Genomic DNA, 57,671 nt, shown 5'->3' on the forward strand with positions numbered 1-57,671 from the left:
CATCGGTACTCATTGGGTTGTTAATGCATTTGTTTTTATTCTATTATTCTATACCGTACTTAGGATGATCTTTCATTATCCTAAAAGGAAAAAATCATAATTAAAAAAGAACTGGAAGTTGGTACTATCCCATACTTTCCAGTTCTTTTTATTTTGGAGGAACGCCTTTTGTCCACTATCCTAGTTAAAAACTTGAAACCTTTTTTTGGAATAATCGTACATACATAATGTGATAGAAAACGATAATCATACATAACTTGTTCAACGTGTAACTCCTCGTCGAATAAAGTAGTAGGGAGGAATGAGGAATGAAGATGGAAGCTTTTTTAAAAGTGGATCATTTAAAAAAATCCTTTAAAGACACCCAAGTCTTAAAGGATATTTCATTTGAAGTATATAAAGGTGAAATCATGGCCATTCTTGGTCCAAACGGAGCGGGTAAATCAACAACCATCCGTAACATCATGGGGATTATGTACCCAGATGAAGGAACAATTATGTTTCAAGGACATAAGGAAATTCCCCGTAGTAAAATCGGGTATTTGCCAGAGGAACGAGGACTTTATAAAAATGTAAAGGTTATGGATATTCTTCTTTATTTAGCTGAACTAAAGGATTATCCAGTGAAAAAGGCAAAAGAACGTGCTCTAGCTTATTTGAAAAAGTTTGGATTAGAGGGCAAGGACAACGCTTCAATAGAAGAACTTTCAAAGGGAATGGGACAAAAGGTTCAATTTATCGCATCCATTTTACATGAACCGGAGTTCTTAATCCTCGACGAACCTTTTTCAGGATTAGACCCAGTAAGCCAGGAGTTATTTAAACAAGAAATACGTGACCTCGCTGCGAAAGGAACTGCTATTCTATTATCCTCGCATCAAATGAACCTAGTTGAGGAAATGTGTGATCGATTATTTCTTATCCACCGTGGCCAAAAAGTGATAGCAGGTTCAATGGATAATGTAAAAAAGGAATACGCCAACTTCAAATGCACCATTCGTGGAAAGAATACAATAGCGAATTTACAAGGACTTCCTGAGGTTCAGCGTGTGGAACAAAATGAAGATACTTCTATTTTATACCTTTCAAAGGATGTTTATGTTGCAAGCTGGTTAAAGCATCTACCAGAGAATTTGGAAATCAATGAATTATCCATTGATCGAATATCCCTCCATGAAATATTTATTGATATCGCAACTGATAAGAATATGTTAAGAGGGGAGGTAGATGTAAATGCGTAATGCAATGAAGGTAGCGAAGTGGGAAGTAAAAAGGAATATGAAAAATAAATCCTTTCTAATCGGATTATTTTTAACACCTGCGATCTTTTTGGCATTTATGTTTTTGGGAACTATCTTTGGGGATTCTGAAATTGAAGAAGAACCTAGAACTCAGGTCTACATCAATGATGAGTTAGGGGCGTTTGAAACGATTCAGGAAGCAGTAAATGCTCAGGATTTGAATTGGGACATAGAGGATACTGATTTGGTTGCAGAGGATATCCAGGTTGAACTAGTAGGTGCTGAACATACAGCATATATATTGTTAGAGGAATCAAGCCTCGAAAGTGGTATTATCCCAGTTTACACAAGTGATGAAATAAGTCCATTTTTTATCAATCAGGTTCAGGTTTTAGAAACACCTTTAAAAGCACTACAAATGCAGAAACTCGGAGTAACAGAAGAACAACTTTCTGCTATGTCTAAGCAAATCATTTTTGAAGAACCTTCCCTTGATGAGGGAGACAGTATAGTAGAAGAAGAGTCATCTCTACTTGGTGAAGATCCTTTAAAAAGAATCGTACCAGGAGCTTTTGCAGGAATTATTTTATTATCAATTATTTTTTCAGGTATGTATATATTCCAAAGTGCTTCGCAAGAGAAAAAGGAAAAAGTTGCGGAAATTATTTTATCCTCTCTTACGCCAGGTGAATTAATGCAAGGGAAAATTATCGGGTATTTCATTTTAGGTATGATCCAAGCGGTTGTCTTTCTTGGATTTGGAATCCCAATTGCACTTTGGAAATTAGATATTCCTATCTTAGAATATTTATTTGTACCGGAAGTGTTGTTATTTGTCTTAATTGCAATCTTGGGGTATCTCTTATTCTCAGCCCTATTTGTTGGTGTAGGTGCGACGATGGCAGATATGTCCTCAGCTGGTAACTTCCAAGGTCTTGTTATGATGTTACCGTTCCTACCGTTCATATTTATCGGACCAATTGTCGGAGATCCGAGTGGATTGTTTGCAAAGGTAGGAACATTTATACCATTCGCAACACCTGGAGTGCTGCTGTTGCGACTTACATTATTAGAAGAATGGCCGTGGATGGAGATTGGGATTGCGTTACTCATACTCGTATTGAGCATCTGGTTGTTTATGAAGTTAGCAGGAAAAATCTTTAAGACGGGCATTCTTATGTATGGGAAAAATGCAACACCGAAGGAAATCTGGAAGTGGATCCGTTCGTAAGAGAATAATATCGGGGATGAAATGAAGAAAAAATTAAAACCCTTTTTAGTAATAGAATGGATAACAATTATAGGTGCTACAACTGCAGCCTATATTCGTTGGGATGTCCCACTCTATATTTGTTTGGGAATCATTATAGTAGTGTCATTCTAACCCTCTATTTCTCAAAAGAAAACAACAAAAATATAGACCATAAGTAAATTGTCAGAGAGACGTGCATAACATAATTTCTTTATCCTGTGAAACACTATTCATATGAAAGTGTTAGGAGGAGCAACATGGATAAAGACATGCAATACGGAAGTGACTATAAATTTATACCTGCTACGTCTATTGGTAGTGGAATAGGAATACAGGTTTTGCCGGATATATATTCCCATACGGTCCAAATTGTTAATTTTATGCTCGTGGGGGAGCAAAACTCGTCAGACTTTGTCATTATTGATGCTGCGATGCCGGGATCAGCTGAGGAAATAATCTCTGTTACGGAAGAACGTTTTGGTCCAAATAGTCGACCAAAGGCAATTCTTTTAACACATGGTCATTTTGATCATGTCGGTGCCATTATTGAATTAATTGAGCATTGGAATGTACCTGTATATGCTCACGAGCGGGAAATGCCATTCTTAACCGGGGTAAAAAGCTACCCAGAACCAGACCCGACAGTAGAGGGGGGGATGGTTGCGAAAATGTCTCCAATGTTTCCAAATGACCCAATAAATATAAGTGGGCATGTTGAAAAACTGCCTGCTGATGGAACAGTTCCACATTTGCCTGAGTTCCGCTGGATTCATACACCAGGGCATTCACCTGGCCATGTATCCTTCTACCGAGAGAATGATGGTGTCCTAATTGTGGGGGATGCGTTTGTGACAGTAAAACAAGAGTCGCTATACAAAGTATTTACACAGGAACAGGAAATTAGTGGCCCTCCTCGTTATTTAACAACAGATTGGCAGGCAGCAAAGAGCTCAGTTGAAACTTTACATAAGTTAAAACCAAACGTTGCTGTAACAGGTCATGGTTTGCCGATGACAGGGGAGCTATTAACAGATTCCTTAGATAAATTAGTGAAAGAGTTTGACAGCATTGCGATTCCAGACTATGGAAGGTATGTAGATAAAAACATACATTAAACTAGAAAACCTGGCGAACTAGCCAGGTTTTCTTACACTTGAATACAACTCAAAGATATATTGTTTCATAAACGTTACCTTCTATAGTATATTGTAATGTAGAATGAATCGGTGAGAGAGGGAAATATGGTGAATATTTCTTCATTATTACTTAGTTTGGTATTGATTTTAAATATTGTATTTGCGGTAGTAGTCATCTTTCGAGAACGCAGAGATGCTAGTTCTACTTGGGCGTGGCTTTTGGTCCTTTTCTTTATACCTGTGGCAGGATTCATACTGTATTTGCTATTAGGTAGAAATTTAACTCGCGACCATTTATTTCAATGGGAAGATTTGAAAAAAAGTGGATATGAAGAAATGTTAAAGGAACAAAAGCATCAGCTTCGGACACAGCAATTCCACTTTAATAAATGGGTGACAAAGAATAACCAGGACCTTATCTATATGAACCTTGTGAATGATCAAGCTTTATTCACAGAAAATAATGCAGTCGAAGTTTTTACCGATGGTCAGGAAAAGTTCAGAAGTTTATTCCAAGACATTGAAAATGCAAGGGAATTTATTCATTTGCAATACTATATTATCAAGAATGATAATTTAGGCAAAAAGTTAATGGAGGCATTAACAAAAAAGGTAAAAGAAGGCGTTAAAGTTCGTGTACTGTATGATCAACTTGGATCAAGAACATTAACAAAGCGTTTTTTTAAGGAATTCACTGAAGCCGGGGGTCTTGTAGAAGTATTTTTCCCGTCGAAGTTACCTTTTATTAACCTCCGAATGAACTTTCGAAACCACCGGAAATTAGTAATCATCGATGGAAAAATCGGGTATGTGGGTGGCTTCAATGTTGGTGATGAGTACTTAGGTTTAAATAGAAGATTTGGATACTGGCGAGATACACATTTACGAATTAGGGGTATTGCTGTTGATGCCATGCAAGCGCGCTTTATTCTAGATTGGAATCAAGCTTCTCGTTATTTCGATATTGTGTATGATCCAAAGCTTTTTCCAGTCGAGAACTATCGCCTTGGAGATGTTGGGATTCAAATTGTAACAAGTGGACCTGACTCAGATTTCGAGCAGATAAAAAATGCCTATATCAAAATGATATACTCGGCTAAAAAATCAATTTATATTCAAACTCCTTATTTTATACCAGATAAAAGTTTGCTTGATGCACTAAGGGTTGCGTGCCTTTCAGGTGTGGAAGTAAATATAATGATTCCTGATAAGCCGGACCATCCTTTTGTGTATTGGGCAACATTGTCACATATTGGTGAGCTTCTTCCGGTAGGGGCCAATGTTTATATTTATAGCAATGGCTTTATCCATTCAAAAACACTTGTTGTGGATAAAGAGATATCATCTGTTGGTACAGCAAATATTGATGTAAGGAGCTTTCGCCTCAACTTTGAAGTAAATGCTTTTTTATATGATGAGGACATTTCAAAAGAGTTATCGGAAATTTTTAAAGAGGATATAAAGCTATCAAAATTATTAACCTATGAAGAATATGGAAAAAGAGGTCTTAACGTGAGATTCAAAGAATCCATTTCAAGGCTTTTGTCGCCGATTTTATAACTGCGTTTTCGGTGCGGCTTACATTTTTGTAATGAAAATGTAAGCTATAGCGCTGTTTTTATGATCTGATATGCAATATATTCTCCTTAGTAAGTAGTATGGAGGAGATGTATGTGATTAATATGTTTGACATGAATATTGAATTATTTCACCTAATTAATGATAAGGGGAAAGAACTCTCATTTTTGAACCCCCCTATGATCATTATTACGGAATACTTGGCATTTTTTCTTGCATTTGCTGTTCTTGTATTTTGGTTTAAAAGGGATCAGCCAAATCGTATCATGATTATTAGTGCAGGTTTTGCATTTATAGTAGCGGAGATACTTGGGAAGCTGGCTGGCCAGCTCCATTCACATTACCAGCCATTTGCAGTTCTAGAAGATGTGAACCAACTCATTGACAAAGCGATAGATAATTCATTTCCAAGTGATCATACAATACTCTTTTTTGCCTTTTGTTTTACCTTTTTTCTGTTTAATAAGAAGAGTAGATATTTTTGGATGGTATTGGCTTGTTTAATGGGTTTTTCTCGTATTTGGGTGGGTGTGCATTATCCTGTAGATGTTTTGGTAGGAGCAATGATAGCAATGATTTCCGCCACCATTTTCTACGTGATCGTAACAAGGTTGTCCATAATCCAACGTCTATTAGCTATCTATGAAAAATATGAACAACTTGTCTTACCTACTAAACTGAAAGATAAAAACTTATAAAGAGAAGTAGCTATTGTGGGGGGAGTTTCTTGAAGGTAATGGACATAAATATTGACTTGTTTTATCAGATTAACGGCCTAGGAGAAGTAGTGCCATTTCTAAACTTGCCAATGGTGCTTATTGCGAGTTATACTCTATATTTCCTGATAGTTGCTGTCATTTTTTACATGATCACAAAGAAAGATCGAATGATGAGTCTAAGTGCATTGCTTTCAGTCGGTTTAGCAATAGTAATCGGAAAATTAGTGGGGCAGCTGCATTCAAATCAACAACCTTTTGCTGAATTGCCGAATGTAAACCAGTTGGTTGAAAAGGCAGTCAATAATTCGTTTCCAAGTGACCACACAATGATCTTTTTTGCAGTTTGTTTTACCTTCTTTCTATATAAGAAAAAGGGCAGATTTCTTTGGATCATACTTGCTTGTTTAGTTGGATTCTCTCGGATTTGGGTGGGGGTACATTACCCTGGAGACATTCTTGTGGGTGCGCTCATTGCAATGGCCTCAGCATATCTCATATTTAGTATAGTACGTAAGAATCCGTACTTGCTAAAGAAAAACGAAGATAGAGACCAAGAACGTGCAATTTAAAACAACTGAATAGAATTTTAAAAAAGGAATTGGTTCCTGTGAGGAATCAATTCTTTTTTAGTTGCTTTCCTTCAGATTGCTAATTCGTAAAGTAAAAAAATAAACCGGCAGAAAAAAGATTATTTGTAAACGAACTGCTAAAAATAGAATATTCGTCATATATTTTTGTATGAAATGGAGGAGTATTTGTGAAGAATCATTTAGTGTTGCAAACTGACTTTGGAACAAGTGATGGGGCAGTTAGCGCAATGTATGGTGTCGCCCTTTCTGTTCACCCGTCACTTCATGTTTATGATATAACGCATGACATACCTCAATTTAACATATGGGAGGGCTCCTACCGTTTATTCCAAACTGTTACTTATTGGCCAAAGGGGACTGTTTTTGTATCAGTAGTTGATCCAGGTGTAGGGACTGATCGCCTTAGTATTGTAGTGATGACAGAAAACAATCAATATATCGTAACACCTGATAATGGGACAATCACTCACGTAAAGCATAGGTTTGGGATTAAAGAGGCAAGGGTAATTGATGAAAGTAAAAATCGGTTACCGTTCTCCGGTGATTCATACACGTTTCATGGAAGAGATGTGTATGCGTACACAGGAGCTAGACTTGCTTCAGGTATCATTACATACGAAGAGGTAGGACCAACCATTTCGTTGGATTCCCTTGTTGAGTTACCGATATGTAAGGCAGCAGTTCAATATAATATGGTGACTGGCACGATTGATATTCTGGATATTCGCTTTGGTAATCTATGGACGAATATTGATCGTGAGCTCTTTAAACAATTGGACATTACTTATGGTGATACAGTTGAAGTGACCATAGAAAAGGAAGATGAAACGAGATACAAGGGTGTCATGACATTTGGGCGCTCCTTCGCAGACACCGACTTAGGGAAGCCATTATTGTATATCAACTCGTTAGATAAAATTGGTGTGGCTTTAAACCAGGATTCCTTTGCATCGGCATATGACATTGGAACAGGTGTAAGCTGGAAAATAAAAGTTCGAAAGGGATAGGCATCGCAGCCTAGCAAAAAAGAATACCCAATTCGGGTATTCTTTTTGTGTTATTAGGTTAATGGAGTTTTGTTTTGCTTTAAAAGGTTTGATGCCGGAAGTGTGATGATTTTCCCGCCAATTTGAACATGAATTGAATCATTGAAGATTGCTTTCACTATCCCTTTTAATTGGACAGTTGAATTAACCGTGATCTCTTTTTTGGAATCGTGATTAGTGGTCAAGGCAATTCTCCTCTCAGGTTATGTTTATATATATAGAGGTTAAAATTAAAAACATTATATACAATATTTATGAAAGTCATACTAAGAAAATATCGTTATTTTATATTTTACATGTATTCTTTTTTATTGTGCAAGTCTCAAGAATTGGGATTAATCCTTTTTGGGTGCACCTCTGTAGATAGCCTCTCTAAGCTCCTTTGCGTATTGGTCTAGATAAGGCAAATCCATTTCAGTAGCAATTTGTATTTCCTTTTCAATGTCATATGGAACACGAACAATTTCAATTGAAAAAGGAGCCACCTCTTTTGAGTGATATTCCCCATGTAAAATTGCGTATGTAGCCTGTGTCAGATCAAGAGGGTTGCCAACGCTGCCGACGTTTAATAGAGTCAAATCTGTCTCAATTGGTTCAATTAGTGCGGCATGAATATCTCCAAAACCTATTACATCTGGAGTCTTTTCTGTCAATGGTTTAATCCACTCGGATAAATCAAACATTGCTCTTTTTTCCTCATCAGAATGGATCATTGGGACAACGCGATGGTGGACGCTTTTTGCAGAAGCATGATATAACCGTATATACTTTCCGCTCATATAAAAATCATAATGAAATGGTAGTGTACCTAGATAAGACAATCGTTCTTCCCCCAACTGATTTCGATGCCAGGTGATTGCTTTATCTGGATGCTCCTTTTGAATAAAATCGTCCCAATTTCCCAATAGTACAACCTCACACGATTCCCGAATGCGATCCACAGCCTCACTTGAATTTGGGCCTTTCCCTACAAGATCACCAAGACAGATAATTGTTTGGATTCCACGCACTTTTATATGCTCTAGAACTGCTTCTAAAGCTGTCATATTTCCGTGAATATCGGAAATGAGTGCAATACTCATAATGAAGGCCCCCTATAGTAAATGTTGGTATTTTAATAATAAAGTAGATTGAAAATTTTGTCATTACTAATTTGCGTATTCTTGTTACTTATTCAAGATGGTTAGTCTTTGTAAAGGCATCCTCCAGTATTCATGGTGCGTGTATAGTTGTAGGAAATGGGCGGGAAAAATTGACCAAGAACAGTCATGGGAACCTGTAAATCAATAGAGTTCCCTATCCCAATGGGGAGTGCCTTTTTAATTTAATAAAAATTTAAGAATTGGTTTAGATTATAGTAACAGTTTACCTCTACGCTATAGTAAGGTTGGAGCAGGTAAGGAAGGTGAAATATGTCCATTCGAAAAAGGTTAATTCTATCAAATGTTGCAATGATTCTAATTCCCGTTATCGCCTTTTTTGTAATTGAAATTTTTTTGAGTATTCTTCTCTTTCACATACTAGGCGAGGATCCTGAGGGTAATCAAAAGAAGTTTCTGCAAATACGCTATTTTCTATTTATTGCTGTACTCATTATTACAAATGCACTGCTAACGTACTCGGTTTCCAAAAGTATATTGAAGCCTATTGAAAAGCTTTCAATTGCAGCTCATGAAATCAGTAAAGGAAACCTGGATTTTCCTATAAAACCGATGAGCAGAGATGAACTAGGGAAGTTATCGGAAACCTTTGAACTAATGAGGATGAAATTAAAGGAATCTGCGGATATGCAGATGAAATATGAAGAAAATCGGAAGGAGCTTATCGCAAGTATCTCCCATGATTTAAAAACGCCCATTACGTCAATTAAGGGCTATGTAGAAGGAATCCGTGATGGTGTTGCCAATACCCCAGAAAAGATGGAACGCTATATTCAGACGATCTATACGAAATCTTTAGATATGGACCATCTAATTGATGAGTTATTTTTATACTCCAAGTTGGATTTGAACCGAGAACCTTTTCAATTTGAAGAAGTAGACTTACGCTGTTACTTTTTAGATTTCATGGAGGAGTTGCAATATGAGCTTGAGAAGGATCATATCGCTGTATCAGTACATGCAAATGAGAATGAAACCTATAAGGTAGTGGTAGACAGGGAACAGCTAAAACGCGTTGCTATGAATATTATTCATAATAGCTTAAAGCATCTGGATAAGGAGAAGAAGACACTACATATCTACCTATCAGTAAAGGATGAGATGGTAGTAACACAGATTCAAGATAATGGGAATGGGATTTCTGAAGAAGCACTCCCTTATATATTTGAGAGGTTTTATCGTGCAGACCAAGCAAGAAACACTCAAACAGGTGGAACGGGGCTCGGTCTTGCAATTGTAAAACGTATTATTGAGCAGCATGGAGGAGAAATTTGGGCTGAAAGTAAGGTGGGGGAAGGAACAAGTATTACCTTCACGCTGAAACGGGCTTAAGTAAGGATGTGGAAACATGAAGCAAATCTTAATTGTTGAGGATGAAACGAGCATTGCAGAGTTAGAAAGGGATTATCTAGAGGTGAATGGTTTTGTGGTGGAAATATCCAATGATGGTAAACAGGGACTTCAAAAGGCACTTCATGAAAGCTATGATTTGCTGATACTAGATGTCATGTTACCTGGGATAGATGGATTTGAAATTTGTAGGGAGATTCGAAAAGAGAAGGAAATACCCATTTTAATGGTCACTGCTAAGGTAGAAGAAATTGATAAGATCCGAGGACTAGGAATTGGTGCAGATGATTACATCGTAAAGCCGTTCAGTCCAAGTGAATTAGTTGCACGGGTTAAGGCACATCTTGCTCGATATGAACGATTAAAGCGAGTCGTAAATACAGATGAGATTGAAATCAGAGGACTCCACATCGATAAGGAATCGAGAAGAGTTACTGTTAATGGAGAAGAACGAACTTTTACGGCAAAGGAATTTGATTTACTTGCTTTTCTAGCTACTCATCCTAACAAAGTGTTCAGCAAGGATCATCTTTTCGAAAGAATATGGGGGTTAGATTCAATAGGTGATATCGCGACCATTACGGTCCATATTCGCAAGATCCGTGAAAAGATTGAGTCTGACCCATCAAACCCAGAATATATTGAAACGGTGTGGGGAGCGGGATACCGCTTTAAACCTTAATAAATGACGTAGGATTCGTAAGTAGACGAATTCCTACGTTTTTTTGTTTGTCGATATTAGAGTCATTTAATAATTATTTAAGAATTTACTAAGAGTGTGTTTAGAAAATACTTGTATCTTAAAAGAGTAGAAAAAAGGAGGAGAAAGAAATGAATCAACTAACACAATCAAGTAGGGTTAGGATTGGCAGGGGTGCGTATCTTTTATTTTCTGTCATCTTTGCCGCTTTACTTATTATACAGGTGCTTTTAGCGGGAATGGCTGTCTTTGTAGGAGCTGAGAATTGGCTGCGTCATTCAACTCTCGTTCATCTATTTGGGTTTAATCTACCACTATTCATGTTACTTACAGCCTTTATTGGAAAAATGCCAAGGTGGGCCTACTGGAACGTTCTTGGATTACTTGTTTTGATTGTTGGGATGTACTTTACGGCGAATTTTATAACAGTGGCACCATGGGTGGGAGCGATACATCCGGTACTAGCAATGGTTTTGTTTGTTTTTTCCGTCGGTATGGTTAGCAACACATGGAAATTTGTTAGGAAAAGGGGATTGGAATCATGAGAATGTTTATTGCAGTTATTGTAGGAATTATCGGTGGTTTTGTTTTGGGGATTGCACTATCAAGCTTTATTGGAATCGTTGGAATAACATTATTTGATAAACCTATCGGAATTAAATATTTGTCTTACTATTGTTCGCTCATTTGTGCAATACTTGTACCAATTCTTGACAATAAAAGTAGAAAAAAATAAGAAAAGCGCAATGCGCTTTTCTCATTGAATGCTAGCTTTTCCGCTATTCACTTTGATGTTTACTTCATGCGTGCCAGCACCATGCTTTCCTCGGACTTCTTTTTTGTCTCTCACAGAGTCATCAAGGGATAAATCACTAGAAATATATCCACTGTTTACTTTACCATTTAATGTGAAATCAGCATCGTTCGGGACATCGAGATCAAGTAGTCCAGAATTCACTCTAACATCAATAGTGTCTGTTAAGTCTTCGATAGTTGCTTTTAAACGACCAGAGTTAATTTCAGCATCTAGTTTTCCAGTATATTTCTCTAATGTAACGTTTCCGGAACGCACTTCTATTTCTCCACTTTCAGCTGTGATGTTCTCAAGTTTAGAATTTCCAGAAGCTACATCTTGGTCCAACTTGTTAACGACTATTTCTTGAAGGTGTACATTCCCAGAATGAACCTCTACAGTAAGCTCGTTTAGCTCCATTTTCGAACCAGCGAATTCTATATGGCCAGACCCAAGCCGAAGCGACATATCGCGGTTATAATCCTCAGGGATATATACTGTAAGCTTAGAGTTATTAAAGAATGGTAACCAACTCCAGTTGAAGAAACCTCGCTCATATGTGACCTCTACGGTATCACCACTTTTTGAAACATGAACTTCACCTTTGCCTTTAAGTTCAGCCTTGATATCATCGCGATCTTCGGGTATTACAGTTGTACTAATTGACGAGATATCAACTTCAATCTCTTCAATTTTTTCCGTAATCGGTAAGGAGTCACCGGAATTTCCAAACGGTAACCAAGGAATACGATAGAGATTCGTCCAGATCAAATATAGCCCAACAAGTATCAAAAATATCACCAATATTTTTTTCACTGTAAAAACCTGCCTTTATCATTTATTCTACCTTAATCGTAAAGGAAGAAAGGGAGATATGTAATGCACTACCGATATATATTCAAATAGGACCTGAGGCGTAATCAATTGGTGTATTTTGCTCCCGATTTATTTGATTCAAAAATAAAGCAGATTGTTAAACGTACACAATCTGCTTTCCCGTGATGTTATGATTCTATCTTTACCCAGTCCTGTGACCATTTTTGGATTTCATCCATAAGAGGCTTTAAAGCCAATCCTTTTTGGGTTAAGGAATATTCAATCCGTACAGGGGTTTCTGGGTACACATGTCTTTTGATAATTCCCTGATTTTCTAAGTCTTTAAGTCTATCCGAAAGAACTCTTCCACTTATACCAATAGAAGATTCAAGTGTACAAAAACGTTGTGGACCTGAAAGAAGCTGATAAATAACAAGACCTGTCCAGCGTTGGCCTAATAAATTCATAGCTTTTTCAAACTTTGGACAAATTACATTTGTATCCATTATTCCATCACCTCTACGATATATATTATAGCGCATTGTGAGAAATAATAAACTTACTTGACATAATTTAATTACAAAAATATAATTACTTACATAAAGTAAGTGAATTTAAGATAAAAATAGGAGGCTGGGAAGAATATGAAATATCAACGCCCACCATATACATTTGTTGGCCAGGTAGACCTAAAGGTATCGGACTTACAACGTTCACTCGCGTTTTATCAACATATAATCGGGTTTCAAATTTTAGAGCAATCTGAGAAAAAGGCACTTTTAACAGCGGATGGAAAGACGGCATTGTTAGCGCTCGAACAACCAGACGGTATCAAACCAAAAGAACCACGCCGCACAGGCTTATACCATTTTGCACTACTTTTGCCTACTCGTGCTGATTTAGGGAAAGTATTGTATCATTTGGTTCAGAATAATGTTCAGATTGGAGCATCCGATCATGATGTTAGTGAGGCGCTCTATTTAGATGATCCTGATGGAAATGGTATTGAGATTTATGCCGATCGTCCAGACGATACATGGAAATGGGTTGATGGACAAGTGGTAATGGTAACGGAGCCCTTAGACGGCCAGGGTGTCCTTGCTGCAGCAAACGGAGAGAAATGGACTGGACTTCCATCTGACACCGTAATGGGACATATTCACATGCATGTATCAGACCTAAGTAAGACAGAAGAATACTATACAAAAGGTCTCGGATTTGACGTAGTCACCCGTTATGGAGGTATGGCATTGTTTATCTCAACAGGCGGTTATCATCATCATATTGGACTTAACACATGGAATGGAGTCGGTGCTCCATCGCCGTCCGAAAATAGTGCTGGAATAAAGTGGTTCACACTTGTGTTGCCAGATGAAAAGGCGTTACAGCAAACAGTTGAAAACTTAAAGACTATTGGTGCATATATTGGAGAAGAAGAAGGAGAAGTGGTCACAAAGGATCCTTCGAATAATAAAATTAGACTTGTCATTGCAGCATAACGGATAAGTAAATCGGTCAAGGGCATTTGCCTGGTGTGTATCAATCGAAATCAGTAGCTACTACAGGGGTAGCTACTATTTCCTATGGGAAAAATTGAAGTGGGATATTACGAGATACCTAGTTTAATTGGAAAATATATGCTATGATTGGGAATGAATGGTAGACCTTTCTTTGTAGGGAAGGTCTATCTTTTTATATGTAACATTGTTCAACTTCTTCTTAGACCTCAATATAGGTATAGAGGAAAATAGACTGAACAATGTGATGGCCTCAGGAAGTCTGTATTTTTAATAATAAGAGCTCCAAATCTAAACAAAACTAAACTGAGGTTACTAGAAAATGAGGGAAGGGGAAATTAAATCATGGTAGAAATGAAGTTTTGCACGGTGTTTGATCCTAGTAAGGAGGTTATCTATTATGAACCATAATCTTGAGGCGTTTTTTGTAGAGCAGCGAGGATATCTTGAACAAAATTATCAGGAACTAAATAAACTTTATTTAACCTCAACACCGCAAAAGGAAATCGTAAAAGATTTTTTTCGGTTATATATAGGTCATCTAGAAAACTTTGTAAAGGATATTCAAAAAAATGTAGATCAAGTACCAATCCCTAAGGTATTCATAGGTACAAAGGTTACTGTGATATTTGATGGGGAAGATGATACAGAAGATTATTATATTTGCTTACCAAAACAATCTGATCCTGATGCTGGGTGTATTTCATTTTTATCGCCTGTCGGAAGACAATTGCTGTTACGAGAAATTGGTGATGAAATTCTACTATCCACACCTGCAGGAGGAGTGCCTGTTACGATTCAAAACATATCGTTTGCAGGGAATCTGATTTTACAGCAATAAAAATTAGAAGCGCTTACATTTTTGGGGTGGTTGAAAATAAAAGAAATTTCCACTTGTTTAATAGCAGACAATCCGCTAGAATATCCTTTATATAATTGGATAGTAAAGTGTAGATAGGAATAAGTAGCTATATATCTCCCTGGAACAGAGAGTCGGTGGTTGGTGGAAACCGGTGCAAAGATATAGGTGAATTACCTCCTTGAGCTTTCTTTGTGAACCTCTCTTTTTGGATAAGTAGCAGAGAACGGACGAACCGTTATTCGACTTGAGCGGAAGATAGATATCTTCAACAAGGGTGGTACCGCGTGCAACCACGTCCCTTTTTTAGGGGCGTGGTTTTTTGTGTTTACTTTTATTTTATGGTGGCTGTCTAGCTGACAAAGCCGGGCAAGAAATTAGAAGAAATGTCTATGAGGAAGTGTTCTCACGGACACAACCTTGTCAAAACCTAGAAAAATGTCCTTAATGCACAAAATGAACAGGAGGAGAAATAATGGAAAACTTTATTGAGAAATTAACTGCCGAACAAAAACTAGAGCTAGAGAGACAATTTGCAATCTACACAAATGGTGTTCAAGAGGTAGTTCCTGCACATGAACTAAAGAATAAAATTGCCAAATCGATTGTCACGAATACACCACTTAAGGTGAAATTGGGTCTTGACCCATCCGCACCAGATGTTCACTTAGGACACACGGTTGTCCTTAATAAGTTGAAACAATTCCAGGAAAATGGGCATGTGGTTCAACTCCTAATTGGTGATTTCACGGGGAAAATCGGGGATCCAACTGGAAAGTCAGTTGCCCGTAAGCAACTAACAGATGAAGAAGTGAAACATAATGCAGAAACCTATTTTGAACAATTTGGTAAGGTCCTTGACATGGAGAAGATCGAGCTCCACTACAATTCAAAATGGCTTTCTTCCTTGAATTTTGAGGACATTATTAACCTTGCAGCAAGTATAACTGTAGCTCGTTTACTAGAAAGAAATGACTTCTCTGATCGATTAGCGACAGGAAAACCCATTTCACTCCATGAATTTTTCTACCCGCTCATGCAGGGGTATGACTCTGTCGTGCTAGAAAGCGATATTGAACTAGGTGGAAACGACCAGCATTTTAATGTCTTAATGGGTAGACACCTACAAGAGCATTTTGAAAAAGAGAAGCAGGTTGTCATTCTTCTTCCACTTCTAGAAGGACTAGATGGGGTAGAAAAAATGTCCAAGTCAAAAGGAAATTATATTGGAGTGGACGAGGCTCCAAATGATATGTATGGAAAAACAATGTCGATACAAGATGAGATGATGGCTAAATATTTTGATTTAGTCACAGATTTGTCTCTTGAAGAAAAAACTGAAATAAAAACACAACTAGAAAATGAAACCTTACACCCACGTGATGCCAAAATGCTACTTGGACGTACAATTGTCAGAATGTATCATGGTGAAGATGCCGCACATCAGGCAGAGGAACATTTTAAGACAGTTTTCCAAAAAGGTGTCATGCCAACGGATATTCCAGAGGTAACATGGTCTGGCGAAAATACGGTATCCATCATAGATTTATTAGTTGAATTGGATTTACAGAAATCAAAAGGGGAAGCTAGAAAAATGATCCAAAATGGCGGTGTTAAGCTAAATGGTGACAAGGTGGATGATATCCAATTACAGGTTGAAATAGAGAACGATTTAATTGTTCAAGTGGGTAAACGGAAATTTGCAAAAATCAAAAAGTAACTAGAAACCGGGACTAAATTAGTCCCGGTTATTTTTATTTTCCAATAAACATTTGTGTCCAATAGTTACCGTTCTTTTGGTGACCTACCCCGATATGTGTGAAATTTGGATTTAGGATGTTTTTACGGTGTCCTTCACTATTCATCCAAGAATTAACAACTGATTGTGCGGACGACTGTCCCTTAGCGATATTTTCACCAGCTGTTTTATACGATACTCCAAAATCCCTCATCATATCAAAGGGAGACCCATGTGTAGGACTTGTATGGGAAAAGTAATTGTTTTGTTGCATATCGTTTGACTTAGTTCGTGCGACATTGCTTAGTGATGTATCAGCTTGAAGTGCAGGTAGACCGTTCTTCTTACGCTCAGCGTTTGTAAGGTCAATTACCTGTCTTTCAATTTGGCTAATTCCTGCCGTACTACCTTGATTTGTAGGTGCAGCAGGAGCTGGAGCTGGTTTCTGTGCTTCCGGCTGGCGCTGTTGTTCTCTAGGTGCAGTTTGCTCCTGAGGATAGTTTGGCGTTGGTGCAGGAACAGGTGCTGTAGCATTATTTGGTGCTCCAGCAAATTGTTGATCCCCACCTGGGTTTCCATTCGTGCTACCTGGTTGACGTACTACAATCTTCTTATTGATAAAACGAAAATATTTTCGTTCCCCTTGATTATGTTGAACACTTGTTGTATGGGGATATTTATCACTAGAAGTGGTTGTTCGGTATGGATGATCTTCTTTTGTGATATAGCCGTCATTTACGTTTTGGACATTAGCTGTACGGTTTTGATCTGCTGCGTTATCATCATTATTATTACATGCTGATAACAAAAGCATAGCAGATCCAAGTATAGCCATTCCTGTTTTTGTAAACCTCTGCAATGAAAATTCCTCCTTTGCTAATTAGCGATTTACCTTTCTATTTTGTGATTTTTTGAATGAGATATAGGTGGTAATAAAAGAGAGAGGGCAATGTAAGCCGGAATACGTGCGGTGGGTAATACTACCACAAAAATAAAGAGCAGATTCGGTTAGGAATCTGCTCACGTTTGCCATGTACTACTAACAATTATCTGCTTTATTAATGTGAAGAGGAGGAGGTACAAGCCACCCTTTTTCTTTATTAATACGCAGAATTCTTGCGCCAAATTGTGCCTTTTTCATATGGAATTGGCCAAACATTGCTGCGATGTCTTCTCGAATGGATTGACCAATGATTGTACTGCACCCAACTAAACCTGCAGCAATATCAGCTGAAACTTTTGCTGCAATTTCAGGGTCCATAAAGCGAGCCCCTGGAGGTATATTCTCGAGACAAGCGCTAGGACGCTCGGGAGGTGCCGGTGGTAAGCCAACCCCATTCTCTTTTAACAATGTTTCAACCTCTTCAATCTCAAGCTTTATCCCATTTTCAATGATGTCTTCTAAAAGTTTCTTTAAATCATCGTCACCTGTGTGATTAAGTAATGTTTGATAGGCAGAAACCATTCCTTTTGCCGTTAATAGGTGTGTCCAAACAGCAAAGACTTCACCATAGTGCATCGGTTCTTCTTTTGGATTTCCACTTAAGATTCCCATCATAAACCTCCTCAATGGTTGTATTCTCAACACATCACCTTCTTTTTAAGAAGACACTACTAGAATTCGTCATGGGAGGTCGTTTTATGTTAAGAAGAAAATGACAGATTTTTATTTCTGTGTCGTATACTTAAAATAAGGACAAAGAAAGGGAGGTGATACTATGAAGATTATCGATATTTCTCAACCATTAAGTGAAATGACGCAAGAATGGCCAGGAGATACACCCTTTGATTATGTTATTAACTGGCCGAAGGAGGAATCCAACTCTGTAAATGTTGGGAAAATCACGACAAGTGTACACATCGGGACACATATTGATGCCCCTTTCCACTTTGACAATGAAGGGAATATGGTGCATGAACTGGACCTGGAGGTGTATGTTGGAAAAGCAAGGGTTATAGAAATTGTTGGCAAGAAGGAAATAGGTATAGAAGAGTTTAAAGACGTGGATCTAACAGGGATAAATCGCTTGTTGATTCGTACAAACTCATGGCAAAACAGATGTGAATTTCCAAGCTCGATTACAAGCCTACATCCAGAAATTGCTCCTTATTTAGCTGAAAAGGGCATAGAATTGGTAGGAGTTGACAACCCCTCAGTTGATCAGCTTTCTAGTAAAGAATTACCAGCACATCATAGTTTAAGCGAGCATGGTATTTTTATCCTTGAAGGACTTGTGCTAGAACATGTTCCATTAGGGGATTTTGAATTAATTGCTCTGCCACTACCTATTGTAGGTGGAGATGGAAGTCCTGTAAGAGCCGTTTTAAGAGAATATTAAAAAACCATTGCTGCGCAATGGATTTTTTTGGAAGTTATATTAAATTGCAATAGGTACAATCTCATTCTCATTAACGAGCTCTACGTTGAATAGGAATTCCATTTGTTTGATTTCATACATTCCATTTTCGTAAGCGTATAAAACTTCATATAAATCATTTTTATATACAACTTTATCACCTTGTTTCATGGAAAACCTCCTAATCAATGGTTTACTGTAAGTGTAATATATATTAATTCAATCTTCTATACACCTTTAGTTTTATTATCATAGATAAAAATAACGATTTAATAGAGAAACTCGAAGGTTTTTTGATTTCTACGATTATACAATAAAGTGGTATAGACAACTACACAAGACGGTGTTAAAATAGGTTTCTGTAATAATCCTACCTATCCTTTGGTTACACTAGTATGTAAGCGTTAAACTAACTGATATTATTTCTTTCTTTTTTTAATAGCTTTGATACCAAAGACATAGAAGGAAATACAATTATAGGAGGAATTATCATCATGATGAAGTATCTTCAAAACCTTGGTCGCTCCTTGATGTTACCGGTTGCTGTGTTACCAGCAGCGGCGATTCTGATGGGTATTGGTTATTGGATAGACCCTGCAGGTTGGGGTGGAGGAAGTCCAATTGCTGCTTTCTTAATTAAAGCCGGTGGCTCAATTATTGACAATATGTCTTTTCTTTTTGCAGTAGGTGTTGCATTAGGAATGGCAAAAGACAGGGACGGTTCAGCCGCACTTAGTGGTTTAGTCGCGTTTTTAACTGTAACAACTGTGTTATCAAGTGGATCAGTAGCGATGCTTTTAGGGATTGATCCGGCAGAAGTAAATGCCGCATTTGGAAAAATTGAGAATCAGTTTATTGGGATTTTATCTGGTATTGTAGCCTCAATTATGTATAATCGTTTCAGTCATGTACAATTGCCAGATGCACTGGCTTTCTTTAGTGGAAAACGACTTGTTCCCATTATGACGTCTGTTGCGATGTTACTAGTATCACTAGTATTGTTATTTGTATGGCCTGTTATTTATTCAGGATTAGTTTCCTTTGGTAAAGCAATTCTTGATTTAGGTGCTGTTGGTGCTGGTCTATACGGATTCTTTAATAGACTATTAATTCCAACTGGTCTTCACCACGCATTAAACTCTGTATTCTGGTTCGATGTTGCTGGAATTAATGATATAAATAATTTCTTAGCTGGTGAAGGTGAAAAAGGGATTACTGGTAGATATCAAGCTGGCTTCTTCCCAGTAATGATGTTTGGTTTACCAGCTGCAGCACTTGCTATGTACCACACAGCTAAAACAACAAGAAAGAAACAAGCTGCGTCCTTACTAATGGCAGCAGGATTTGCATCATTTTTTACAGGTGTTACTGAACCGCTTGAATTTGCATTCATGTTCTTGGCACCAGCATTATACGTTGTCCATGCAGCATTAGCAGGTATTTCCCTATTTATTGCGGCTACCTTCCAATGGACGGCAGGATTTGCATTTAGTGCAGGGTTTGTAGACTTTTTCTTAAGTCTGCGAAATCCTATAGCAAACCAGCCATGGATGCTGTTAGTACAAGGTCTTGTAGTTGGTGTAATTTATTACCTGTTATTCCGTTTCCTAATTGTTAAATTCAACCTTAAGACTCCTGGTCGTGAGGATGACGATGCTGTAGAAACAACTACACAGGAAGGCGGTTCTTCTAAGTTTGCTGCTATGGCTGCGCAAATTTATGAAGGCTTAGGTGGAGACGAAAACGTTACTTCAGTAGATAACTGTGTGACACGTCTTCGTTTAGAAGTAAAAGATATGGATAAAGTGGATCAGAAGAAAATTAAAGCTACGGGGGTTCCTGGAATTAATGTTGTTGGTAAAAACAGCATTCAAGTTATTGTGGGAACAAATGTACAATTTGTGGCTGATGAGGTTCATAAAATTCGTAAGAAGTAAAAAACATAAAGAAGGGACTATCCGCGGATGGTCTCTTTTTTCATTGGGATCTTACAATAATTCATATTAAAATGGGAACATTAAGTAGATAATACCGGAGATTTAAGTGGTATAGACAACTAGCTTAGGTTATAATGAATAGAGATACATTACATAAAGGAGTCCTATTATGTTTATTACAAATCTTACTATATTTGCAGAAGATGGAATGATTGAAAACGGATATATAGAGATCGCTGGCGATAAAATTAAAGCTGTTGGGAAGATGGAGGATTTTAAGGGAAGTGACAGTGACGATAACATCGCGCTTGATCAGTCCCTCTCACTTTTACCTGGCATGATTGACCTTCATATTCATGGTGCCGATGGTTCTGATGTTATGGACGCTACTTCAGACGCATTGCAAACGATGGCAATAGCTTTACCCAAAGAAGGTACAACTAGCTTTCTTGCAACAACAATGACAAAGTCAAAAGAGGATATTGAAGATGCGCTAGGTGCGATTGCGGCTTTTATTCCAAATCAAGGCCCTGGACAAGCTGAAATAATAGGCGCTCACTTAGAAGGACCATTTTTGTCTCCAAAGAGAGCGGGAGCACAACATCCAGATAATATCATTAATCCGAATGTAGAGTTGTTTCAAAAATGGCAAGACTTAACAGGAAATCAAATTAGATTAGTGACATTGGCGCCAGAGGAAGATGGTGGGTTAGAGTTAACTGCTCATCTGAAAAGCACTGGTGTAGTAGCTTCAATTGGACACTCTGATGCAGTGTATGAAGAAGTAGTAGCTTCAATTGAGGCTGGGGTCACACATGCAACCCATTTGTTTAACGGTATGCGTGGAATTCATCATAGAGATCCTGGTGTAGCAGGTGCAGTCCTTTTACATGATGAAGTGAAGTGTGAAATGATTGTAGATGGTATCCATGTAGCGCCAAAGATGGTGAAGTTTGCATACAAAAACAAAGGAAGCGAAGGCGTCATTCTTGTTACGGATGCTATGCGAGCAAAATGTCTTGGTGCTGGTTTATACGACCTTGGGGGTCAAGAGGTTATTGTAAACGAAGAAAGAGCGGTACTAAAAGATGGAACGTTAGCAGGAAGTATTTTGAAATTAAATGATGCAGTGCAAAATATGATGAAATTCACTGATTGTACACTTCAAGACATAATTGAAATGACTGCAATCAACCCAGCAAAGCAAATTAATATATTTGACCGAAAAGGAAGCATTAAAGTTGGCAAAGATGCTGATTTAGTAATTGTGAATGACAAACTAGAGGTAGTGATGACATTTTGTCGTGGGAAACTAGCTTATTCAAACACGGAGGGGTAAAGACATGAAGGTAATAACGGTTAAAAACTATGATGAGATGAGTCAAATGGCAGCAGCTATGATCTCTCACCAAGTTCAGCAAAAACCAGACTCAGTTCTAGGTCTTGCGACAGGAGGGACAGTGGTTGGAACATATAAGGAATTGATAGAGGACTACCGCAAAAACAACACTTCATACGAAAAAATCCATACTGTCAATTTGGACGAGTATCTAGGAATAGATGCCAGTCATCCGAATAGTTATCATCATTTCATGATGGAGAATCTTTTTTCTCATATTAACATTGAAAAGGATAATATCCATATTCCTAATGGATTGGCAAAGGACTATGAGGAAGTTTCCAAGGAATTTGAAAGCACAATCGCTGATCTAGGTGGCGTTGATCTTCAGTTGCTAGGAATTGGGGTAAATGGCCACATTGGGTTTAATGAACCGGGGACACCATTCCATTCTGTAACTCATGTCGTTGAACTAGAGGAGTCCACGCGCCTAGCAAATAAGCGCTTTTTCAATAGCCTTGAAGAGGTTCCTACACATGCAATTACCATGGGGATTCAGACAATCATGAATAGCAAAAAAGTTCTTTTGCTAGTTTCGGGAAAAACAAAAGCAGAAATCCTTGCAAAAGTGTTGAATGAAGAAAAAACTGAAGATATTCCGGCAACTGTATTAAAGAGCCATCCAGACGTAACCATTATTGCAGACGAGGAGGCACTTTCTTTGTTGGATGAAGAGAAAAAGAGGAGCTTTGACCTTGATAAAAAAGAGTTCACCAGTACCTATTTATTTTCAACTTGAACAGACGATAAGAGAGCAAATAGAAAAAAACGAGCTTAAGCCCGGTGATATGATTCCGTCTGAAAGAGAGTTTGCCCAGAAGTATCAAATTAGTAGGATGACGGTACGTCAAGCCATTAATAATCTTGTGAATGACGGTTTTTTGTTAAGAGAACGAGGAAAAGGCACGTTTGTTGCGATGAAAAAGTTTGAGAAAAGTGTGAAGGGGTTAACGAGCTTCTCTGAAGATATGCGATCAAGAGGGCTTGAACCTGGTACAGAAGTACTCGACTTTACAATCATTGAAGCCGACCCTTTAACTGCATCAAAGTTAAGAGTAGAAGAAGGGGCAAAGGTATACCAGATAAACAGGCTGCGACTTGCAGATCAACGGCCGATTGCCTTTGAGGAAACGTACATTTCAGTAGACCTGGTACCTGGTCTAAAAAGGGAAGTGGCTGAGCATTCCATTTATCAATATGTGGAGGTAGAAATAGGTCTACATATTGAATCAGGGATTCAGGAACTTGAAGCAACTGTGGCACGAAAGTTAGAAGCATCGGCCTTAGGCATTAAGGCTGGTGACCCTGTACTCTTTATTCAGCAAATTACATATATCGAGAACAATACACCATTGGAATTTGTAAAATCCTATTACCGAGCCGACCGGTATAAATATAAAGTTGAAATGGCTCGGATATAATAAATGCCTGGAGGTCATCATGAAACGCTTATTAGATTGTACAGCTTCAGATTTTAAAAAAATGAACGGACAGGATTTAAAGCAATCAATCAAGGCTTCGGAAGGTAGAGTCATTTTATCAGAGGTAATTGGTTCATTCCAGCCTATGTATCCAAGTGTAACAAACGCAGAAATGGCATCGGCCTTTGGTGCAGATTTACTAATCTTTAACTATTTTGATGTTTTTTCTCCGTTTGTTGAGGGATATCAACCAGCAGAGGGAGAATCTATTGTCGAAAAGCTAAAAGAGCTTACAGGCAGACCGATTGGGTTGAATCTAGAGCCTGTCGACCCTAATGCACAACAGCTTGAAACACTGAACCAGCTCCCAAAGGGACGATTGGCTACAGAGGAATCGTTACGGGAAGCTAAAAAATTAGGGTTTGATTTTGTATGCTTAACGGGAAATCCGAAAACTGGGGTAACCAATGAAGAAATCGTTGTTGCCATTAAGAAAGCACGTGAGGTCTTTGGAAACGAGGGCCTTATCATAGCAGGTAAAATGCACGGTGCGGGTGTTGCGAACGAATCTGGAAGCGGAATTATTACCGAGGCCGCACTAGAAAGTTTTGTTGGAGCAGGTGCAGACGTTATTTTGATGCCCTCACCAGGAACAGTACCAGGAATTACGCTAGAAACAACAGAAAAGCATGTGCGGTTTGTCCATTCAAAAGGAGCGTTAGTTATGCTAACAATCGGTACTAGCCAAGAGGGTGCAGATGAAGCGACGATACGCCAGATTGCATTAACAAATAAAATGGCAGGTGCTGATATTTGCCATATCGGTGATGCGGGCTATCATGGCATTGCAATTCCCGAAAATATTATGGCATATTCAATCGCAATTCGGGGGAAACGCCATACCTACATAAGAATGGCTTCATCAGTAGCGAGATAAAAAAGAAGATGAGATCACATAACCGTAAAGGTATTGGATCTCATCTCTTTTTTTTCCTTTTTTTATTGGACCGTTTATTTATTCTTGCTTTGTACAGGATGAACCCAATAATCGCACCAATTGTGTTAAGAATAATATCATCGACATCAAAGCTTCCTAATTTGCTAAAGAGTTGAAGGACTTCAAGTGAAAAAATGCCGAGGACAAATCCAATAATAAATAAAAAGAAATTCGATAGTTTTGGGAAAAGCACGGGAAGCACAATCCCAAATGGTATAAAAACACCTACATTACCAGCAATGTTGATTAGCCAAATGAATATAGGAAAATGGTCGTAATATGTAAAATAATTCTTGATTGTAGAAAAAGGGGTAATGTTATACCGAAATTCCTCACTTTTTGTACGGGAAAATGCAAAAAACATCCAATATAAAAGGAACAGTAAATAGACAACAAATACTATTCCAGCAAAAAATCGTTTCGAAGCCTGTCCCAATTTAGTAATTTCTCCAATCCTATTTAAATGCGCCTAGACTCCCTGTATTTAGAAACCTGAAGCGAGTTTCCACCCATGACTTATCATCTTTAATAAGGGTTACATCCCTCTTTTACACGCAAGAACAAATACGTAATATGTATACTCTATCGCAAAAAGGCATGAATGTCACACCGTTGGGTAACATCCCTCGATTTTATGTAGAGGTATGCTTTATAATAGGTGTAATACTGAAGTAGAAGGATGTCGAAAAATGGATATAATTACAATCTTACAAATCGGATTGGGGATACTTTTAGTAATTATGATAATTGATTCCTTTAGACCTGTAAAAAATCTAGAGCATTTATCGGAATCTGAGTTTAAGGAACGAATGAAGAAACCAGACAATGTTGTGCTAGTGGATGTACGTAATCCGTATGAATTTCAAACAAAGCACATAAAAGGAGCCATAAATTTTCCTTTATCTCAAATCAGACGAAAGAAAGTTGATATTCCAACTGATAAAGATGTCATTTTATATTGTCAAACAGGAGTAAGAAGCAAGCAAGCTGCAAAAGTTCTTAGAAGAAGAAATAAGGAATTGCCAATTGCCCATCTACAGGGCGGTCTTTTTAGCATAAAAACAACCGATATCCAACCAAAGAAACAGAAATAAGGATGAACCATACAGAAAAACCGTAACGTTTGACTGTATGGTTTTTTAAACATATAATAAGAGAGTAGAAGTTTAATAGAAGGGGTGAAGTCGTTGGGAAGTTATACCGTATAGGAGAATTAGCAAAGGAAACAAATGTATCAAAGCGTACCATTGATTACTATACGAAACTAGGTATCTTAACTCCTGAACGCTCAGACTCTAACTATCGGTTCTATGGTGAGGAAGCAGTTGAAACTCTTCATCTCGTTTCTCAATACAAGGAGTTAAATTTTCCCTTAATGGAAATTAAGGAAAAGGTCGAGTTATTTAAAACAAATCGTGTAGAACAAGATAAGGTTATGAAATATACACAAGCTCTTTCCAAGAGAATGGAGTATTTAGAAACCGAATTAAAGGAAATAAAGCCAATGCTTGCATCTCTTCCAGAAGAACAACAAAAATCTGTTATGAGCAAAATGTCTTCACAAAGCATGGCACTTGCTAAATTAATCATGATTATGTTTCCGTAAATTAAAAAGAGTCCTGGCGTATCTGGGCCTAAATTGTCTAGAGCTAAAAGTGGTGGCCTTTGCCGAGACTTTCAATTTTAAAAATAGGATTGCATATGTAAAACGAAAATATTCACACAATTGTGAAACTTAAAGAATAAAACATCATTGTCATAAATACGTTGTATAAATAACATTTCTTTAAGGAAATGGAAAAAACTAACTTACCTGTTTAGGAGGTGGAATCCTTACTCGTTTCGTACGATGTAAGGAAACTATTTGGAGATATTTAATTTGGTCATGGTTGCAATTTTGATTGCGTTAACTGCCTTTTTTGTGGCGTCTGAGTTTGCGATTGTAAAGATTAGAAGTACTCGTATTGACCAGCTCGTACAAGAAGGGAATAAAAGCGCACTTGCTGCTAAGACTGTCGTCTCAAACCTGGATGAATATCTATCTGCCTGCCAGTTAGGTATTACAGTAACTGCTCTTGGGCTTGGTTTTCTTGGAGAATCTACCTTTGAGAGTTTACTACATCCATTATTCGGTATGTTGAATATACCAGCTTCATTTTCAACTGGATTATCTATAACGTTAGCATTTCTCATCATTACTTTTTTACATGTGGTGGTTGGGGAACTCGCACCAAAAACAATTGCCATTCAAAAGGCAGAAAGAATTACATTGTTTTTTGCCAGACCATTAATCTTTTTCTATAGATTAATGTATCCGTTCATTTGGCTATTAAATGGTTCGGCGCGCTTATTGACTGGAATGTTCGGTTTTAAGCGAATTTCAGAACACGATATTGCCCATACGGAAGAAGAATTGCGCCTAATTTTATCCGAAAGCTATAAAAGTGGTGAAATCAACCAATCTGAATATAAGTATGTGAATAAAATCTTTGAATTTGACGATCGTGTTGCAAAAGAAATAATGGTTCCACGTACAGAAATCATCGCTCTTGATAAGGAAAAGTCAGTCCAAGAAATTTTAGAAACAATGACGAGTGAAAAATACACACGTTACCCAGTTGTTGATGGGGATAAGGACCATATTATTGGATTGATCAACCTAAAAGAAGTGCTTACTGATTATGTAACAGGAACTGGTACAAATGAAAAGTCACTCGAAGATTATACAAGAACTATTATCCATGTGATTGAATCAATCCCAATTCAAGATCTATTAGCAAAAATGCAACGAGAACGTGTTCACATGGCGATTTTAATAGATGAGTATGGCGGAACATCAGGGTTGGTTACCGTTGAAGATATCCTTGAAGAAATTGTTGGTGAAATCCGAGATGAATTTGATATCGACGAAAAGCCGGCAATTCAAAAGATAAACGAAACAACAACTATTGTTGATGGAAAAGTACTAATTGGCGAAGTAAATGATATATTTGGATTACAGATTGACGATACGGATGTTGATACTATAAGTGGTTGGATTCTAACTGAACAACTTGATGTCCATCCGGGTGACAAAATTCCTTATGGAAACTATGAATTTAGGATCCTCGAAATGGATGGTCACCATATTAAATCACTCGAAATCCAAAAGATGATTCAACAAGAACATGTATATACACTGGGCCAAAGTGCAGTGCATTAAAATAAATAAGAGTATAAACCTTGACGGTGTGCGTTGCGTCAAGGTTTTTTGTGATTATTGGTGAGTTGGATACCCTTTTAGATATTGTCAAAAATTGACGAAAAAGGTTCGTAATGTGCAATTAATCCTTCTCAAGGCGCAATTATAGAATAAGAGTACAATTCCATGCTGCGACGGATCAATTCATGATGAGTGAAGGTGCAATTATGCTAAGGAACGGCGCAATTCCCTCCCATACAGGTAACCAGCTCCGCAAAAAAACAATTCCATTGACAAGAATGAGCCTAGACAGACACATTTCTAGACTCATGTAATAATTTATAGAAATGTTATGTAAATGTTATATAATATAAAAGCGTGTTAATGTTAAAATAAAGGGTATATTGACTTTTTAGGAGGAAGCTTATGAAAGTGAAATTAGGCTTACTATACGGAGGGAAATCAGCTGAGCATAAGGTTTCTTTACAAACTGCATTAGCTGTTATAAAAGCATTAGATCATTCAAAATATGATATACATCCTATTTATATATCGGAACAAGGTGAATGGATTCGTGGAAATCAACTTACAGGTCCAGTGGATGATGTGAAGAAGTTGGTCCTTAAGGAAGAAGGAACACCTGTATCACCCGTTTCCTTAAATGCTGCGTTATTTCCAGCACAACAATCAGAAGCTCATGAAGCAATCGATGTTGTGTTTCCATTGCTACACGGACCAAATGGTGAGGATGGAACGGTTCAAGGTTTGCTTGAACTAGTGAATATTCCGTATGTAGGAAATGGAGTGCTAGCATCTTCTGCAGGTATGGATAAAGTTATTATGAAAAACATTTTCGGTCAAGCAGGATTGTTACAAGCTAACTATGTTTCATATGTGCGTAGCGAGTGGAAGCAAAATCCTGAAGTAGCGTATACGAAGGTCGAAGAGGAATTAGGATATCCTTGTTTTGTGAAGCCAGCAAACCTTGGGTCAAGTGTTGGGATTAGCAAGGCTACTGATCGTGAAAGTCTTGAAAAGGCATTTGAAGAAGCATTCATGTTTGATCGCAAAGTTATTATTGAAGAGGCCATTATTGGTCGAGAAATCGAGATAGGCGTACTTGGAAATGACAACCCAAGTTGCTCGGTTGTTGGGGAAATCGTTCCGAAAAAAGATTTTTATGATTATAAAGCAAAATACGAAGACGGGGATACAGCGTTAATTATTCCAGCTGACATTACCGATGAACAATACGAAACAGTAAAAACAGAGGCAATCAAAGCATTTAAAGCACTCGATTGTTCTGGTCTAGTAAGAGCGGACTTCTTCTTAACGAAAGAAGACAAAGTAATCATTAACGAAGTGAATACGATGCCAGGTTTTACGCCGTTTAGTATGTTCCCGTTACTTTGGCAGGAGGCAGGCGTTAGCTATCCGGAATTAATTGAAAGATTGGTACAGCTAGCACTTGAGCGCCATGCAGAAAAACAAAGTATCAAATATACGATTTAACTTTTTTTAGCAAAATCCCCACTTCTATATGTGGGGAGATGAATGTGAAAAATCAGTGAGGATATAAATTCCGTGAATAAAGTTAAAGCCTCCGGCGGGTGCCTAGATTTTTTAGTGGAAGCTTTTCAGCAAAGTATCAAAGACTAAGAACCACCCTGTGGCAACGTCTTTGTGACCCACCTTGTGTGGTCCAAAAGAATTCTGGGCATAAATACGCCAAGGCGCTTCTGATAGGCAGACAACTAGAAACACTATTCTACTTTGAATAGTGTTTCTTCGTGAATAACGATAAAAGGAGAGAATCCTGTGATAAAAAAAACTCTACATCAAATTGAAAGAATGGCAAAAGGTGAAAGATTAGAACAACGCTATCAAGACGTTGTTATTGAAGGTGTTTCCATCGATACAAGAACAATTAAGCCCGGAAATTTGTACATACCGATCATAGGTGACACATTCAATGGGCACAAATTTGTTGATGCAGCAATTACGAACGGTGCAGCTGCTGTTCTTTGGGGAAGTGACCAACCGAATCCACCAAAAGAGATACCCGTTATATTTGTAAAAGACACATTAGAAGCACTTCAAACTCTTTCGAAGAGTTATCGTGATGAGCTATCGGTTAAAGTAGTTGGAATCACAGGTAGTAATGGAAAGACAACAACAAAGGATATGGTGACAGCTGTTTTATCAACTAAGATGCGAGTTCAAAAAACAGAAGGGAACCTGAACAACCATATCGGTTTACCGCTTACAATATTAAGGCTGAAAGAAGATACAGAAGTAGCCGTACTTGAAATGGGAATGAGTGCACGTGGAGAGATTGAATTTCTTACTCTACTAGGCCGTCCCGATGTAGCGGTAATCACGAATATTGGGGAATCTCATATGCTTGATCTCGGCTCTCGCGAAGGAATTGCAGAAGCAAAGCTTGAAATTGTTGATGGATTGGCGCAAGATGGTTTATTGATTTACCACGGTGATGAACCTTTATTAACGGAACGCGTAAAGAATATGGAAATATCTACTGTTACATTTGGAGAATCTAAGCAAAATGACCTTTATCCACTAGTTATCAAACAGGAAAACGAAGGTACCCATTTTTCAATAAATGCTCAGGCAGATAAACAACTCTATGTTCCTGTACTAGGAAAGCATAACGTGAATAATGCCATGGCTGCCATTTCGGTAGCACAATATTTTCATTTAACATGGGATCAGATTGAAAGTGGTTTAAAACAAATTAAAATCACAAATATGAGACTAGAGTTAATTGAAGGAATAAATGGAATTAAATTAATTAATGATGCTTACAATGCAAGTCCATTATCAATGAAAGCTGCAATAAGCTTAGTACATGATTTGCAAACGAACGGTAAAAAATTCGTTGTGTTAGGGGATATGCTAGAGCTTGGTGAAAATGAAAATGAGTACCATCAGGAAGTTGGACGTTTTATTGAACCAGAAAAGGTTGATTATGTGTTCACCTTTGGTGCTTTAGGTGAGCATATAGCTATAGGAGCACAACAGAAGTTTCCAAACGAACGGGTATATGCATATCAAGACAAATCACAATTAATTGAGAAGTTAAAAACCATTTTATCTGAAGAAGATATCCTTCTAGTAAAAGGCTCAAGAGGTATGAAACTAGAAGATGTTATAAATGCCTTTAAAAAGTAATCCAAAGAAAAAAGCTCGCCAGTTGGAGAGCTTTTTTCTAGTTAATTAATGGCAGGATAAGTAAGATAGTTAGTAGGATACCTAAGGAGTATGAGAAGAGTTCTTTGATAAAGTCTTTTGAGTTTTCGTTGAAAAGCCTGTCCATTAATATACCTCCTAAAATAGTTCTTATTAATTAGTACGTTTGAAAACGAGAAATGTTACAAAAATATTACGATTATTTCATTTTTGTCATAAAGGGGAGTTTTTTCGTGATTGGCTGTCTATTCATACATGGATTTACTGGGGCTCCATATGAGGTAGAACCACTAGCAGAGTATATCCGTACTAAAACTGATTGGATTGTAAAAACGCCTACTTTACCTGGGCACGGGGAGACCCTTCATTTAAAAGGGGTTCGTCATTCAGAATGGATTTCTTATGCGGAGAAGGAATTAGTTTCACTCCTCGATACATGTGAGAAGGTATATGTAATTGGTTTTTCGATGGGGGGGCTTATTGCCGGATATCTGGCAACTCGTTATCCAGTTCAAAAATTAGTCTTACTCAGTGCGGCAGCCTATTATATTAATCCCAAGCAGCTAGTAGCTGATGTGAAGGGAATGATTCGTGAAGGTCTAGGAAGAACGCTGAACCAAAATGAGTTATTTTTACGATATAAAAAGAAAATAGTAGACACACCGCTATCTGCGACTATTGAATTTCGAAAATTAGTGAAGAAAATTCGACCCCAGCTTCACCAAATACATACCCCAACCTTAATTGTTCAAGGGGAATGCGATGGAATCGTTCCGGTAAAAAGTGCGCATTACCTCTATAACGTAATTGGATCTTCAGAAAAAGAACTGGTTTTATTGCCATGTGCAAAGCACCATGTCTGTTATGGCGAGGACCAAGAAAAACTTATTAACGAGGTTGATTCATTTTTACATGAATCACAAAGAGAATGTCTATACTAACTGTAGATTGACAGATTGACTTATTACTACGTATTGACTGGTGTTATGTCCTTGTACTTAGGGCTTTTAAAATGAGTGTCGTATAACCAGTGCAATGTAAGATCATACTTACAAAACCATGTCTTTTACTAAGATCACTGGTAAGTGAATTTTCACTTTATTGCATTTCGTAAGTGGTAGTGGTAAGATAACAACTACAGTGTTAAAAAGGGCATAGTATGTTATACATGTGGAAGACGCCCTTTTATTAACTTTTTGGACGTGAACCCTGAGGGCATTACTTCCGTAATTTCACGGAAAATGTCCTTTTTTTAAGCAGAATTTGATTCTGGTCTACTATATATACTAGGCAGATGCCTACCTATCACATCTATCTTCATGTGTAGGTTTTGTGATCATGATACAGACATTTGTATCCAGCTTAAACGATTTTTCGAGGCGTAAGCCCAGTGTCTATACAGATTTCCCGTCTAAATAGTCAATTTGTCATTGTACAAATAGATTAGCAAAAGGAGTATGAAAAAATTGGCAACATTTAATGAATTAGGGATTAGTCAGGATTTAATGAAATCGATTAGCAAGATGGGGTTTGAAGAAGCAACTCCAATCCAAGCTCAAACGATTCCATTAGCACTTAAAGGGAATGACGTAATTGGTCAAGCCCAAACAGGAACAGGAAAAACAGCAGCATTTGGAATACCTCTTATTGAAAATATTGATGTAAAAAACGATAATATTCAAGGGATTGTTATTGCGCCAACGCGTGAGCTTGCAATCCAGGTTTCGGAAGAACTCAATAAAATAGGACACTTTAATCGCATCCGTATTTTACCAATCTACGGTGGGCAAGATATTTCTCGTCAAATTCGCTCGCTTAAAAAGTACCCACATATTATTGTTGGTACACCGGGTCGTGTTATTGACCATATCAACCGTAAAACTCTAAAGCTTCAGAATGTAAAAACAGTGGTATTAGATGAAGCGGATGAAATGTTAAACATGGGCTTTATTGAGGACATTGAGGCAATCTTAAAGGGAATACCTGATGAAAGACAAACATTACTTTTCTCAGCAACAATGCCAGGACCGATCCAACGAATCGCTGAGCGTTTTATGCGCGATCCTCAAGTTGTTAAAGTAAAGACCAAAGAAGTAACTGTACCGAACATCCAACAATACTACCTAGAGGTACAAGAAAAGAAAAAGTTTGATGTGTTAACTCGTCTATTAGATATTCAATCACCTGAATTAGCTATTATTTTCGGACGTACAAAGCGTCGTGTAGACGAACTTTCAGAAGCATTGACTCTAAGAGGTTATGCAGCAGAAGGTATTCATGGTGACCTAAGTCAGGCAAAACGTATATCTGTCTTACGTAAATTTAAAGAAGGTTCAATCGAAGTATTAGTTGCAACAGACGTTGCTGCACGTGGATTAGATATTTCTGGTGTGACTCACGTGTACAATTTCGATATTCCGCAAGACCCAGAAAGCTATGTACATCGAATCGGCCGTACAGGTCGTGCAGGTAAACATGGTATGGCTATGACCTTTGTTACACCGCGTGAAATTGGTCAACTTAAAAATGTTGAAAATACAACTAAACGCAAAATGGACAAAATGAAGCCACCAACATTAGATGAGGCTTTAGAAGGTCAGCAAAAAATGACGATGGAAAAAATCGTTTCAACAATTGAGGCTAATAACCTTTCTTATTACACTCGTATTGCTGAAGAGCTTTTAGAGGAGCATGATTCTGTATCTGTTGTGGCAGCTGCGATCAAGTTAATGACGAAAGAGCCAGACGCAACACCGGTCAAATTAACTGAGGAAGCACCTGTTCGTTCAAAGAGCAGTAGAGATAATCGTGGAGGAGATCGAGGCGGACGTGATCGTGGACGTTATAAAGGTGGACGTGACCGTGATCGTGGACGTGGAACAGGTGGACGTCAAGGTTCAGGCGGAAACCGTCCTTCTTCAAGTAGCAATCGTCGTGGAAACTTCCGAAAAAATGAACAGTAAATCCGAAAAACAGTGCAGCTCTGCACTGTTTTTTTTTTGCGAACTAAAAATATACAATTCCAGTTATCGACAAAATCCATTATACTGGTAGGATGAATAAGGAAAAAATTACTATGCGGGTGTGGGAGAGAGGTTAGCTATTTTATGAGAGACATACCAAAGAATCGAATAAGCGAACGCGCCTTAACAGTCTGGAAAACGGCAGCAATTATATCATCCATGATCGGTTGGGTAATAACAATCGCAGTCTTGGTCCTCACGATTATTTTTGATTGGGTGTTTTGGATTTTCGGGATATTAATCGCCCTTTCAATTATTGAGTCAATTCTATCTATATTTATTTTGCCGAAGCTAAAGTGGAAGCGATGGAGATATGAGGTACATGAACATGAAATCGATCTTCAACGTGGCGTTTTTATAGTTAAAAGAACGATTATCCCGATGAATCGAGTGCAACATGTTGACACACAGCAGGGTCCATTGCTTCGAAAGCACCATTTAGCAACTGTTACTATTTCAACAGCAGCAACTGTTCATGAAATACCTGCTCTTGATTTAGAGGAAGCAGATCAACTGCGTGATTCAATTTCAAGGTTAGCGAGGGTGGATGAAGATGATATCTGAACCACGTAGACTGCATCCGGTAGCGGGTTTTCTAAATTTCCTCAAAACATTGAAGGAAATGATACTGCCATTTATTTTTCTTTTTTTTGTGGGACCTGGAGACTCAGATGTTTACGATAAGTATTATCTATTGGGGGCATCTGTCGTTATTATCTTATTGCTTGTATTTGGTATTTTACACTGGTATAAGTACACCTATCGAATTGAAAATGGAGAATTGCGAATTGAATATGGTGTTCTCATCCGAAAAAAGCGGTATATTCCAATTGAACGAATTCAAACTATAGACGTTTCAGCTGGTATCATTCAACGTATATTTGGGTTGGTAAAGCTTCAGGTGGAAACTGCTGGCGGGGGAATGCAGGCAGAGGCTGTTCTATCAGCTATTAAAGAAGAAGAGGCCAGTCAATTACGTGAAATTTTATCAGGCTCAAAAAATAAACAGCAGCAAGAAGAAATAGAGACAGAGCAAACAAGGCCCACCTACCAGATAACCTCGAAAGAGCTATTGGTTCTTGCATCAACCTCAGGTGGAATTGGTATTGTTATTTCCGGCGTATTGGCCTTTCTGAGCCAATTTGCTGAGTATTTACCTTTTGAAAAATTATATGATACCGTAGAAAAATATGTTAGTTTGTCTGTATTAGTTTATATCGCTGTACTTGTGGCTGTGTTCTTATTGATTGCTTGGTTTGTTGGAATTTTGATAATGACACTACGGTATGCAAATTTTACAGTTGTAAAACGAGAAGACGAGCTCATCATTTCACGGGGTCTTATTGAAAAAAGACAATCAACGATACCTCTAAGTCGTATCCAAGCGATTCGAATCGGGGAAAATCTAATCAGACAACCGTTAGGATTTGCCACGGTGTACATTGAGAGTGCTGGAGGTTCACTGGATAAAGGGGAAGACTTTTCAACTGTTCTTTTTCCATTGGTGAAAAAAGCTGTCATCAATAACTTATTACAGCATTTTGTGCCTGATTATCAGATGCAGGAGATTGAAAATTATGTACCAACAAAAGCAAAGTGGAGATATATGATAAGGGGGATGCTACCTTATCTAGCACTTGTTCCAGGAATTGTTATGTTGTCTTATGTTTTTAGTTCTTGGGGTTACCTTGGCCTTCTTCTTTTACCACTAGGACTGTATTTTGGCTATAGTCGATACAAAGTAGCGGGTTGGAGGATTGAAGATAACCAGTTAACCTTACAGTTTCGTTTTTTTAGTAAAATAACGGTCCTTCAACACAAAAAACGTATTCAATCCCTGGATATGAAACAATCAGCTTTTCAAAGGAAAGCAGAACTTAGGTCGGTTCAAACCTTTATTAAATCCACCATAGGTGGCAAGAATTTTCAAGTTAAAGATTTGAATGACGCTGATTGCTGGAAAATATGGGAATGGTATAGAAAACGTAAGAACCAAATAGGCAAGGATATATCGATTGAATAGTAAAAAGGAGCTAAAGTCTATAAACTTTGCTCCTTTCTTTTATAGGAAAATTCCTATAAGCACTAAAATAATGATGATAATCCAGAATACATGTTTGAGTGAAAACTCTCTTGGAATTCTCATTCGCGGTCGATATGAGGAATCACCGGCTGTAATAATAAGTGATTGACTAGACGATTTGGGTAATACAAGTGGTGCTACTGCAGCGCCTGCCAGGAACCCAAATATATGGGCAACTATATTAACGTTTGTGTTTATGAACGTCATGACTAGACCAATCACTAGGATAGTGACGATAAGCTGTGAATTCATATGATTAATTAAATCTTTACGGAATACGACCATATACAGGTAAATACCAAACAATCCAAAGATAGCACCCGAAGAACCGACGTGAGCAAATTGGAGTGGCTCAATGTAGAAGGTTGCAAGGTTTGCAAGTACTCCTGTGATCAGATAAGCAAGAATAAATTTAGTTCTCCCTAACATCTTTTCTAAAGCAGGACCAAATAAGACAAGTGAGAAGGAGTTAAATAGCATATGTCCAAATCCACTATGGACAAAAATTGGTGTAACTAGTCTCCAGTACTCTCCCTCAGAGATTAAATAATTGAAACCAATCATATGTTGTAAAAGGGTTGTACCGAAGGGTAAAGGTAATAGTATCAAAAGCCAAAGAAAAATATGTATCCCGATTATTATTGATATAATAGGATATAATCGTAAAAATTGACGAAAGTTTTCAGTCCGTATAAACATCTTTACTCTCCTTTTAGTTGTTTACTTATCTTACTATATTCTCCAAAGGCAAGCTAACTTCCTGTTTCTCAATAACGAGTGAGATTGTAACACTAACTAAAGTTACTACTTGAGAAGTTGCGAAGATTAAATGTTTGTACAATCATATGTTAGTAAGTTTATTTATAGAAGAAGGGATTCTAAAATGATAATTGGAACAGGTATAGACATTGTTGAGCTTGAAAGGATTAAAAAAATTCTTCACAGGCAAAAAAAGTTTGTTGACCGAATTTTGACTCCGAAAGAAAAAGAAAAATTTTATAAACTTTCAGGGTCTCGTCAAATTGAATTTCTCGCGGGCCGCTTTGCAGTGAAGGAAGCTTATTCAAAGGCAGTTGGGACAGGGATTGGTGAGGGGTTACGTTTTTTAGATATTGAAGTTTTATCAGATGAAAATGGGAAGCCAATACTCACAAAACCTATGAATCATAAGGCCCATTTATCTATTTCACATAGTAGGGAATATGCAATTGCACAAGTAATTCTTGAAAGCTTGTCAAGCTAGTCTGCATATTACGCAACTTTGCCTCATATATTTTTAGTGCGGTAGGTGAGACAAGGTGTACGAGTATGGTGAACAGCTTTATTTAATCCGGTTACTGCTTCGGTAGGTAAACCAGAAGAAATGTATAAAGCTCAAAATGTGGGGGTCCTTATATGCACGGAAAGATTCCTTTTACTTTCATTCAACGAAGGGTCAAACTCCAATGAATGAAGTAAAGCCTCTGGCGAATGTTTCAGATCTTCAATCTGGTACAATACGCCAAGGTGTGTTTTATACTGTTCATCGTATCATACACTTTGTCTCGACCATAGTCGATAAGAGGCAAAGGGGTTGAAGAGGAAATGAAGAAAAAAGTATCATTGTTGTTATTAGGGCTACTCATTGCCCTTGTTCTCGCTGCTTGTGGAGAGAAATCACAGGAAGATGTGGTTAGTGCGTTAGATGAAAAGGTGCAAAAAATGACAGGCTATAAAGCAGATGCAAAGATGACGCTTCAAACTGGCAATGATCCACAGGTGTATGAAGTGGAAATCTGGCATAAGGAACCTACTTTTTATCGCGTTAACCTTAAGAACGCAGAAAAAGACCAAAGTCAGATGATTTTACGTAATGATGAGGGTGTGTTTGTGCTTACGCCTGCTCTTAACAAGAGCTTCCGTTTCCAAAGTGAATGGCCAGAAAATAGTAGCCAGGCATATCTCTTTGAGTCTTTGGTTCATGATGTAAAAGAGGATCCTGAGGCGAAATTCACGGCAACGAAGGACCATTATGTTTTTGAAACAAAAACGAATTACAAAAATAATAATATGCTGCCAACACAAGAAATTACATTTGATAAAAAGAACTTGTCACCATTGTCTGTAAAGGTAATGGACCCTGATCGCAAAGTGCTTTTACTAGTTGAATTCTCTAAAGTAGAATTTGATGCAAGCTTCGATAAATCAGCATTTGATGTTGAGAAAAACATGTCATCTGCACAAATAGACGAAATCCCTGTAATGGGTGAGGCTAACAAGGAGCCGTTACAAGTTCTTTACCCTGCAGAGGATGCAGTTGCTGGAGCTGAGTTAGTAGAAGAAAAAGAAATCGAAACAGAGAATGGCACACGCGTAATTATGACATTTGGTGGAGATAAAAACTTCACTTTAATCCAAGAAAGAGCCCGTGTTGCAGAGGTTGGTACGACAATTTCAGTTAGTGGTGAACCTGTCGACCTAGGATTCACAGTTGGGATTCTTTCAGATAAAGCACTAACTTGGACACACAATGGAGTAGAGTTTATGGTAGCGTCTGATGAATTAACACAAGAAGAGTTAATTTCAGTTGCCCGAACTGTACAAGGGAAAGCAGTAAAATAACACGAAACAGGCCTGGAGAACTAGGCCTGTTTTTTTATTTCTATAAATCTCGACAGTTTATTATATTAAAAACTTCATAAACCGAAGGATGTTGTCGGCTGAAGGTGATTCAACAATGAAAATAGCGAAAGAAAAATATTCTGCATATAGAATTTCTACAAATTTTTTCTAAAGTTCTTGATACAGTAAGTAAGCTGGCTAGTCCGAAAATGTGAGGGGTCTAGATAACTTACTATTTAGGCGGAAAAGGTACGGATTAAATAAACAATTACTAGGAGGGAATTGAAATTGAAGAAACAAAAAATTTTTACCACAGCACTAGCTTTATCTTTAAGTGTTGGACTATTAGCAGGTCCAGCAATATCACCCAATGCTAACGCATCAGATTTATCCTCAAAATTAGCTTCGCAAGGTTCACCAGTTGATCTTGGAATTGCAAATGACGAACGACTTATTGAAATGCTGAAGAAGAACGGAAAAATAGCCAAAGATGCTTCGCCGGCAGAAGCAGAAAAAGCCTTGGGTAAGTTTTTGAAGGCAAAGGCAGCCAACACTGGTCAAACAAAGGACAAGCTACCGAAAGGACTTGATGCAAATCTTAAATCTTCCGAAAAGTCAGGTGACAATGGCTTGAAGAACGGCAATGGTAACAAGCTTGGACAAGCTAAGAAAAATAAGGTTGATTCAGTTAAAGAAGAAGGTTATGACGGTGAGGTACGTAGTGACAAGGTTTTAGTCCTTGCTATCGATTTTCCGGACTATGAAAAAAGTTCGATTACTAAAGAAGAAACGGATATGTGGTATGAGGATTACACCGATGAACATTTCCAAAATATGATCTTTGGTGAGAATGGCTATGAAGGGCCGAATGGCGAAAACTTTATCTCTATGAAGCAATATTATGAACAACAATCAGGCGGAAGCTATACAGTTGCTGGAACTGTAGCTGGCTGGTACACGGCAGATCATCCTGCTGCTTATTATGGTGGGAATTATCCGACTCCAGATGGATCAGATTCTCGACCACGTACGTTAGTCTATGAAGCACTGAAAAAGGCTGGTCAGGACCCCAATGTTAATTTAAGCGAGTACGATGTTTGGGACCGTGATGACTACGATGGCGATGGTGTTTTTAATGAGCCAGATGGTATTATTGACCACCTCATGGTTATCCACGCAGGAGTAGGTGAAGAAGCTGGTGGTGGTTCTCTTGGAGGAGATGCGATTTGGTCCCATCGTTGGAACCTAGGCCAATTAACTGCAGTACCAGGTGGGAAATCTGATAGTGATCGTTTTGGTGGTCTCTTAGGTGCCTATGATTACACAATTGAACCTGAAGATGGAGCTGCAGGTGTATTCATCCATGAATTTGGACATGATTTGGGTCTTCCAGATGAATATGACACGGTTTATAGTGGATCAGGGGAAGCTGTTGCTTATTGGTCTGTAATGGCAAGCGGAAGTTGGGCTGGAGACATTGGAGGGACGGAGCCACCAGGTATGAGTCCATATGCAAAGGAAAAGCTTCAAGCTTGGCATGGCGGTAACTGGTTAAGCGGAACAGCGTTAAATGCTGACGAAATAACAAGTGATGGTACGACTGTACTCCTCGATGAGGGAGTAACAAAGGGCACGAACAATGATGCGGTGCGTATTGATTTGCCAGGAAAGCTAAATGTATTAAATACCCCTGCTGAAGGATCATATGAGTACTACGGTGGTAAAGGTGATGAAGCAGATCATAAAATGGTAACAACAGTTGACTTAACCAATGCAACAAATGCAACTCTTGATTTTGATGCTTGGTATAACATCGAACAAGATTGGGATTATGCTATGGTTCAGGTATCAACCGATGGTGCAGAAACTTGGGAGTCCCTTTCAAGTAATAGAACAACAAGTACGCTTGACCCTGATGGCTACCCAGAAATTTTGGAAAACCTACCAGGCTACACAGGTTCAAGTGATGGCTGGGTTCATGAAACAATAGATTTAAGTGCATATGCTGGTCAAGAAATTCAAATTCAATTCCGTTCAATGACAGACTGGGCGACAAACCTTGATGGATTCTTTGCAGATAATGTAAAGGTAACAGCAGATGGCACAGAAGTATTCTCTGACGGCGCAGAAGGTGAACCGAAATTTACATTAGATGGTTTTGAAAAGCATGACGGTAAATACACTACTAATCACTACTATTTATTAGAGTGGAGATCCCACAATGGTGTGGATGAAGGACTTGCTCATATTCGCCGTGGAGCGAGTTTAATGTCCTATGACCCAGGCTTAGTTGTATGGTATGTAGATGAAAGCTATGATAACAACTGGACAGGTGTACATCCTGGTGATGGCTTCCTTGGGGTTGTGGATGCTGATCAACATACTCTGTATTGGAGTGATAAAGCTGTAGCATCTTCTCGTTATCAAGTCCATGATGCTGCGTTTAGCCTAGATAAGTCGGAAAAGATGTTGTTAGATTATACTGACTTACTAGGAGTTACAATGAAAGATAACTTTTCACAACGTACACCTTTATTTAATGACAGTGCCGACTACACAAATGCAGGACATGTCGACGCAGGACGTAACGTCCCAGAATACGGACTGAAATTCCGAGTTGTTGGACAGAGTGATGATGGTACAGTTGGAAAGGTATTGATTTTTAAATAAAAATTAATAAGTAGACCCCTTTGAGTGAATCAAAGGGGTCTTTGAAGTGACATAAAATATATAATGTGTTATTTACAACATATTTTCTTTTTCCCAACATATGTTAAGATGGGTATGAAGAAAAACGACCATTGACATGGACACAAGCAAGTTTAATAATCGAACTATATAAAGTAGCAATATGTAATTAATCTAAGAAGGTGTTAGGAATGGATTCTACCCATTTTTATCGTGATACTTGGGTTGAAGTTGATTTAGATTGTGTATATGAAAACGTAAAGAATATGAAGAACTTCTTACCGAAACAAATTGATGTTATGGCAGTTGTTAAGGCAAATGCTTATGGACATGGAGATGTCGAGGTTGCGAAAACGGCACTTGAAGCGGGTGCATCGTACCTTGCGGTTGCCTTTATTGACGAAGCTATTTCCTTACGCCATGGAGGGGTAGAAGCTCCTATTCTTGTACTTGGTGCTTCACGTCCAACAGATGTAAGGATAGCTGCCGAACACAACATTGCTTTAACAATCTATAGTCGGGAGTGGCTTGAAGAGGTCTTGGAGGTTTATCACGACGATACACCACTTACTCTTCATATTAAGCTTGATACCGGGATGGGTCGCCTGGGAGTGAAGGCGAAAGAAGAGCTGCAATCGATATTACAGACGATTGAGCAAACCCAAAGGTTAAATCTCGAAGGCGTGTTTACCCACTTTGCCACTGCGGATGAAATTGATACTTCTTATTTTGAGGAACAGTATCAACATTTCGTGCAAATGCTTGAGTGGATTCCAAACAAACCGAATATAATACACTGTGCAAATAGTGCTACTGGTTTACGGTTTCCACAGAAAGTGTTTAACGCAGTTAGACTTGGCATAGGTATGTATGGTATGACACCATCACTTGAGATAAAGGACCAACTTCCATATAAGCTTCAGGAGGCTTTCTCCTTCCATAGCAAGCTTGTGCATGTGAAGTGCATTGAAAAAGGTGAGAAGGTGAGCTATGGAGCGACCTTTACAGCTGATGAGGATATGTGGGTCGGTACTGTTCCTGTGGGATATGCGGACGGATGGGTTCGAAAGCTTCAAGATACACATGTGCTAGTCGAAGGAGAACTCTGCCAAATTATTGGTCGAATCTGCATGGACCAATTTATGGTCCGACTACCAAAGAAATTTTCAATGGGTACAAAGGTCACGTTAATTGGTAGGCAAAAGGATCAATTCATTGGTGTAGATAATGTTGCGAAGGCGCTGGAGACAATCAATTATGAGGTTACATGTACAATTAGTTTTCGGGTTCCACGTATTTTTTTGCGAAATAAGAGAATAATTGAAGTGAGAAATCCGTTATTAAGACATTAATAGTAGACATAAGTAGTACAATGGTAATAGAAATCATATACGTTTCTTTTTTTATGCATGTACCTTACTTTTAAGAAGTCCAACATTTATTGAAAGGGTTCAATTACAAGGGTATTCACTTCGGTGCCACAGATTGTAAAGGGGGTTCGAGTAGAAAAATGACTAAGAACTCCACATCTTTTGTGATGTTTTATTAAAAAGCACAACGTGGAGTCGAAGATCTGGTAATAGGTACGCTAAGATAACATGAAGGTTTTGGAAGTTTTGTAAAAGATGTGCATAAAAACCAATTCTAATTGTAGATAATAAGTTAGAATTAATGGATTAAGCTTTGCATCCAATCATAATGATGGTATTATTAAGATTGGAGTAGAATATTGGTGGCAAGTTGGTGGAGGTGTATGTTTGTGTCTGAATCCAGCGCAACAACAGAAATTCTTGTACGATTACCACAAAATCTAATAAGTGAGTTGGATGGCCTTGTGAATCAGGAGAATGGTAACCGTAATGAACTTATTTATCAAGCTACAAAAATGTATCTACGTGAGAGAAAGAAACGTCAAATTACAGAGTCTATGAGACGCGGTTACATGGAAATGGCGAAAATCAACCTTACTATTGCATCGGAGGCTTTTTTAGCTGAATCTGAAGCTGACCACACCGTAGAACGCTTAGTTAGCGGGGGGTAATCAATTGATTGTAAAACGTGGCGACGTTTATTTTGCAGACCTCTCCCCAGTTGTTGGCTCTGAGCAAGGAGGCGTTCGTCCTGTTCTTGTCATTCAAAACGATATCGGGAATCGGTTTAGTCCCACAGTCATTGTCGCAGCTATAACTGCCCAAATTCAAAAAGCAAAGCTCCCAACACATGTTGAAATTGATGCGGAGCGTTACGGATTTGAACGTGATTCAGTTATCCTGTTAGAACAAATACGTACAATCGATAAGCAGCGTCTAACCGATAAGATAACACATCTCGATGAAGAGATGATGGACAGAGTGGATGATGCCTTGCAAATCAGTTTAGGACTCATCGATTTTTAATTATTTATTTATATGTGATACGACTATTAGAAGTTACCACTCGGTAGCTTCTTTTGTTTTTTTGTTCATGTTACTTCAGTTATTATAATATATTACAAAACTATTTTACTTTTGTAACAAATGATCAAAATGGCAGGGTATAAACATTATCTTAGCGAAGTACATAGTAAAGGACTATCCTAAAAAATCTTTTTGACAAAATTAATAAGAGAGCGGTGGAATAAAATGAAAAAGCAATCTACAAATCCAAAACAAGAGAGTGTAGAAAAGCTCGTACATGACTTCCAAACAACTGGCTCAAGAGTACTGCAAAGTAAAATAGTTGAGAAATATGAAAACGTGATAAAATCGATTGCTAGGAAATACTCTAAAGGGACGATGTTTCATGAAGATATTGAGCAGGTAGGTAGAGTTGGACTTTTGAGTGCGATAAGAAGATTTGACTCATCGGTTGGTAAGAGCTTTTATTCATTTGCCATACCCACAATTATTGGTGAAATAAAGCATTTTCTACGCGATAAAACCTGGAGTTTGCACGTGCCTAGAAGAGTAAAGGAAATGGGAACAAAGGTTAGAAAAGCTGAAGATGAACTTACAATATCTTTACAGAGGAAACCTGATGTGCATGAGATCGCCAGTTACCTAGAAGTCGATAGCAAGGATCTATTGAAAGTTATGGAATTAGGACAAGCTTACAATACAATGTCGGTTGATGCTGAACTAATTAAAGATGGAAAAACTGCGACTATTCTAGATATTGTCGGGAAAAAGGACAATGGCTTTGAAACTGCACTGCGAAAAATGGTTATAAAGAATGCACTTCATGTTCTTACAGCACGTGAAAAGTTAATTTTACACTATACATTTATTAAAGAGAAAAGCCAAAAGGAAACAGGAAGACTTGTTGGGGTCTCGCAAATGCATGTTTCTCGAATCCAACGAAATGCTCTTAAAAAGCTTCAACAAGCCGTACTTGGATGACTCAAATTTGGTAATATAGATATAGGTAGAAGTAAAGTAGGAGGAAATGATTTTGACAACATTAACATCACAAACAAATGACATGATGGTAAAAATAATCGCGAAAGAAATTGGAATAAGTATTAAACAGGTACATAGTGTAATCAACCTCTTAGAAGAAGGAAATACAGTCCCATTTATCGCACGTTACCGGAAGGAAATGACGGGTTCTTTAGACGAAGTGCAAATTAAAGATGTTCAAGATAAGTGGGCTTATCTGCAAAATTTAGAATCCCGTAAGGAAGAAGTAATCAGACTTATCGCTGAGCAAGGTAAACTTACAGAAGAGTTACAGGCACAAATTGTGAAGTCTACTAAGCTACAGCAGGTTGAAGATTTATATAGACCATACAAGCAAAAGCGTCGTACAAAAGCAACAGTGGCGAAGGAAAAGGGATTGGAACCTCTTGCTGAATGGTTGTATACATTCCCGTTGAATGTAGATATTGAACAATATGCTAATCAATTCATTTCAGAAGAAAAAGAGGTTCTTACCGTTGAGGATGCAATCCAAGGGGCTAAGGATATTATAGCTGAATGGATATCAGATGATCCTACTTTCCGTCAATGGATACGTACAGAGACCTTCAAGGTCGGTACAATCGAAACAATAGTTAAGAATCAGGAGAAAGACGAAAAAAATGTCTTTGAGATGTACTATGAGTATAAGGAACCTATTCACAAGGTTGTACCGCATCGAGTACTTGCGATGAATAGAGGAGAAAAAGAGGATGTATTACGAGTAACCATAGAACCACCTCTTGACCGTATTTTATCCTTTTTACAAAGGAAAATTGTAAAAAGGGAAAACTCCCCTGTCACTCCTTATGTTGTTGAGACAATTGAAGATAGCTATAAAAGGCTTATTCAGCCTTCGATTGAAAGAGAGATTAGAAAAGAACTAACGGAAAAGGCGGAGGACCAAGCGATACATATTTTTTCTGAAAACCTTCGCAATCTCTTATTGCAGCCACCACTAAAAGGAAGGATTGTTTTGGGGGTTGACCCAGCATATCGGACGGGGTGCAAATTGGCTGTAGTAGATGAAACGGGGAAAGTACTTACTATAGGTGTGATATACCCACATCCTCCAGTAAATAAAAAGGACGAGGCTGTCAAGAAGATAAAGGCAGTGATAGAAGAGTTCAAGGTTGAAATGGTGGCTATTGGAAACGGGACTGCTTCTAGAGAAACAGAACAATTTGTTGCTGACGTATTAAAAGAAATTAAGCAAGAAGTATTTTATATCATCGTTAATGAAGCGGGGGCGAGCGTATACTCAGCGTCCGAGTTGGCCAGAGAAGAATTCCCTGATTTCCAGGTAGAAGAAAGAAGTGCGGTCTCTATTGCAAGAAGGCTTCAGGATCCGTTAGCTGAATTGGTTAAAATTGATCCAAAATCAGTTGGTGTAGGGCAGTATCAACATGACGTATCAGAGAAAAAACTAAATGACCAATTAACATTTGTGGTGGAAACGGTAGTTAATAAGGTGGGTGTGAATGTTAATACAGCGTCATCATCCTTATTGCAGTACGTAGCCGGTCTATCAAAAACTGTGGCGAATAATATTGTGAAAAAACGTGAAGAGCAAGGGAAGTTCAAGAATAGAAGCGAATTAAAAGATATCCCGCGTCTGGGAGCAAAAACATATGAACAATGTATTGGGTTCCTACGTGTTGTAGATGGAGACGAACCATTAGACCGCACAGGCATACATCCGGAAAACTATAAAGAAGTAAAGAAGCTCTTATCTACTTTTGGACTATCAAGTAAAGAACTGGGTTCCGATAAACTAAAGGAAGCAATCTCTTCCATTGTTACTGAAGAAATTGCAGCCGAATTAGGGATTGGTGAAATTACAATACGTGATATAGCGGATGCACTTGTTCGACCAGAACGAGATCCTCGTGATGAATTAGCTAAACCATTATTGAAAAAGGATATTCTAAAACTTGAGGACCTTGCAAAAGGAATGGAATTAGAAGGAACTGTTCGTAATGTTGTAGATTTCGGGGCGTTTGTAGATATAGGAGTTAAGCAAGATGGGCTAGTTCATATATCGAAGTTACGTAATGGATTCGTTAAGCACCCACTAGATGTTGTTTCTGTTGGAGATGTTGTGACGGTTTGGATTGACGATGTTGATGTAAAGAAAGGTAGAGTAGCGTTAACAATGTTACCGCCTCAAAATAATAACTAAACAAAGTAAAACACTGCTTTTAGGAGCAGTGTTTTTTTCTATAGAAATACCAACATTGATTCAATAATTTGATTTGATATCTATTCTTTTCGTAATAAGCGCGCATCATTTGGTTTTGCAGCCAACTAGGCATAAGTAAACCTCCCTATGTTAAAATCAATCTTTTATCATTTAAAAAGAAAATAGTGATATTATAGAGATTGGGTATTTAAGTACAGATAAGAGTATTGGCGAGATCCGAAAATCTCGTTTGAGTATAAATAGTGTATGCACATATAGTACGTCCTGTTCGTAGAAAGAAAGGAAGAAAGAAATGGAACAATTTGAACTTCAAAAAATTGTTGAAGAGGTTTCCCTCACATACTTTGGAAAACCTTTTATCCACCAGGCGACTTTTAATAATCGTTTACAAACTACAGGTGGAAGGTATCTGTTGAAATCTCATAATATTGAACTAAACCCAAAACATTATCAAGAACGTGGGATAGATGAATTAGTCGGTATTATTAAGCATGAACTATGTCATTACCATTTACATTTAGAGGGTAAAGGGTACCAACATCGTGATCGTGATTTTCGATCTCTTTTAAAAGCAGTAGACGCACCACGATTCTGTAAACCTTTAGATTCAGTAAAAAAAAGAAAGGTTTCGAAACAATATTTGTATACCTGTAAGAATTGTGGGTTAGGATATGTTAGGAAGCGAAAAATCGATATTAAAAGGTATGTCTGTGGGAAATGTTCTGGTAAATTAGTAGAAGGAAATTAAGTGTTGACTCTCCGATTTACTTATGATAAATTATAAAAGTCGCCACAAAAACGGCTAGACAAAAATTCAGATACTCTTGACAACTAGAAAGTCTGTTTTTATAATAAGTTATGTCGTTACATTATTCCACAGTAGCTCAGTGGTAGAGCTATCGGCTGTTAACCGATCGGTCGCAGGTTCGAATCCTGCCTGTGGAGCCAATGGGGAAGTACTCAAGTGGCTGAAGAGGCGCCCCTGCTAAGGGTGTAGGTCGCGTAAGCGGCGCGAGGGTTCAAATCCCTCCTTCTCCGCCAGTCTTTACAATGGCCCGTTGGTCAAGCGGTTAAGACACCGCCCTTTCACGGCGGTAACACGGGTTCGAATCCCGTACGGGTCATACAACAAATGGGATGTGAGATGCATCAATTCTCACCTCCCATTTCTTTCTCTTAAACAATGGAGGATTAGCTCAGCTGGGAGAGCACCTGCCTTACAAGCAGGGGGTCGGCGGTTCGATCCCGTCATCCTCCACTCCACCATGAACTACTTATTTATTAGTTTATTAGCTTGCGATTGATTTGAAACATTCTGAGTGAAATGAAGTTTTAAGGATATGATATATAGAGTCCTACTATCCACTCAGTGATGTCGGCGATATTCCGCAAAATTTCCTTTTGGAATTTTACAGAATATCCGTTTGCGGAGAAGTTGATGTAGCTATTCGAAGATGATTTTCGTTAAGTTTAATCAATGGGCTATAGCCAAGTGGTAAGGCAACGGACTTTGACTCCGTCATTCGTAGGTTCGAATCCTGCTAGCCCAGCCATTTTAATTTTAGCACGAGCCATTAGCTCAGTTGGTAGAGCACGAACGAGTAAGCTTCGAAGCGATGCTTCAGCGTACCAATCGAACTGCTACTTGCAATAACTTCCTGAGATTGGGACGTCGTAGATGTACCTAATACGAAAGTTATACTTCGTTATCTAAATTATTTTAGCACGAGCCATTAGCTCAGTTGGTAGAGCATCTGACTTTTAATCAGAGGGTCGAAGGTTCGAGTCCTTCATGGCTCACCATTTTAATTAATATGCGGGTGTGGCGGAATTGGCAGACGCGCTAGACTTAGGATCTAGTGTCTTTGACGTGGGGGTTCGAGTCCCTTCACCCGCACTTATAACGCGGTCGTGGCGGAATGGCAGACGCGCTAGGTTGAGGGCCTAGTGGGAGTTGATCCCGTGGAAGTTCGAGTCTTCTCGACCGCACCAAAAAAAGTTTTAAAAAACACTTGCATTTGTTTTTGTAAGGTGTTATTATAGAAAAGTCGCTTCTTACAGAGCGGACATCAAAAATGCGCCCGTAGCTCAATTGGATAGAGCGTCTGACTACGGATCAGAAGGTTATGGGTTCGACTCCTTTCGGGCGCGCCATTATATTGCGGGAAGTAGCTCAGCTTGGTAGAGCACTTGGTTTGGGACCAAGGGGTCGCAGGTTCGAATCCTGTCTTCCCGACCAGACGAAACTTAATATTGCGGGTGTAGTTTAATGGTAAAACCTCAGCCTTCCAAGCTGATGTCGTGGGTTCGATTCCCATCACCCGCTCCAAAATTAGTTCTTTGAAAACTAAACATAATACAAGCGTCAACGTTTTAATTCTAAGTAACAAATTATTGAGCAATCAATACTCTTATTGGAGAGTTTGATCCTGGCTCAGGATGAACGCTGGCGGCGTGCCTAATACATGCAAGTCGAGCGGATCTTTGGGAGCTTGCTCCCAAAGATTAGCGGCGGACGGGTGAGTAACACGTGGGTAACCTGCCTGTAAGACTGGGATAACTTCGGGAAACCGGAGCTAATACCGGATAACATATAAGACCACATGGTCTTATATTAAAAGATGGCTTTTAGCTATCACTTACAGATGGACCCGCGGCGCATTAGCTAGTTGGTGAGGTAACGGCTCACCAAGGCGACGATGCGTAGCCGACCTGAGAGGGTGATCGGCCACACTGGGACTGAGACACGGCCCAGACTCCTACGGGAGGCAGCAGTAGGGAATCTTCCGCAATGGACGAAAGTCTGACGGAGCAACGCCGCGTGAGCGATGAAGGCCTTCGGGTCGTAAAGCTCTGTTGTTAGGGAAGAACAAGTACCGTTCGAATAGGGCGGTACCTTGACGGTACCTAACCAGAAAGCCACGGCTAACTACGTGCCAGCAGCCGCGGTAATACGTAGGTGGCAAGCGTTATCCGGAATTATTGGGCGTAAAGCGCGCGCAGGCGGTCCTTTAAGTCTGATGTGAAAGCCCACGGCTCAACCGTGGAGGGTCATTGGAAACTGGGGGACTTGAGTGCAGAAGAGGAGAGCGGAATTCCACGTGTAGCGGTGAAATGCGTAGAGATGTGGAGGAACACCAGTGGCGAAGGCGGCTCTCTGGTCTGTAACTGACGCTGAGGCGCGAAAGCGTGGGGAGCGAACAGGATTAGATACCCTGGTAGTCCACGCCGTAAACGATGAGTGCTAAGTGTTAGAGGGTTTCCGCCCTTTAGTGCTGCAGCAAACGCATTAAGCACTCCGCCTGGGGAGTACGGTCGCAAGACTGAAACTCAAAGGAATTGACGGGGGCCCGCACAAGCGGTGGAGCATGTGGTTTAATTCGAAGCAACGCGAAGAACCTTACCAGGTCTTGACATCCCATGACAACTCTAGAGATAGGGCTTTCCCTTCGGGGACATGGTGACAGGTGGTGCATGGTTGTCGTCAGCTCGTGTCGTGAGATGTTGGGTTAAGTCCCGCAACGAGCGCAACCCTTGATCTTAGTTGCCAGCATTCAGTTGGGCACTCTAAGGTGACTGCCGGTGACAAACCGGAGGAAGGTGGGGATGACGTCAAATCATCATGCCCCTTATGACCTGGGCTACACACGTGCTACAATGGATGGTACAAAGGGCAGCGAAACCGCGAGGTTAAGCAAATCCCATAAAACCATTCTCAGTTCGGATTGCAGGCTGCAACTCGCCTGCATGAAGCCGGAATCGCTAGTAATCGCGGATCAGCATGCCGCGGTGAATACGTTCCCGGGCCTTGTACACACCGCCCGTCACACCACGAGAGTTTGTAACACCCGAAGTCGGTGGGGTAACCGTAAGGAGCCAGCCGCCTAAGGTGGGACAGATGATTGGGGTGAAGTCGTAACAAGGTAGCCGTATCGGAAGGTGCGGCTGGATCACCTCCTTTCTAAGGAAACTGAAGTTCTACGAACTTCATAAAAAGACGCCTCTGTATTATGTTTAGTTTTGAGAGAGCTACTTTGTTCTCTTATATGTGTGAATGGGCCTATAGCTCAGCTGGTTAGAGCGCACGCCTGATAAGCGTGAGGTCGATGGTTCGAGTCCATTTAGGCCCACCATTCATTTAAATAATTTGGGGCCTTAGCTCAGCTGGGAGAGCGCCTGCCTTGCACGCAGGAGGTCAGCGGTTCGATCCCGCTAGGCTCCACCAAATCGTTCCTTGAAAACTAGATAACGTAACAAAACATTCATTGAAGTAAGTAAAGTTCTTTAAACTTTAGGCGCATGAGAAGCGAGAAGGTCGAGGAAGCAAAGTTCTGGAGGAACGGAGCGTAGTTTTCGCTACGTGAGTACCGGAAGAACGAAGCTGACGAAGAGATTCGACGCTTATCAAAGCCGAATAGGTTAAGTTATGAAGGGCGCACGGTGGATGCCTTGGCACTAGGAGCCGATGAAGGACGGTACTAACACCGATATGCTTCGGGGAGCTGTAAGTAAGCATTGATCCGAAGATTTCCGAATGGGGAAACCCACTGCCCGTAATGGGGTAGTATCCATACCTGAATTCATAGGGTATGAGAAGGTAGACCCGGGGAACTGAAACATCTTAGTACCCGGAGGAAGAGAAAGCAAACGCGATTTCCTGAGTAGCGGCGAGCGAAACGGAAGATAGCCCAAACCAAGAGGCTTGCCTCTTGGGGTTGTAGGACACTCTATACGGAGTTACAAAAGAGCGAAGTAGACGAAGCGACCTGGAAAGGTCCGTCAGAGAAGGTAACAACCCTGTAGTCGAAACTTCGTTCTCTCTTGAGTGGATCCTGAGTACGGCGGGACACGAGAAATCCCGTCGGAAGCTGGGAGGACCATCTCCCAAGGCTAAATACTCCCTAGTGACCGATAGTGAACCAGTACCGTGAGGGAAAGGTGAAAAGCACCCCGGAAGGGGAGTGAAATAGAACCTGAAACCGTGTGCCTACAAGTAGTCAAAGCACATTTATGTGTGATGGCGTGCCTTTTGTAGAATGAACCGGCGAGTTACGATCCCGTGCAAGGTTAAGTTGAAGAGACGGAGCCGCAGCGAAAGCGAGTCTGAATAGGGCGAAATAGTACGTGGTCGTAGACCCGAAACCAGGTGATCTACCCATGTCCAGGGTGAAGTTCAGGTAACACTGAATGGAGGCCCGAACCCACGCACGTTGAAAAGTGCGGGGATGAGGTGTGGGTAGCGGAGAAATTCCAATCGAACTTGGAGATAGCTGGTTCTCTCCGAAATAGCTTTAGGGCTAGCCTCGAGTATAGAGTCTTGGAGGTAGAGCACTGATTGGACTAGGGGCCCTCATCGGGTTACCGAATTCAGTCAAACTCCGAATGCCAAAGACTTGATTCTCGGGAGTCAGACTGCGAGTGATAAGATCCGTAGTCAAGAGGGAAACAGCCCAGACCACCAGCTAAGGTCCCAAAGTATACGTTAAGTGGAAAAGGATGTGGAGTTGCTTAGACAACCAGGATGTTGGCTTAGAAGCAGCCACCATTTAAAGAGTGCGTAATAGCTCACTGGTCGAGTGACTCTGCGCCGAAAATGTACCGGGGCTAAACGTATCACCGAAGCTGTGGATTGTTCTTACGAACAATGGTAGGAGAGCGTTCTAAGTGCAGCGAAGTCAGACCGGAAGGACTGGTGGAGCGCTTAGAAGTGAGAATGCCGGTATGAGTAGCGAAAGAGGGGTGAGAATCCCCTCCACCGAATGCCTAAGGTTTCCTGAGGAAGGCTCGTCCGCTCAGGGTTAGTCGGGACCTAAGCCGAGGCCGAAAGGCGTAGGCGATGGACAACAGGTTGATATTCCTGTACCACCTCTTTACCGTTTGAGCGATGGAGGGACGCAGGAGGATAGGGTAAGCGCGCTGTTGGATATGCGCGTCCAAGCAGTTAGACTGGTAAGTAGGCAAATCCGCTTACCGCGAAGGTTGAGCTGTGATGGCGAGGGAAATATAGTACCGAAGTTCCTGATTCCACACTGCCAAGAAAAGCTTCTAGCGAGGTAAATGGTGCCCGTACCGCAAACCGACACAGGTAGGCGAGGAGAGAATCCTAAGGTGATCGAGAGAACTCTCGTTAAGGAACTCGGCAAAATGACCCCGTAACTTCGGGAGAAGGGGTGCTTTTTAGGGTGAATAGCCCTGAAAAGCCGCAGTGAATAGGCCCAGGCGACTGTTTAGCAAAAACACAGGTCTCTGCGAAGCCGCAAGGCGAAGTATAGGGGCTGACACCTGCCCGGTGCTGGAAGGTTAAGAGGAGGGGTTAGCTCTAAGCGAAGCTCTGAATCGAAGCCCCAGTAAACGGCGGCCGTAACTATAACGGTCCTAAGGTAGCGAAATTCCTTGTCAGGTAAGTTCTGACCCGCACGAAAGGTGTAACGATCTGGGCACTGTCTCAACGAGAGACTCGGTGAAATTATAGTACCTGTGAAGATGCAGGTTACCCGCGACAGGACGGAAAGACCCCGTGGAGCTTTACTGCAGCCTGATATTGAATTTTGGTACAGCTTGTACAGGATAGGTAGGAGCCTTGGAAGCCGGAGCGCTAGCTTCGGTGGAGGCGTCGGTGGGATACTACCCTGGCTGTATTGAAATTCTAACCCGAAGGCCTTATCGGCCTTGGAGACAGTGTCAGGTGGGCAGTTTGACTGGGGCGGTCGCCTCCTAAAAAGTAACGGAGGCGCCCAAAGGTTCCCTCAGAATGGTTGGAAATCATTCGTAGAGTGTAAAGGCACAAGGGAGCTTGACTGCGAGACCTACAAGTCGAGCAGGGACGAAAGTCGGGCTTAGTGATCCGGTGGTTCCGCATGGAAGGGCCATCGCTCAACGGATAAAAGCTACCCCGGGGATAACAGGCTTATCTCCCCCAAGAGTCCACATCGACGGGGAGGTTTGGCACCTCGATGTCGGCTCATCGCATCCTGGGGCTGTAGTCGGTCCCAAGGGTTGGGCTGTTCGCCCATTAAAGCGGTACGCGAGCTGGGTTCAGAACGTCGTGAGACAGTTCGGTCCCTATCCGTCGTGGGCGTAGGAAATTTGAGAGGAGCTGTCCTTAGTACGAGAGGACCGGGATGGACACACCGCTGGTGTACCAGTTGTTCTGCCAAGGGCATCGCTGGGTAGCTATGTGTGGAAGGGATAAGTGCTGAAAGCATCTAAGCATGAAGCCCCCCTCAAGATGAGATTTCCCATAGTGTTAAACTAGTAAGATCCCTCGAAGATGACGAGGTTGATAGGTCAGAGGTGTAAGCATGGTGACATGTGTAGCTGACTGATACTAATCGATCGAGGACTTAACCAAAAACGAAAAGTGTAGGCGACTGTACAGCCTCGACAAGCGCTGGAACTTCTGTCGGAAAAGTCGTAGACTTTGACAGAAGAAGTGAAGCGACCTCGAGAGGCTAGGAGCCGAAACTGGACATAAAAAAACTTCATGAATGTTTTAGTTATCTAGTTTTGAGGGAATGAATCCTTCTAATAGTCTAGTGACGATGGCGAAGAGGTCACACCCGTTCCCATACCGAACACGGAAGTTAAGCTTCTCAGCGCCGATGGTAGTTGGGACTTTGTCCCTGTGAGAGTAGGACGTCGCTAGGCTATATATTATTATCGCGGGGTGGAGCAACGAGCGTTACTTCACAGCAATTACTGCGAGTTGTCCCGACGGATATACCTCCTTGAATAAGCTTGCAGAGGAAGGGACAGTCAAGTGCTACCTTAGCGCATGGCAAAAAATAATATAGTTTCTATTATCGCGGGGTGGAGCAGTCTGGTAGCTCGTCGGGCTCATAACCCGAAGGTCGTAGGTTCAAATCCTGCCCCCGCAACCAAAAAAATGATTGACGTCATACATACAATATATTAGAATAATAAATGTCTAATAAATGGTCCCGTGGTGTAGCGGTTAACATGCCTGCCTGTCACGCAGGAGATCGCCGGTTCGATCCCGGTCGGGACCGCCATATTTTTTAAAGCATACGAAACATATTGTTTCGTTTTTTTTATATCTTTTTTTGAAGAATTTGATGAAATGCTGTAAACTTAATTATGCATCTAGGTCCTTAGGAGTTGTCCTAAGGATTTTTTTCACGAACCGGATTTTTTTAAGTTTATTTCTTTTGATATATAGTAGGAGTGACTATAATGTCCATAAAGGATGAGTTTTATTTTATTAATCAAATTAAACCAAATCGGGTCTTTCAATCCGGTCTAATTACAGGAATTGGTGATGATGCAGCACTTGTTCGCCCTACAGCCAATATGGAACAAATCGTTTGCATGGATACGATGGTAGAAGGTGTTCATTTCACTTCATCTACTATGAACCCTGTCCAAATCGGATATAAGGCATTGGCCGTTAATATAAGCGATATTGCGGCAATGGGAGGCATCCCCCTCTATTATTTAGTGTCAATTGCCATTCCAAAGGGATGGAATGAATCCGATTTGTTATCGATTTACAAAGGTATGGCAATGCTAGCAGATAAGTACAATATCGATTTGATTGGTGGAGACACTGTTTCTATTTCTGACACATTGGTTATCACTGTTACTGTACTCGGTGAGGTTGAACAGGGAAAGCATTTATTACGTAGTAATGCGAAGCCAGGGGATGTTGTATTTGTTACAGGCACAATCGGGGACTCTGCTGCTGGTTTAAATTTATTATTACATAAAGGCAGAAATCATACCTTCACTGAGTCAGAGCTGACTCTGGTCCAAAAACATCAATATCCACAACCAAGAGTTGAAATTGGAAGACTTTTATCGGTACTTGAAAGAGTCTCCTTGAACGATATTAGTGACGGTTTGGCGAGTGAGGCAAATGAGATTGCCAAGGCTAGTAAGGTTTCTATCATAATAGATCAAGATAAACTACCTTTACATGAACACCTTACGAAAGAGAAAAGTGGTAAATCAATCGAATTTGCACTTTATGGTGGAGAAGACTTTGAATTAGTCGGAACCATGGGAGTTTCTGACTGGGAGCAGGTTCAAAAACATGCGATTGAAAGTGGATACACACTTACGAAAATCGGAACTGTCACAGAAGGTGGACCAAGTGTGTTTTTAGACCATAATGGAGAATTACATAGACTTGATATGAAGGGATATAACCATTTTAACTCTAGTCAAGAGTAGTTTCTCTACTCTAATCGCTTAAAAATGATTGCATAACATGTAAAATAGGTAGGGGTTAAAACTAATTACTGAACAAATAAAAGTAAAGCCTCCGGCGAAGCCTCAACTTTTTCGAAAACGGGCGTAAAAATGCCAAGGCCATTTGAATAAATAGGGTGTGATTTTACGAATGAAAAAATTTGAGTTTATTACAAATACACCTGAGGAAACGGATAGCTTTTCTTATCGTTTAGCTGAAAGGCTAGAACCTGGGGATGTAATAACCCTAGAAGGGGATTTAGGTGCAGGAAAAACAACGTTCACCAAAGGACTTGCGAAAGGAATTGGGGTCATAAGAACGGTCAATAGCCCGACATTTACTATTATTAAGGAATATAAAGGTCGAATCCCTCTTTATCATATGGATGTATACCGCTTAGAGTACAGTGATGAAGACCTAGGTTTTGATGAGTATTTTGAGGGTAATGGTGTGACGGTAGTAGAATGGGCACATTTGATTGAGGACCGCCTTCCAGAGGAGCGACTTACGATAAAAATCGAGCACATGGGAGATTTCAAGCGCAAGATTTCTGTTATTCCATTGGGAGAGCGGTATGAACAATTATGTGAGGAGATATTTGCCTAATGAAAGTATTAGCAATTGATACATCGAATTATGTATTAGGTGTTGCATTAGTTGATGGGGAAAAGGTTCTTGGTGAAATGATTACAAATTTACCGAAAAACCATTCGGTTCGTGCCATGCCAGCAATTGAACAACTAATGAACGAATGTGGGATCAAACCTGGAGAGTTAGATAAAATTGTAGTTGCGAAGGGTCCAGGATCATATACAGGAGTTAGAATAGGGGTGACCATAGCAAAAACGCTATCATGGTCACTTCAAATTCCGATAGTAGGTGTTTCAAGTCTAGAAGTAGTTGCGGCTAATGGAAGATTTTTTAATGGCCTTCTATCACCTTTATTTGACGCTCGACGTGGGCAAGTATACACAGGATTATATCGTTATGAATCAAATTCTTTGACTTGCGTCGAAGAAGACAAGATTATATTGCTTAGCGATTGGTTGGCAGAGCTTAAAAAAAGGAACACTCCAATTTTATTTATAGGTAATGACGTAGGTATCCATAAGGATCAAATTGAAACAGAATTGGAATCTCTTGCATATGTTGCACCATATACAGATTGGAATCCAAGACCAAGTGAGTTAGCGAATATTGGTTTGAATCGTGAGGCTGAAGACGTTCATGCGTTCGTACCAAATTATATTCGTTTGGCAGAGGCAGAAGCCAATTGGCTTGGAAAGAGGCAGGGGTAATATGGAAAATATCATGGATCAGCAGATTTTATTCCGATTTATGACGTTAGATGACATTGATGATGTCATGAAGGTTGAAACGTCAGCATTTACAGTTCCGTGGAAAAGGGAAGCTTTTTATAATGAGCTTGTC

General features: G+C 39.5%; 53 protein-coding genes, 15 tRNA genes, 3 rRNA genes and 1 other annotated feature (2 of these 72 cut by a window edge). Of the genes, 61 read left to right on the forward strand and 10 right to left on the reverse strand.

The window, feature by feature from the left end; translation table 11 throughout:
* The 8 genes from ACWNMY_RS12225 to ACWNMY_RS12260 form a co-directional block, all read left to right on the forward strand.
* On the forward strand, positions 1–100 hold the final stretch of the coding sequence (locus ACWNMY_RS12225; protein WP_449538556.1) for a DUF1189 family protein. 386 nt of this gene lie to the left of the window's left edge; 100 of the gene's 486 nt are visible here — the last part of the coding sequence; the start codon falls outside the window, past its left edge; its stop codon occupies positions 98–100.
* A 214-nt stretch (positions 101–314) separates the two neighbouring features.
* The gene (locus ACWNMY_RS12230) at positions 315–1,241 is read left to right on the forward strand and encodes an ABC transporter ATP-binding protein (RefSeq protein ID WP_449538630.1); all 927 of its coding nucleotides are present in this window, start codon (positions 315–317) and stop codon (positions 1,239–1,241) included.
* Positions 1,234–2,472, forward strand: a complete 1,239-nt coding sequence (locus ACWNMY_RS12235) for an ABC transporter permease (RefSeq protein WP_449538557.1) — start codon at positions 1,234–1,236, stop codon at positions 2,470–2,472. The genes ACWNMY_RS12230 and ACWNMY_RS12235 overlap by 8 nt, the downstream gene beginning before the upstream one ends.
* Positions 2,473–2,750: 278 nt before the next feature.
* A complete protein-coding gene (locus ACWNMY_RS12240) occupies positions 2,751–3,608 on the forward strand; it encodes an MBL fold metallo-hydrolase (RefSeq protein WP_449538558.1) in 858 nt (285 codons plus the stop codon).
* A gap of 129 nt (positions 3,609–3,737) precedes the next feature.
* Positions 3,738–5,189: a cardiolipin synthase gene (cls, locus tag ACWNMY_RS12245; protein ID WP_449538631.1), complete on the forward strand. Its 1,452-nt coding sequence runs from the start codon at positions 3,738–3,740 to the stop codon at positions 5,187–5,189.
* A gap of 116 nt (positions 5,190–5,305) precedes the next feature.
* Positions 5,306–5,905 (forward strand): undecaprenyl-diphosphatase, encoded by a 600-nt coding sequence (locus tag ACWNMY_RS12250; protein WP_449538632.1) that lies wholly within the window; start codon positions 5,306–5,308, stop codon positions 5,903–5,905.
* A gap of 38 nt (positions 5,906–5,943) precedes the next feature.
* On the forward strand, positions 5,944–6,495 hold the full coding sequence (locus tag ACWNMY_RS12255; protein ID WP_449538633.1) for an undecaprenyl-diphosphatase: 552 nt from the start codon (positions 5,944–5,946) through the stop codon (positions 6,493–6,495).
* A 188-nt stretch (positions 6,496–6,683) separates the two neighbouring features.
* On the forward strand, positions 6,684–7,523 hold the full coding sequence (locus tag ACWNMY_RS12260) for an SAM hydrolase/SAM-dependent halogenase family protein (RefSeq protein WP_449538559.1): 840 nt from the start codon (positions 6,684–6,686) through the stop codon (positions 7,521–7,523).
* Positions 7,524–7,576: 53 nt separating this feature from the next.
* On the opposite strand, the gene ACWNMY_RS12265 is transcribed toward ACWNMY_RS12260, so the two are convergent.
* Both ACWNMY_RS12265 and ACWNMY_RS12270 read right to left on the reverse strand, forming a co-directional pair.
* Positions 7,577–7,747, reverse strand: coding sequence for a hypothetical protein (locus ACWNMY_RS12265; protein ID WP_449538560.1), 171 nt, complete (start codon positions 7,745–7,747; stop codon positions 7,577–7,579).
* Positions 7,748–7,897: 150 nt separating this feature from the next.
* A complete protein-coding gene (locus ACWNMY_RS12270; RefSeq protein WP_449538634.1) occupies positions 7,898–8,647 on the reverse strand; it encodes a metallophosphoesterase family protein in 750 nt (249 codons plus the stop codon).
* Positions 8,648–8,974: 327 nt separating this feature from the next.
* Between ACWNMY_RS12270 and ACWNMY_RS12275 the strand changes: the two genes are divergently transcribed.
* The 4 genes from ACWNMY_RS12275 (at position 8,975) to ACWNMY_RS12290 (ending at position 11,508) form a co-directional block, all read left to right on the forward strand.
* A complete protein-coding gene (locus tag ACWNMY_RS12275; protein WP_449538561.1) occupies positions 8,975–10,054 on the forward strand; it encodes a sensor histidine kinase in 1,080 nt (359 codons plus the stop codon).
* A 16-nt stretch (positions 10,055–10,070) separates the two neighbouring features.
* Complete coding sequence (locus ACWNMY_RS12280; protein WP_449538562.1) at positions 10,071–10,754, forward strand: response regulator transcription factor; 684 nt, start codon at positions 10,071–10,073, stop codon at positions 10,752–10,754.
* Between the two features lie 149 nt (positions 10,755–10,903).
* Positions 10,904–11,317, forward strand: coding sequence for a DUF6220 domain-containing protein (locus ACWNMY_RS12285; protein WP_449538563.1), 414 nt, complete (start codon positions 10,904–10,906; stop codon positions 11,315–11,317).
* The gene (locus ACWNMY_RS12290) at positions 11,314–11,508 is read left to right on the forward strand and encodes a DUF5957 family protein (protein WP_449538564.1); all 195 of its coding nucleotides are present in this window, start codon (positions 11,314–11,316) and stop codon (positions 11,506–11,508) included. Before ACWNMY_RS12285 ends, ACWNMY_RS12290 begins: the two co-directional genes overlap by 4 nt.
* 21 nt (positions 11,509–11,529) lie before the next feature.
* Here the strand turns inward: ACWNMY_RS12290 and liaG are convergent, their stop codons facing one another.
* Positions 11,530–12,381, reverse strand: a complete 852-nt coding sequence (liaG, locus tag ACWNMY_RS12295; RefSeq protein WP_449538565.1) for a LiaG family protein — start codon at positions 12,379–12,381, stop codon at positions 11,530–11,532.
* Between the two features lie 188 nt (positions 12,382–12,569).
* Positions 12,570–12,887: a winged helix-turn-helix transcriptional regulator gene (locus tag ACWNMY_RS12300; protein WP_449538566.1), complete on the reverse strand. Its 318-nt coding sequence runs from the start codon at positions 12,885–12,887 to the stop codon at positions 12,570–12,572.
* A gap of 138 nt (positions 12,888–13,025) precedes the next feature.
* On the opposite strand from ACWNMY_RS12300, the gene ACWNMY_RS12305 reads away from it, so the two are divergent.
* The 3 genes from ACWNMY_RS12305 to tyrS all read left to right on the forward strand — a co-directional run bounded on the left by ACWNMY_RS12305 (position 13,026) and on the right by tyrS (position 16,477).
* Positions 13,026–13,880, forward strand: a complete 855-nt coding sequence (locus ACWNMY_RS12305; RefSeq protein WP_449538567.1) for a VOC family protein — start codon at positions 13,026–13,028, stop codon at positions 13,878–13,880.
* A 418-nt stretch (positions 13,881–14,298) separates the two neighbouring features.
* Positions 14,299–14,739: a GreA/GreB family elongation factor gene (locus ACWNMY_RS12310; protein ID WP_449538568.1), complete on the forward strand. Its 441-nt coding sequence runs from the start codon at positions 14,299–14,301 to the stop codon at positions 14,737–14,739.
* A gap of 101 nt (positions 14,740–14,840) precedes the next feature.
* Positions 14,841–15,063: a binding site (T-box leader), on the forward strand.
* A gap of 169 nt (positions 15,064–15,232) precedes the next feature.
* Positions 15,233–16,477, forward strand: a complete 1,245-nt coding sequence (gene tyrS, locus ACWNMY_RS12315; RefSeq protein ID WP_449538569.1) for a tyrosine--tRNA ligase — start codon at positions 15,233–15,235, stop codon at positions 16,475–16,477.
* Between the two features lie 34 nt (positions 16,478–16,511).
* On the opposite strand, the gene ACWNMY_RS12320 is transcribed toward tyrS, so the two are convergent.
* Together ACWNMY_RS12320 and ACWNMY_RS12325 are read right to left on the reverse strand one after the other, a co-directional pair.
* A complete protein-coding gene (locus ACWNMY_RS12320) occupies positions 16,512–17,354 on the reverse strand; it encodes a CAP domain-containing protein (protein WP_449538570.1) in 843 nt (280 codons plus the stop codon).
* Positions 17,355–17,534: 180 nt separating this feature from the next.
* A complete protein-coding gene (locus ACWNMY_RS12325) occupies positions 17,535–18,050 on the reverse strand; it encodes a DUF3231 family protein (RefSeq protein WP_449538571.1) in 516 nt (171 codons plus the stop codon).
* Between the two features lie 163 nt (positions 18,051–18,213).
* Between ACWNMY_RS12325 and kynB the strand changes: the two genes are divergently transcribed.
* Positions 18,214–18,834: an arylformamidase gene (kynB, locus tag ACWNMY_RS12330; RefSeq protein WP_449538572.1), complete on the forward strand. Its 621-nt coding sequence runs from the start codon at positions 18,214–18,216 to the stop codon at positions 18,832–18,834.
* Between the two features lie 39 nt (positions 18,835–18,873).
* On the opposite strand, the gene ACWNMY_RS12335 is transcribed toward kynB, so the two are convergent.
* A complete protein-coding gene (locus ACWNMY_RS12335; RefSeq protein ID WP_449538573.1) occupies positions 18,874–19,023 on the reverse strand; it encodes a hypothetical protein in 150 nt (49 codons plus the stop codon).
* Positions 19,024–19,346: 323 nt separating this feature from the next.
* On the opposite strand from ACWNMY_RS12335, the gene nagE reads away from it, so the two are divergent.
* From nagE to ACWNMY_RS12360, 5 genes are all read left to right on the forward strand, one after another.
* On the forward strand, positions 19,347–20,789 hold the full coding sequence (gene nagE / locus ACWNMY_RS12340) for an N-acetylglucosamine-specific PTS transporter subunit IIBC (protein ID WP_449538574.1): 1,443 nt from the start codon (positions 19,347–19,349) through the stop codon (positions 20,787–20,789).
* A 169-nt stretch (positions 20,790–20,958) separates the two neighbouring features.
* Positions 20,959–22,128, forward strand: a complete 1,170-nt coding sequence (gene nagA / locus ACWNMY_RS12345) for an N-acetylglucosamine-6-phosphate deacetylase (RefSeq protein ID WP_449538575.1) — start codon at positions 20,959–20,961, stop codon at positions 22,126–22,128.
* Between the two features lie 4 nt (positions 22,129–22,132).
* Positions 22,133–22,927 carry a glucosamine-6-phosphate deaminase gene (gene nagB / locus ACWNMY_RS12350; RefSeq protein ID WP_449538576.1) on the forward strand — a complete coding sequence of 265 codons (795 nt, stop codon included), beginning with the start codon at positions 22,133–22,135 and terminating at the stop codon, positions 22,925–22,927.
* Entirely contained in the window at positions 22,884–23,609 is a 726-nt protein-coding gene (locus tag ACWNMY_RS12355) for a GntR family transcriptional regulator (protein WP_449538577.1), read from the forward strand. Before nagB ends, ACWNMY_RS12355 begins: the two co-directional genes overlap by 44 nt.
* Before the next feature lie 19 nt (positions 23,610–23,628).
* Positions 23,629–24,546 carry a DUF7916 family protein gene (locus ACWNMY_RS12360; protein ID WP_449538578.1) on the forward strand — a complete coding sequence of 306 codons (918 nt, stop codon included), beginning with the start codon at positions 23,629–23,631 and terminating at the stop codon, positions 24,544–24,546.
* A 40-nt stretch (positions 24,547–24,586) separates the two neighbouring features.
* On the opposite strand, the gene ACWNMY_RS12365 is transcribed toward ACWNMY_RS12360, so the two are convergent.
* Positions 24,587–25,042, reverse strand: a complete 456-nt coding sequence (locus ACWNMY_RS12365) for a VanZ family protein (protein ID WP_449538579.1) — start codon at positions 25,040–25,042, stop codon at positions 24,587–24,589.
* Between the two features lie 253 nt (positions 25,043–25,295).
* Between ACWNMY_RS12365 and ACWNMY_RS12370 the strand changes: the two genes are divergently transcribed.
* The 9 genes from ACWNMY_RS12370 (at position 25,296) to ACWNMY_RS12410 (ending at position 36,043) form a co-directional block, all read left to right on the forward strand.
* The gene (locus tag ACWNMY_RS12370) at positions 25,296–25,700 is read left to right on the forward strand and encodes a rhodanese-like domain-containing protein (protein WP_449538580.1); all 405 of its coding nucleotides are present in this window, start codon (positions 25,296–25,298) and stop codon (positions 25,698–25,700) included.
* Between the two features lie 110 nt (positions 25,701–25,810).
* A complete protein-coding gene (locus tag ACWNMY_RS12375) occupies positions 25,811–26,212 on the forward strand; it encodes a MerR family transcriptional regulator (RefSeq protein ID WP_449538635.1) in 402 nt (133 codons plus the stop codon).
* Between the two features lie 279 nt (positions 26,213–26,491).
* Complete coding sequence (locus ACWNMY_RS12380; RefSeq protein ID WP_449538581.1) at positions 26,492–27,808, forward strand: hemolysin family protein; 1,317 nt, start codon at positions 26,492–26,494, stop codon at positions 27,806–27,808.
* A 405-nt stretch (positions 27,809–28,213) separates the two neighbouring features.
* Positions 28,214–29,299, forward strand: coding sequence for a D-alanine--D-alanine ligase (locus ACWNMY_RS12385; RefSeq protein WP_449538582.1), 1,086 nt, complete (start codon positions 28,214–28,216; stop codon positions 29,297–29,299).
* A gap of 306 nt (positions 29,300–29,605) precedes the next feature.
* Positions 29,606–30,979 carry a UDP-N-acetylmuramoyl-tripeptide--D-alanyl-D-alanine ligase gene (locus tag ACWNMY_RS12390; RefSeq protein WP_449538583.1) on the forward strand — a complete coding sequence of 458 codons (1,374 nt, stop codon included), beginning with the start codon at positions 29,606–29,608 and terminating at the stop codon, positions 30,977–30,979.
* A gap of 251 nt (positions 30,980–31,230) precedes the next feature.
* Positions 31,231–31,938 (forward strand): alpha/beta hydrolase, encoded by a 708-nt coding sequence (locus ACWNMY_RS12395; RefSeq protein WP_449538584.1) that lies wholly within the window; start codon positions 31,231–31,233, stop codon positions 31,936–31,938.
* Positions 31,939–32,454: 516 nt separating this feature from the next.
* Entirely contained in the window at positions 32,455–33,960 is a 1,506-nt protein-coding gene (locus ACWNMY_RS12400; protein ID WP_449538585.1) for a DEAD/DEAH box helicase, read from the forward strand.
* Between the two features lie 144 nt (positions 33,961–34,104).
* Positions 34,105–34,584, forward strand: coding sequence for a PH domain-containing protein (locus ACWNMY_RS12405; RefSeq protein WP_449538586.1), 480 nt, complete (start codon positions 34,105–34,107; stop codon positions 34,582–34,584).
* The gene (locus ACWNMY_RS12410) at positions 34,574–36,043 is read left to right on the forward strand and encodes a PH domain-containing protein (protein ID WP_449538587.1); all 1,470 of its coding nucleotides are present in this window, start codon (positions 34,574–34,576) and stop codon (positions 36,041–36,043) included. Before ACWNMY_RS12405 ends, ACWNMY_RS12410 begins: the two co-directional genes overlap by 11 nt.
* A gap of 39 nt (positions 36,044–36,082) precedes the next feature.
* Here the strand turns inward: ACWNMY_RS12410 and ACWNMY_RS12415 are convergent, their stop codons facing one another.
* Positions 36,083–36,802: a rhomboid family intramembrane serine protease gene (locus tag ACWNMY_RS12415; RefSeq protein WP_449538588.1), complete on the reverse strand. Its 720-nt coding sequence runs from the start codon at positions 36,800–36,802 to the stop codon at positions 36,083–36,085.
* A gap of 184 nt (positions 36,803–36,986) precedes the next feature.
* Between ACWNMY_RS12415 and acpS the strand changes: the two genes are divergently transcribed.
* The 8 genes from acpS to ACWNMY_RS12455 all read left to right on the forward strand — a co-directional run bounded on the left by acpS (position 36,987) and on the right by ACWNMY_RS12455 (position 47,008).
* On the forward strand, positions 36,987–37,346 hold the full coding sequence (gene acpS, locus ACWNMY_RS12420) for a holo-ACP synthase (RefSeq protein ID WP_449538589.1): 360 nt from the start codon (positions 36,987–36,989) through the stop codon (positions 37,344–37,346).
* 341 nt (positions 37,347–37,687) lie between these two features.
* Positions 37,688–38,704, forward strand: coding sequence for a LolA family protein (locus tag ACWNMY_RS12425; RefSeq protein ID WP_449538590.1), 1,017 nt, complete (start codon positions 37,688–37,690; stop codon positions 38,702–38,704).
* Between the two features lie 288 nt (positions 38,705–38,992).
* The gene (locus ACWNMY_RS12430) at positions 38,993–41,374 is read left to right on the forward strand and encodes an immune inhibitor A domain-containing protein (RefSeq protein WP_449538591.1); all 2,382 of its coding nucleotides are present in this window, start codon (positions 38,993–38,995) and stop codon (positions 41,372–41,374) included.
* Between the two features lie 209 nt (positions 41,375–41,583).
* A complete protein-coding gene (gene alr, locus ACWNMY_RS12435; protein ID WP_449538592.1) occupies positions 41,584–42,744 on the forward strand; it encodes an alanine racemase in 1,161 nt (386 codons plus the stop codon).
* 407 nt (positions 42,745–43,151) lie between these two features.
* Positions 43,152–43,433 carry a CopG family ribbon-helix-helix protein gene (locus ACWNMY_RS12440; protein WP_449538593.1) on the forward strand — a complete coding sequence of 94 codons (282 nt, stop codon included), beginning with the start codon at positions 43,152–43,154 and terminating at the stop codon, positions 43,431–43,433.
* A gap of 4 nt (positions 43,434–43,437) precedes the next feature.
* The gene (gene ndoA / locus ACWNMY_RS12445) at positions 43,438–43,788 is read left to right on the forward strand and encodes a type II toxin-antitoxin system endoribonuclease NdoA (protein ID WP_010284636.1); all 351 of its coding nucleotides are present in this window, start codon (positions 43,438–43,440) and stop codon (positions 43,786–43,788) included.
* A gap of 225 nt (positions 43,789–44,013) precedes the next feature.
* Positions 44,014–44,769: an RNA polymerase sigma factor SigB gene (gene sigB / locus ACWNMY_RS12450; RefSeq protein ID WP_449538594.1), complete on the forward strand. Its 756-nt coding sequence runs from the start codon at positions 44,014–44,016 to the stop codon at positions 44,767–44,769.
* A gap of 82 nt (positions 44,770–44,851) precedes the next feature.
* A complete protein-coding gene (locus ACWNMY_RS12455; RefSeq protein ID WP_449538636.1) occupies positions 44,852–47,008 on the forward strand; it encodes a Tex family protein in 2,157 nt (718 codons plus the stop codon).
* Between the two features lie 19 nt (positions 47,009–47,027).
* Here the strand turns inward: ACWNMY_RS12455 and cmpA are convergent, their stop codons facing one another.
* Positions 47,028–47,141, reverse strand: a complete 114-nt coding sequence (cmpA, locus tag ACWNMY_RS12460) for a cortex morphogenetic protein CmpA (protein WP_449538595.1) — start codon at positions 47,139–47,141, stop codon at positions 47,028–47,030.
* A gap of 180 nt (positions 47,142–47,321) precedes the next feature.
* Between cmpA and ACWNMY_RS12465 the strand changes: the two genes are divergently transcribed.
* The 23 genes from ACWNMY_RS12465 to rimI all read left to right on the forward strand — a co-directional run.
* A complete protein-coding gene (locus tag ACWNMY_RS12465) occupies positions 47,322–47,777 on the forward strand; it encodes a SprT family protein (protein ID WP_449538596.1) in 456 nt (151 codons plus the stop codon).
* 125 nt (positions 47,778–47,902) lie between these two features.
* Positions 47,903–47,977, forward strand: a tRNA-Asn gene (locus ACWNMY_RS12470).
* Between the two features lie 2 nt (positions 47,978–47,979).
* Positions 47,980–48,070, forward strand: a tRNA-Ser gene (locus ACWNMY_RS12475).
* An 11-nt stretch (positions 48,071–48,081) separates the two neighbouring features.
* A tRNA-Glu gene (locus ACWNMY_RS12480) sits at positions 48,082–48,153 on the forward strand.
* Positions 48,154–48,214: 61 nt separating this feature from the next.
* Positions 48,215–48,287 (forward strand) — tRNA-Val (locus ACWNMY_RS12485).
* A gap of 220 nt (positions 48,288–48,507) precedes the next feature.
* Positions 48,508–48,582 (forward strand) — tRNA-Gln (locus ACWNMY_RS12490).
* A gap of 174 nt (positions 48,583–48,756) precedes the next feature.
* Positions 48,757–48,832 (forward strand) — tRNA-Lys (locus ACWNMY_RS12495).
* 13 nt (positions 48,833–48,845) lie between these two features.
* Positions 48,846–48,926, forward strand: a tRNA-Leu gene (locus ACWNMY_RS12500).
* Between the two features lie 8 nt (positions 48,927–48,934).
* A tRNA-Leu gene (locus ACWNMY_RS12505) sits at positions 48,935–49,021 on the forward strand.
* An 85-nt stretch (positions 49,022–49,106) separates the two neighbouring features.
* Positions 49,107–49,183 (forward strand) — tRNA-Arg (locus tag ACWNMY_RS12510).
* A gap of 8 nt (positions 49,184–49,191) precedes the next feature.
* A tRNA-Pro gene (locus ACWNMY_RS12515) sits at positions 49,192–49,268 on the forward strand.
* Between the two features lie 16 nt (positions 49,269–49,284).
* Positions 49,285–49,358: transfer RNA gene (locus ACWNMY_RS12520), tRNA-Gly, on the forward strand.
* Positions 49,359–49,440: 82 nt separating this feature from the next.
* Positions 49,441–50,990, forward strand: a 16S ribosomal RNA gene (locus ACWNMY_RS12525).
* Positions 50,991–51,085: 95 nt separating this feature from the next.
* Positions 51,086–51,162, forward strand: a tRNA-Ile gene (locus ACWNMY_RS12530).
* A 16-nt stretch (positions 51,163–51,178) separates the two neighbouring features.
* Positions 51,179–51,254: transfer RNA gene (locus tag ACWNMY_RS12535), tRNA-Ala, on the forward strand.
* Positions 51,255–51,446: 192 nt separating this feature from the next.
* Positions 51,447–54,380, forward strand: a 23S ribosomal RNA gene (locus ACWNMY_RS12540).
* 180 nt (positions 54,381–54,560) lie between these two features.
* Positions 54,561–54,676, forward strand: a 5S ribosomal RNA gene (gene rrf, locus ACWNMY_RS12545).
* Together the 16S, 23S and 5S rRNA genes with 15 tRNA genes alongside form the textbook arrangement of a ribosomal RNA operon.
* Positions 54,677–54,832: 156 nt before the next feature.
* Positions 54,833–54,909 (forward strand) — tRNA-Met (locus ACWNMY_RS12550).
* A gap of 56 nt (positions 54,910–54,965) precedes the next feature.
* A tRNA-Asp gene (locus ACWNMY_RS12555) sits at positions 54,966–55,041 on the forward strand.
* 181 nt (positions 55,042–55,222) lie between these two features.
* The gene (thiL, locus tag ACWNMY_RS12560) at positions 55,223–56,221 is read left to right on the forward strand and encodes a thiamine-phosphate kinase (protein WP_449538597.1); all 999 of its coding nucleotides are present in this window, start codon (positions 55,223–55,225) and stop codon (positions 56,219–56,221) included.
* A gap of 169 nt (positions 56,222–56,390) precedes the next feature.
* Positions 56,391–56,846 carry a tRNA (adenosine(37)-N6)-threonylcarbamoyltransferase complex ATPase subunit type 1 TsaE gene (tsaE, locus tag ACWNMY_RS12565; protein ID WP_449538598.1) on the forward strand — a complete coding sequence of 152 codons (456 nt, stop codon included), beginning with the start codon at positions 56,391–56,393 and terminating at the stop codon, positions 56,844–56,846.
* The gene (gene tsaB / locus ACWNMY_RS12570; protein WP_449538599.1) at positions 56,846–57,538 is read left to right on the forward strand and encodes a tRNA (adenosine(37)-N6)-threonylcarbamoyltransferase complex dimerization subunit type 1 TsaB; all 693 of its coding nucleotides are present in this window, start codon (positions 56,846–56,848) and stop codon (positions 57,536–57,538) included. Before tsaE ends, tsaB begins: the two co-directional genes overlap by 1 nt.
* 13 nt (positions 57,539–57,551) lie before the next feature.
* A protein-coding gene (gene rimI / locus ACWNMY_RS12575) for a ribosomal protein S18-alanine N-acetyltransferase (protein WP_449538637.1) crosses the window boundary here: on the forward strand, positions 57,552–57,671 show its beginning. It continues 336 nt past the right edge of the window; only the first 120 of its 456 coding nucleotides appear in the window; the start codon lies at positions 57,552–57,554; the stop codon falls past the right edge of the window.

The sequence above is a fragment of the Ferdinandcohnia sp. Marseille-Q9671 genome, from assembly GCF_976954385.1.

Bases quoted from the DNA above. Each gene is read 5' to 3' on its own strand.
- ACWNMY_RS12465 (WP_449538596.1), top strand. From the start codon at position 47,322: ATGGAACAATTTGAACTTCAAAAAATTGTTGAAGAGGTTTCCCTCACA.
- tsaB (WP_449538599.1), top strand. From the start codon at position 56,846: ATGAAAGTATTAGCAATTGATACATCGAATTATGTATTAGGTGTTGCA.
- ACWNMY_RS12235 (WP_449538557.1), top strand. From the start codon at position 1,234: ATGCGTAATGCAATGAAGGTAGCGAAGTGGGAAGTAAAAAGGAATATG.
- nagE (WP_449538574.1), top strand. From the start codon at position 19,347: ATGATGAAGTATCTTCAAAACCTTGGTCGCTCCTTGATGTTACCGGTT.
- ACWNMY_RS12415 (WP_449538588.1), bottom strand. From the start codon at position 36,802: ATGTTTATACGGACTGAAAACTTTCGTCAATTTTTACGATTATATCCT.
- ACWNMY_RS12255 (WP_449538633.1), top strand. From the start codon at position 5,944: ATGGACATAAATATTGACTTGTTTTATCAGATTAACGGCCTAGGAGAA.
- sigB (WP_449538594.1), top strand. From the start codon at position 44,014: ATGAAAAAGCAATCTACAAATCCAAAACAAGAGAGTGTAGAAAAGCTC.
- nagA (WP_449538575.1), top strand. From the start codon at position 20,959: ATGTTTATTACAAATCTTACTATATTTGCAGAAGATGGAATGATTGAA.
- alr (WP_449538592.1), top strand. From the start codon at position 41,584: ATGGATTCTACCCATTTTTATCGTGATACTTGGGTTGAAGTTGATTTA.
- acpS (WP_449538589.1), top strand. From the start codon at position 36,987: ATGATAATTGGAACAGGTATAGACATTGTTGAGCTTGAAAGGATTAAA.
- tsaE (WP_449538598.1), top strand. From the start codon at position 56,391: ATGAAAAAATTTGAGTTTATTACAAATACACCTGAGGAAACGGATAGC.
- ACWNMY_RS12280 (WP_449538562.1), top strand. From the start codon at position 10,071: ATGAAGCAAATCTTAATTGTTGAGGATGAAACGAGCATTGCAGAGTTA.
- ACWNMY_RS12310 (WP_449538568.1), top strand. From the start codon at position 14,299: ATGAACCATAATCTTGAGGCGTTTTTTGTAGAGCAGCGAGGATATCTT.
- ACWNMY_RS12455 (WP_449538636.1), top strand. From the start codon at position 44,852: ATGATGGTAAAAATAATCGCGAAAGAAATTGGAATAAGTATTAAACAG.
- ACWNMY_RS12425 (WP_449538590.1), top strand. From the start codon at position 37,688: ATGAAGAAAAAAGTATCATTGTTGTTATTAGGGCTACTCATTGCCCTT.
- ACWNMY_RS12325 (WP_449538571.1), bottom strand. From the start codon at position 18,050: ATGGGAATCTTAAGTGGAAATCCAAAAGAAGAACCGATGCACTATGGT.
- ACWNMY_RS12335 (WP_449538573.1), bottom strand. From the start codon at position 19,023: ATGAAACAAGGTGATAAAGTTGTATATAAAAATGATTTATATGAAGTT.
- ACWNMY_RS12405 (WP_449538586.1), top strand. From the start codon at position 34,105: ATGAGAGACATACCAAAGAATCGAATAAGCGAACGCGCCTTAACAGTC.
- ACWNMY_RS12385 (WP_449538582.1), top strand. From the start codon at position 28,214: ATGAAAGTGAAATTAGGCTTACTATACGGAGGGAAATCAGCTGAGCAT.
- nagB (WP_449538576.1), top strand. From the start codon at position 22,133: ATGAAGGTAATAACGGTTAAAAACTATGATGAGATGAGTCAAATGGCA.
- ACWNMY_RS12400 (WP_449538585.1), top strand. From the start codon at position 32,455: ATGAAAAAATTGGCAACATTTAATGAATTAGGGATTAGTCAGGATTTA.
- thiL (WP_449538597.1), top strand. From the start codon at position 55,223: ATGTCCATAAAGGATGAGTTTTATTTTATTAATCAAATTAAACCAAAT.
- tyrS (WP_449538569.1), top strand. From the start codon at position 15,233: ATGGAAAACTTTATTGAGAAATTAACTGCCGAACAAAAACTAGAGCTA.
- ACWNMY_RS12410 (WP_449538587.1), top strand. From the start codon at position 34,574: ATGATATCTGAACCACGTAGACTGCATCCGGTAGCGGGTTTTCTAAAT.
- ACWNMY_RS12305 (WP_449538567.1), top strand. From the start codon at position 13,026: ATGAAATATCAACGCCCACCATATACATTTGTTGGCCAGGTAGACCTA.
- ACWNMY_RS12240 (WP_449538558.1), top strand. From the start codon at position 2,751: ATGGATAAAGACATGCAATACGGAAGTGACTATAAATTTATACCTGCT.
- ACWNMY_RS12230 (WP_449538630.1), top strand. From the start codon at position 315: ATGGAAGCTTTTTTAAAAGTGGATCATTTAAAAAAATCCTTTAAAGAC.
- ACWNMY_RS12380 (WP_449538581.1), top strand. From the start codon at position 26,492: ATGGTTGCAATTTTGATTGCGTTAACTGCCTTTTTTGTGGCGTCTGAG.
- kynB (WP_449538572.1), top strand. From the start codon at position 18,214: ATGAAGATTATCGATATTTCTCAACCATTAAGTGAAATGACGCAAGAA.
- ACWNMY_RS12370 (WP_449538580.1), top strand. From the start codon at position 25,296: ATGGATATAATTACAATCTTACAAATCGGATTGGGGATACTTTTAGTA.
- ACWNMY_RS12360 (WP_449538578.1), top strand. From the start codon at position 23,629: ATGAAACGCTTATTAGATTGTACAGCTTCAGATTTTAAAAAAATGAAC.
- ACWNMY_RS12290 (WP_449538564.1), top strand. From the start codon at position 11,314: ATGAGAATGTTTATTGCAGTTATTGTAGGAATTATCGGTGGTTTTGTT.
- ACWNMY_RS12300 (WP_449538566.1), bottom strand. From the start codon at position 12,887: ATGGATACAAATGTAATTTGTCCAAAGTTTGAAAAAGCTATGAATTTA.
- cmpA (WP_449538595.1), bottom strand. From the start codon at position 47,141: ATGCCTAGTTGGCTGCAAAACCAAATGATGCGCGCTTATTACGAAAAG.
- ACWNMY_RS12275 (WP_449538561.1), top strand. From the start codon at position 8,975: ATGTCCATTCGAAAAAGGTTAATTCTATCAAATGTTGCAATGATTCTA.
- ACWNMY_RS12285 (WP_449538563.1), top strand. From the start codon at position 10,904: ATGAATCAACTAACACAATCAAGTAGGGTTAGGATTGGCAGGGGTGCG.